Below are 51,951 nucleotides of genomic sequence, written 5' to 3' on the forward strand. Positions count from 1 at the left end.
GGGCGCGCTCGTGGTCTGCGCGCTCGTGATCGGCGCGCTCGTGATCGGCGCGCGGGCGGCCGCCGCCGCGAGCGCGACCGTCGCGGTCGCCGCGACCGGCTTGACCTTGCTGCCGGGCTTGAGCCGGAACTGGCCTTCGATCACCACCCGCCCGCCTTCGCGCAAGCCGGCGCCGATCATCACCTGGCTGTCGCCGACTTCGCCGGCGACTGTCACCGGCTGCATCTTCACCGTCTGGTCGGGCTGCAGCAGATAGACGTAATCGCCGTCCGGGCTGCGCTGCAGCGCCTGCGCCGGAATCACCAGCCCGCCGGCGACGGTGCGCAGCTTCAGCCGCACATTGACGAACTGCCCCGGCCACAGCGCGCGCGGATCGTTGCCGAACAGCGAGCGCAGCTTGAAAGTGCCGGTGGCCGGGTCGACCGCGTTGTCGATCACATCGAGGCTGCCGCCGGCGGCGACGGTGTGCGCGTCGACCCGGTCCAGCGCTTCGACTTCCAGCGGCGCGCCGGCTTGGGTGGCGCGGTACACGCTGTCCAGGTTCTGCTCGGGCAGATTGAAGGCGACGTAGATCGGCCGCACCTGGGTGATGGTGACCAGGTTGGTGCTGGTGGTGACGACGTTGCCCGGATCGACGCCGCGCAGGCCGGCGATGCCGTCGATCGGCGCCAGCACCCGGGTGTAGTCCAGTTGCACCCGCGCGTTGTGGATCGCCGCTTCGTCGGCGGCGACCAGGGCCTCGGCCTGGGCGACCGCGTTGCGCTGGGTGTCGAGGTCGAGCTTGGACACGTACTGTCGGTAATGCGCGTCCGAGGAGCGCAGGTAGTTGCTGCGCGCAGTGGCCAGCGCGGCCTGGTCCTGGCGCAGCTTGGCCATCGCTTCATCGAAGCCGGCCTGGGCGTTGCGCGGGTCGAGCTGGGCCAGCAGATCGCCGCGCTTGACCTCCTGGCCTTCCTTGAAGTGCAGCTCGACCAGGCGCACGCCGCCGATCTGCGGATTGACGGTGACGCTGTTGCGCGCCTGCACCGTGCCTTGCGCGATCAGGTACAGCGGCACGTCCTGGCGCGCGACCGGCGCCAGCGCGACCGGCACCGGCGCGTCCGCGCCCACGCCCGCGGCGCCGGGCCCCTCGCCTTCGTCCTTGTTCTGGCCGGTATCGGCCGGCGCCTGGCTCAGCGCCGCCAAGCCGGCGCCGCCCAACGCCAGCGCCGCGACGGCGACCAGCGCGATCTTGCGAAAACGCGACATGCAACACTCCTGGAATGCGTGGGGCGGGCGCAGCGCGCCCAACGTGGATCGAGCTTCGGATCGGGTCTTCTTAGCGAGGCCTTGCTACAACACATCGACGCCCGCAGCGGGCGGTTCGGAGAATCCGGACGGACTTGGTAAAACCCTCGTCGCGGACGCATTCGACGCAACAGCGCTTCATGCCGGACTCCCGGCCGCCGCCGCGGCCCGCGCTGCGCGCCTGAGCGCGCGCCGCTCGCGCCGCGCGGCCTTGCGCAGCGAACGGTCGTGGTGCCACAGATAGATCGCCGGCGTGCTCAGCAAGGTCAGCAACTGCGACACCAGCAAGCCGCCGACGATGGCGATGCCCAGCGGCTGGCGCATCTCCGCGCCGACGCCGAAACCGATCGCCAGCGGCAGCGCCGCGCCGATCGCCGCCAGCGTGGTCATCAGGATCGGGCGGAAGCGCACCAGCGCCGCCTCGCGGATCGCCTGCGGCGGCGCGAGGCCGCGCTCGCGTTCAGCGGTCAGGGCGAAATCGACCATCAAGATCGCGTTCTTCTTGACGATGCCGATCAGCAGCAGCACCGCGATCACCGTCATCAGGGTCAACGGCGTGTGCGTGACCAGCATCGCCGCGAACGCGCCCAGCGCCGCGGCCGGCAGGGTCGACAGGATCGTCAGCGGATGCAGCAGGCTTTCGTAGAGCACGCCGAGCACGATGTACATCGCCGCCACCGCCGCCAGCAGCAGGATCAGGCCGTTGGACTGCGCCGACTCCAGGCGCTGGCTGTCGCCGTCCAGGCTGAGGCGGATGCCGGCCGGCACGCCGGCCTTGGCGACCGCGCTGCGGATCAACGCCGCGGCGCGGTCGGGAGTGATGTCGCCGGCGAGGTTGTAGCGGATCTTGGCCGATTCGAGCTGGTTGTAATGGCTGACGCTGGCCGGGGCCAGCCGCGGCTCGACCCGTGCCAGCGCCGACAGCGGCACCATCGCCCCGCCGGCGGCGCGCACCCGGGTCTGCAGCAGGCCTTCGACGCTGAGCCGGCCTTCGTCGGACGAGGTCAGCACCACCCAGTACTGGGCGATGTCGGAGTAGATCACCGACACCGTGCGCTGGCCGAACGCGCTGGCCAGGGCCGAATCCACATCGCCCATGCTGACGCCCAGGCGCCCGGCGAGCGCGCGGTCCACCTGCAAGGTCTGCTGCTTGCCGAGCGCGTCGTAGTCGCTGGAGACGTCGCGAAACTGCGGCATCGCCCGCAGCGCCGCCACCGTCTTCAACGCCCACGGCTGCAGTTCGTCGCCGCCCAGGCCGTTGACCAGCTGGAACGAGAACAGGCCGCCGCTGCGGCCTTCGTCGCCGCCGAGCAATTGCAGCGGGCTCAGCGCGACCGACACGCCGGCCAGTTCGCGATAGCGGCGGTCGAGCCGCTCGATCACCTGCTTGAGGCCGTCGCTGCGCTGCCCGGGGCCGGCGCCCTTGGGCTTGAGGTCGACGAACATCGTGCCGGTGCTGCCGACCGCGCCGCCGCCGCTGTCGGCGCCGAGGATCGTGGTGACGTGCAGCACCGCCGGATCGGCGCGCATGATCCCGATCAGGCCTTGCGCGTGCTCGCCCAGGCGCGCCGGCGAGACGTTGGTGTCGGCGCGGAAGGTCGCCTGAAGCATGCCGGTGTCCTCCTCCGGCATGAAGCCGCCGCCGGCGCTCAGCAGCGTGGCCCAGGCCACGGCCAGGGTCGCCAGCAGCAGCAAGGCCGGCTGCCAGCGCATCAGCCGGCGGCGGCCCATCGCCCAGTCGAGCGCGCGCTCGTAGCGCGCGTGCAACGCCTGGTCGAATCGCTGCAGCGCGGCTTCCAGGCGCGAGGGGCGCGGCGGCGGTACCGGTTCGGGCGCGAGAAAACGCGCGCACAGCGCCGGCGTCAAGGTCAGCGAAACCAGCGCCGAGATCACCACCGCCGCGGCCAGCGTCGCGGAGAACTCGCGCAGCAGGACCACCAGTTCGTTGTCGCCGAGCAGCAACGGCGCGAACACCGCGATCAGCGACAGGGTGATCGAGACGATGGTGAAGCCGATCTCGCCGACCGCCGCGGCCGCCGCGCGCGCCGGCGGCAGGCCCAGTTCCATGTGGCGGACGATGTTCTCGATCACCACGATGGCGTCGTCGACGACGAAGCCGATGCACAGCACCAGCGCCACCAGCGACAAGGTGTTGAGCGAATAGCCCAGCGCCCACATCGCCACGAACGCACCGGCCAGCGACAGCGGCACGCTGAGCATCGCGATCAGGGTCGGGCGCAGCCGGCGCAGGAACGCCAGCATGACCGCGGCGACCATCGCCACGCTCAGCAGCAGCGCGATCTCGACCTCGTGCAGGCCCGAGCGCACGGTCTGGGTGAGGTCGAACATCGGCACCACCGCGACATCGGCCGGCAGCGACGCGCGCAGCGCCGGCAGGCGCGCGCGGATCGCCGCGACCGTGGCCACCGCATTGGCGTCGGCGCGCTTGCCGACCTGCAGGGTCACCGCGCGCCGCGCGCCGAACCACGCCGCCTGGTAGCGGTCCTGCTGGCCGCTCTCGACCCGGGCCACGTCGCCCAGCCGCACCGAGGCGCCGTTGCGCACGGCGATCGGCAAATCGGCGAATTCGCGCGGCTCGCGCAGGCCGCTGTCGACCGCCACGCTCATGCGGCTGCGGCCGTCGCCGAGCAGGCCCAGCGGCGAGACCACGTTGGCCGCGACCAATGCATTGGCGACATCGTTGGCGAGCAGGCCCTTGGCCGCCAGCGCGGCGTTGTCCAGTTCGATCCGCACCGCGTGCGGCGCGCCGCCGGACACCTGCACCTGGGCGACGCCGGGAATCTGCGCGATCGCCGGCTTGAGCACGGTGTCGGCGAGGTCGTACAGGCGCTCGGGCGGCTGCGTATCGGACGTCAGCGCCACCATCAGCACCGGAATGGCGTTGGTGTTGGCCTTGAAGTATTGCGGCGGCGCCGGCATGTCGGCCGGCAGGTCCGGGGCGGCGTCGTTGATCGCCGCCTGCACCTCGCGCGCGGCCTTGTCGGCGCTGCGGCCGAACTCGAACGACAGCTGGATCAGCAGCGAGCCTTCGCTGCTTTGCGATTCCATCGAGCGCAGCCCGGCGATGCGGCCGAGCCGGCGCTCCAGCGGCGCGGCCACCGTGGTCGCCATGGTCTGCGCGCTGGCGCCAGGGATCTGCGCCAGCACGGTGACGCCGGGAAAGTCCAGCGATGGCAGCGCGGCCACGCCGAGCAGCGCGTAGGTCCACAAGCCGGCCAGGACCAGGCCGAGGCCGAGCAGCGACAGGCCGATCGGGCGCCGGATCAGCGCCTCGAACACGGCCGCGCCGCCGCGCCGCGCGCGTGCGCGGCGGGCGGCGCGCGGCGAGGCCTCAGCCACCGGCGCTGCCCACCAGTTCCGCCGGCGCGTGTGCGGACATCGCCGGCTCCGGCAGCTTCTGGAAGTAACGCGCCACCAGCCGCGCGTAATACGGATGGGTGCGGTTGAGCTCCTCGTGATTGCCCATGCCGGAGATCCGCCCGCCTTCCAGGAAGTAGATGCAGTCGGCCTGCATCACCGTGGTCAGGCTGTGGGCGACGACGATGTTGGTGCGGCCCTTCATCAGTTCGGCCAGGGCCAGCTTGACCTGGTGCTCGGTCTCGCTGTCCAGCGCCGAGGTGGCCTCGTCGAGGATCAGGATGTCGGGATTGCGCAGGAACATGCGCGCGATCGCGATGCGCTGGCGCTGGCCGCCGGACAGGTTGTTGCCCTGCTCGATCAGCGCGGTGTCCAGCCCTTCGGGCATGCGCTCGATGAAGCCGGCCGCGCCGGCGCGCTCGGCCGCCGCCCACACCATCGCGTCGCTGTACTGCCCGCTCAGGCCGTAGGTGATGTTGTCGCGCACGCTGCCCGGCATCACCGGCGCGCCCTGGGCGACGTAGCCGATGCGGCCGCGCCACGAGGCCAGGCTGAAGCGCTCGATCGGCTCGCCGTCGTACTCGATCGCGCCGCCGCTGGGGCGGTAGAAGCGTTCGATCAGCGACAGGATCGTGGTCTTGCCGTTGCCGCTGGCGCCGACCAAGGCGGTGGTCGTGCCCGGCCGGAAGACCAGATCGATCCCGCGCAGCACCGGCATCTCCTCCCCGCCCGGATAGGCGAAGGACACGTCGCGGAACACCAGGTCGCCGCGCTCGCGCTGCGAGGCGTCGCTGCCCTGCCCGTCGTCTTCGGCCGGCTCCTGCAGCAGCGCGGCGATGCGGGTCGAGGCGCCCTTGGCCTTGTGGAACTCGGCGGTGAAGTGGGTCAGCTGCACGACCGGCGTTGCGACGTTGAGGATGTACAGCACGAACGCGGTCAGGGTGCCGATGGTGATGTCGCCGCGGCTGACCCGGGTGGCGCCGTAGACCAGGATCGCGATCACCGCGGCCATCAGCGCCAGGGTCATCAGCGGTTCGATCCAGACGTTGATCCGCGCCTGGCGCAGCCCGATCCGGCGAATGCCCTCGATCTCCTCGTCGCTGCGCCCGTGCTCGCGCGCCTCGGCGGTGAACGCCTTGACCAGGCGGATCTCCGCGAACACATGGGTGAGGATGCCGCCCAGGCGCGCGGTGCGGTCCTGGGTGCCGCGCGCGAGCCCTTCCAGCAGCATGCCCAGCGGAATCACCAACAGGAACGCCGCGCCGAGGCTGCCGAGCAGCATCAAGGTCAGGCGCAGGTCGAGCAGGAACAGCACGGTGACCGAACCGGCCAGCAGCAGCGCGCTGGTCAGCAGGTTGATCGCCTCGCGGGTGACCAGGTCGGAGATCGACTGGCAGTCGTTCAACACCCGGCTGACCCAGTCGCCGCTGCTGCTGCGGTCGAACGCGGCGATCGGCAGGCCGACCACCTTGCGCACCAGCAGCCGGCGCAGGTTGGCGACCACGCCGTAGCCGACCCGCGACAGCAGGTAGGCGGTCAGCGCCGAGGCCAGCGCGGCGCCGGTCAGCGCCAGCGCGAGCAGGGCGATGTTCTGCGCCTGCACGCCGCCGGCCGGGATCTGGTCGACCACCTGCTTGGTCAGCATCGGGAACGCCAGCGTGCTGGCCACCGCCAGCACCGAACTGGCGGCGGCCGCGGACAGCAGCAGCCGCGGCGGCCGCGCCGCCCGGATCAGCTGCGCCAGCGGGCCGCCGAACGGCCCTCGCCTCGCGCCGTCGCGCTTCACAGAAGCAGTTCCATCTTGCCGAACAGCAACTCGGCCTCGCGGCCGCGCTCGCGCAGCGCCTTCTCGACCACGCGCGCTTCCTTGAACTGGGTGGTCTCCTCCGAATACAGGATGCTGGTGATGTGGGTCAGCCACGGCTCGGCGCCCATCGCGTAGATGAACAGCCGCTCGGGATTGAAGTACTCGTGCATCGCCAGCGCCTTGGCCGAATCGCAGCCGTCCAGGCGCCGCGACTGGTCCTCGCCGCGGGTCAGCATCTTCTGCAGCAGCGGGCCGTACAGCCAGGTCGCCGGCGCGCCGACGCATTCCATGCCCAGGAACAGGCAGTCGATCTTCGGGAACATGGCCTTGAGCGGCGCGTAGAACTCCGGCGCCGGCGGATTGGAGTCGGCGAAGAACAGGTTGACCGACTTGTTCATTTCGATCGCGAACACCAGCTTGGCGCGGATGTCGAGGTCGGCGTGCTCGCCGTAGAACGGCGCGCCGAGGATGCGGCCGCCTTCGAAGCTCACGCTCTCGTATTCGCTGAGCTCGACCACGTTCTGGAAACCGCAGCTTTCCAGCATCAGCTTCAGCGACACGTCGGCCAGGCCGCCGCCGCCGGCGCGGCCGACCACCACCTGGCCGACCTTGTGGCGCAGGCGCAGCAGGGTCTCGAACACCACGTGGTCCTGGTGCGGATGGGTGATCAACACGTAGTCGATATGCGCCGGCAGATCGTCGAAGGTGAAGTGCGGGATCTCGGCTTCGTTGGGATAGCTGATCAGCGGGTCGATCAGGATGCTGACGCCGGCGCACTGGATCATCGCGCAGGCGTGGCCGAAGTAGCGGATGCGCGGCGTATCGCGGGTCCACTCGGCATCGGCGGCGGCCGGCTTGGGCGGTTCCAGCATGCCCTTGAGCAACGGAATCTCGCGCTCGGGTTCCTGCATGTACGGGCGCAGGCGCTCGGCCAGCCCGTCGGGATCGCGGGTGCCGGCGTAGAGCTCGTCCCACAGCGGGTCGCCGAACGGCAGGCTCAGGGTCACCGCGGTCTTGTCGTTCTTGATCTGCGGCGTGCTCAGCACGAAGGTGCGCGGCTCGTAGCTGGCCTTCTCCAGCACCACGGTCTGCAGCTGCGGCGCGTTGAGCGGGCTGTTGTAGAAGATCGATTCGATGAAGCGCGCGCCCGGCTGCTTGCTGACGTCGTAGGCGATGTCCACGCCGTAGCGGATCAGCTCGTCGACCTGCGAGTACAGCGCCGGCACGCCGCTGCCCTTGGCCTGGCTGAACAGCATCTGGTACATGTCGTTGATCGCATCGGCGCAGCGCAGGTGCAGCGCGCAGCGCTCCATGGTTTCGTCGCGGAAGCGGGCCATGTCGGCCGGGTCGCCGGTGTAGTTGATGAACGGGCCGCCCAGCAGCTCGGGCGTGTTCGACGAGACCAGGTGCTGCTCGGGATCGTCGATGAACGAATCCAGCATCGCCAGGTGCGCGTGCTTGGTGTAGAGGCCCAGGGTCAGCGGCGACATCAGGTAGATGTGGGCGAACCAGTTGTTGACCAGCGGAACGCTGCGCACATCGGCGGACAGAGACTGAGTGGTATTCATGGCGACTCGGCTTGGGTGGAAAGGTCTTTGGCCTGGGCGCCGGCGTCGTGCTTGCCGGCGTCGCGCTGCAAGGCAGCGGCCAATACGTGCGCGGGCCAGGCCGCGGCCGCGGCGGCCGCGATCTGCCCGACGTGCGGGAACTTCAAAACGCTCATGTGATCGCCTTGCAGGGTCTGCTCGCGCAGGCGCGAGGCGTAGCGGCTCCAGCCTTCGGCGGCCTCGGCCGGCGACATCAGCGAACGCCGCACGGTCGGCGGCTTGGCCTCGGCCTGGGCGTTCAACAGCACTACTTCGCCCGAGTAATCGGCCTGCGGCTGGTAGCTGGCGTTCAAGTTGGCGGCGAACACCCGCAGCAGCGCCTGGAACTGCGCCAGCGTGGCCCGCGCCGGCATCAGCCCGGCGGCGACCATCGCCGCCAGGGTACGGCGGTCGCGCTCGTCGCCGAGCTGGTCGGCCAGCGCCTGCGTATCCAGCGGCAGGCGCTTGCCGAGGTCCATCTCCAGCAACTCGACGAACTGGGTCAGCACTTCGAGATGATCGGAGTGGCGCACCCGCTGCGGCGGTTCGCAGTCCACCAGGATCAGCGGCGCGACGGCTTCGCCGGCCTGATGCAGGCGCCGCGCCAGTTCGAACGCGATCCAGCCGCCGAACGAGTGGCCGAGCAGGTGGTAAGGCCCGCCTTGCCCCAGCGCGCGCACTTCCGGCAGCAAGGCCTCGACCGCGGCCTCGACGCTGGCGTGCGGAACGCTGCGGCCGTCGTGGCCGCGCGCCTGCAGGCCGACGATCGGCGTGTGCGCGCCGCAGGCCTGGGTCAGCGGCAGGAAGCAACTGACGTTCGCGCCGGCGCCGGGGATGCAGAACAGCGGCGCGGCGCCGGCCTTGCCGGCCTGCACGGTGATCGCGGCGGTGTGCGCGGGCGGCGCCGGCGGCGGATCGCGTTCGCCGTCGTGCAACAGCCCGGCGATGGCCGCGGCCAACGTGGCCGCCAGCGGTTCTTCCATGATCGACTTGTGGGTGCCGCCGATGCGGCGGATGCGCAGGTTGTCGCCGAGCAAGTCGGCCCAGCCGTGCGAAGCGTCCTTGTCGGCGGCGATGTCGGCGGTGAACAGATGCACCGCGATCGGCAGCGGCTGCGGGCGGTAGCTCAGGCAGGCCACCGACAGCCGCTTCATCAGCGCCGCGCGCCAGGTCAGCTCGTCGGCGCCGAAGCTAGGCGGCAGCCAACCGAGGCTGCGCGCGTGCGCCATCGCCGCTTCGATGCTGCCGCGCCGCTCCAGCGCTTCGACTTCGTCCTCGTCCAGGCTCGGGTCCAGATAGCGGATGTGGCTGAACAGGAAATCCCAGCGGAAGCGCTGCTCGTCCTGCGGCATGTCTTCCGGCCGCAGATTGCCGGGGCGGCCGCTGTCGATCAGGCCGAGGAACTCCACGCCCTCGTCCTGGGCCAGCAACTGCTCGGCCATTTCGTAGGCCAGATGGCCGCCGCCGGACCAGCCGGCAAGCCGGTACGGGCCCTGCGGCTGCACGCTGCGCACGACCTCCAGATAGCGCCGGGCCAGGCTCTGCGCGCTGACCTCGCGCTGCGCGTCGGCGCGGTCGGCCTGGATGCCGTAGATCGGCAGGCCGTCGTCGAAATGGCGCGACAGCCGCTCGTAGGACAGCACTTCGCCGGTCGGCTCGTGGATGAAGAACAGCGGCCGGCGCGAGCGGTCGCCGAAGCGGATCGGCACCAGGTGCTGCGACAGCGGCGCCTCGCCGATGCGCTGGGCGCGCGCGGCCACCGCCTGCAGGGTCGGCGTTTCCAGGATGGTGCGCATCTCCACCTGCAGCCCGGCCTTGCGCAAGCGTTCGACCACGTGCACGACCAGCAGCGAATGCCCGCCCAGGTCGAAGAAGCTGTCGTGGCGGCCGATCGGCTCCACTTGCAGCAGCTCGCTCCAGATCCGCGCCAGCGTCTGCTCGGTCTCGCCCTGCGGCGCTTCGAACGGACGCTGCGCATAGGCCTCGCCGTCCGGCGCCGGCAACGCGGCGCGGTCGACCTTGCCGTTGGGCGACAGCGGCAAGCGCTCCAGCACCACGCAGGCGGCCGGCACCATGTACTCGGGCAGCTCGCGCGCCAGCGCGGCGCGCAGCTCGGCGATGGCGGCGACGCCCTCGCCGGCCAGATACGCGACCAGGCGCCGGTCGCCCGGACGGTCCTCGCGCGCCAGCACCACCGCTTCGCGCACGCCGGGCTGACGCAGCAACTGCGCCTCGATCTCGCCCAGCTCGATGCGCTGGCCGCGGATCTTGACCTGATGATCGTTGCGGCCCAGGTACAGCAGGCTGCCGTCGGCCTGCCAGCGCGCCAGATCGCCGGTCTTGTACATGCGCGCGCCGGGCCGCGGCGAGAACGGATCGCGGACGAAACGCTCCGCGCTCAGTTCCGGCCGGTTGAGATAGCCGCGCGCGACCTGCACGCCGCCGATGTGCAGCTCGCCGGCGCTGCCGGCGGGAACCGGCTGGCCGTGGCGGTCGAGCAGATAGATCGCGGTGTTGGCGATCGGACGGCCGATCGGGATGTTGTCCGGCAGTTCGTCCGTATCGCAGGCCCAGGCGGTGACGTCCACCGCCGCTTCGGTCGGGCCGTACAGGTTGTGCAGCTGGGTGTGCGGCAACAGTTCGCGGAAGCGCCGCGCCAATGCGCCGGGCAGCGCTTCGCCGCTGCACATCACCCGCACCAGGCCGCGGCACTGGGCCGGGTCTGCGAGTTCGAGGAACGCCTGCAGCATCGACGGTACGAAGTGCATCGTGGTGATGCGCTCGCGCTGCACGGTTTCGGCCAGGTACTGCGGGTCCTTGTGCCCGTCCGGCCGGGCCATGAACAAGCGCGCGCCGGTCATCAGCGGCCAGAAGAACTCCCACACCGACACGTCGAAGCTCGACGGGGTCTTCTGCAGCACGCTGTCGCCGCCGTTCAAGCCATAGGCCTCCTGCATCCAGCGCAGGCGGTTGACCACGCCGGCGTGCTCGTTCATCGCGCCCTTGGGACGGCCGGTCGAGCCGGAGGTGTAGATGACGTAGGCCAGATGCGCATCGCGCAGGCCGGTTTCGGCCGGATCGAGATCGCTTTCGTCGTAACCGCGCCATTGCGCAGCATCGGCGTCGACTTCCAGCACCGGCCAGTGCACCGCGGCCGGCAGGCCGGCGCGCACTGCGCTGTGGGTCAGCAAGGCCTGCGGCTGGCAGTCCTCGAGCATGTAGACCAGGCGCTCTTGCGGATAGGCCGGATCCAGCGGCACATACGCGCCGCCGGCCTTCAGCACCGCCAGCAGCGCGACCATCATCTCCAGCCCGCGCGGCATCGCCACCGCCACACGCCGGTCCGCACCGACGCCGAGCGCGCGCAGATGCCGCGCCAGCCGGTTGGCCTGGGCGTTGAGTTCGGCGTAGCTCAGGGCGCGGCCGTCTTCTGCCACCGCCACCGCCGCGGGCGTGCGCGCGACCTGCTGCTCGAACAGCTGGTGCACGCACTCGCCTTGCGGGTAGGCGCGCTCGGTCGCGTTCCAGGTCCGCAACGCGAGCGTGCGCTCGGCCGGGGGCAGGATCGCGATGCGTTCCACCGGCTGCGCATCGTCTTCGACCATGCCGCGCAGCAGCGCCTTGAGGTAGCCGATGTGGCGTTCCAGAGTCGCGCGGTCGTACAGGGCGGTGGCGTACTCGACGTTGCCGACGATGCGGCCGTCGCGCTCCTGCAGGCCCAGCGACAGGTCGAACTGGGCCACGCGGCGCTCGCCTTCGTCGAGGTCGCGCAATTGCAGGTCGCCGAACGCGGCCGCGCTGTCATCGGGCTGCGGCGTGTTCTGCCAGGTGAACATCAGCTGGAACAGCGGGCTGTGCGAGAGCGAGCGCACCGGCTTGACCGCCTCGACCACCTGCTCGAACGGCAGCGCCTGATGCGCCTGCGCCTGCAGCACCCGCTCGCGCACCCGCGCCAGCAGTTCGGCGACGCTGGGATCGCCGCTCAGGTCCAGGCGCAGGGCCAGGGTGTTGACGAACAGGCCGATCAACGGCTCCACCTCGACCTGCTCGCGGTTGGCCACCGGCGTGCCGATCACCACCTCGTCCTGCCCGGCCAGGCGCGCGGCCAGCGCCGCCCACGCCGCCAGCACGGTCATGTACAAGGTCGCGCCGTGCTTGCGCGCCAGCGCGCGCAGCGCGTCGCTGAGCGCTGCGTCGAGTTCCAGCTCGACGCTGGCGCCGGCGTAGTCCTGCACCGGCGGGCGCGGCCGGTCGGTCGGCAGCGCGATCAGCGCCGGCGCGCCGGCCAGGGTGCGGCGCCAGTACTCGCTGTGTTCCTGCTGGGCGTCGTTGTCGAACCACTGCCGCTGCCACAGCGCGTAGTCGGCGTATTGCACCGGCAGCGCCGGCAGCGGATCGGTGTCGGTCGCTACGCCGTCGACGGCGTAGGCGCGATACAGCTCGCTGAGCTCGCGCGTGAGCACGACCATCGACCAGCCGTCGGAGACGATGTGGTGCACGGTCAGCAGCAGCACGTGCTCCTGCTCGCCGACGCGCAACAAGCGCGCGCGCGCCAGCGGACCGGCGGCGAGGTCGAACGGCGCGTCGAATTCGCGCTGGGTCGCCTCGGCCAGGGCGTCGGCGCCGGCCTGGCGCAGATCCTCCTCGGCCAGGGCGAAGCCCGCCGCCGCGTCGATCACCTGCACCGGCTGGCCGTCCTGGCGCTCGAAACGGGTGCGCAGCGATTCGTGCCGTTGCGCGATCCGGTCCAGCGCCGCGCGCAGGGCGCGCACGTCCAGCGCGCCGATCAGGCGCAGGCCGCCGGCCATGTGATAGGCCGCGCTGGCCGCCGCGTCGAGCTGGGCGATGAACCACAAACGCTGCTGCGCGAACGACAGCGGCAACGGCTGCGGCCGCGCGCCGGCGACGATCGCCGGCAACGCCGCCGCGCCCTGCCGCGCCGCGGCTTCGGCGAAGTCGCGCAGCACCGGGTGGGCGAACAGCTCCGGCAGGGCCACGTCCAGGTTCAGGCGCTGGCGCAGGCGCGCGGTCATCTGCAACGCGAGCAGCGAATGCCCACCGAGGTCGAAGAACTGGTCGCCGCGGCCGACCCGCTCGACCTGCAGCAGTTCCGCCCAGATCTGCGCGAGCGCGATCTCCACCGTCCCGACCGGCGCTTCGTACGCGCGCGGGCCGAACGCATCGCCTTCCGGCGCCGGCAAGGCGCGGCGGTCGAGCTTGCCGTTGGCGGTCAGCGGCAGGCGCTCCAGCGCCACATAGGCCGCCGGCACCATGTACTCGGGCAGCGAGGCCTGCAGCTTGCTGCGCAGCGACTGCGCGTCGGGCGCGCCCTCGCCGGCGACGAAGTACGCGACCAGACGCTTGTGCCCCGGCACGTCCTCGCGCGCGGTCACCGCCGCTTCGCGCACGCCGTGGCATTGCGCGAGCTTGGCCTCGACTTCGCCCAGCTCGATGCGGAAGCCGCGGATCTTGACCTGATCGTCGTTGCGGCCGAGGTAATCCAGGCTGCCGTCGCTACGCCAGCGCGCCAGGTCGCCGCTCTTGTACATGCGCGCCTGCGCATCGTCCACGAACGGATCGGGCAGGAAACGCTCGGCGGTGAGTTCGGCGCGGCCGTGATAGCCGCGGGCGACGCCGGCGCCGGCGATGTACAGCTCGCCGGTCGCGCCTTGCGGCACCGGTTCGCCGTGCGCGTCGAGCAGGTAGATGCGGGTGTTGGCGATCGGCCTGCCGATCGGGCAATAACCGGCCTCCTCCAGGCACTGCGCGGCTTCGTGGACCACGCAGCCGACCACGGTCTCGGTCGGGCCGTATTCGTTGACCAGGCGCGAATCCGGGCTGATCCGCCGCCACAGCGCCACCGTCGCCGCCGGCAGCGCTTCGCCGCCGACCACGAACAGCTGGCCGGCGCAGCGCTGGCCCAGCGTTTCCAGGCGCTCGCCGAGTGCGCGCAGGTGCGAGGGGGTGATCTTGATCAGCTGCCCCGGCGCGGCCGCGACGATCCACTGCTCCAGGCCGGCAAGCTCGTCGCCTTCGCGCAGCAGATGCGCCGCGCCGCCGCCGATCAGCGGCAGGTAGACGCTGGTGACGGTGGCGTCGAAAGCCACCGGCGAGGACACCACCGAACCGATCGGCGCGCGCCCGGCGTAGTACTGCCAGGCCCAATCCAGGTAATGCGCCAGCCCCGCGTGCTCGACCAGCACGCCCTTGGGCTTGCCGGTCGAACCGGAGGTGTAGATCACGTAAGCCAGATGGCGTTCGTTCAAGCCCAGCGCGACCGGATCCGGATCGGCGCCGGACAGGCGCTGCCACGGCGCATCGGCCTCGTCCACCAGCACGATGCTGGCGGTCATCAGCGCGCGGCTCGACGGCAGCGTCTCTTCCAGCGAAGCCTGGGTCAGCACCGCCTTGGGCTTGCTGTCGTCGAGCATGAACGCCAGGCGCTCGCCCGGGTACTGCGGATCCAGCGGCACATAGGCGCCGCCGGCCTTGAGCGTGGCCAGCATCGCCACGATCAGGTCCGGCCCGCGTTCCAGCAGCAGCGCCACGCGCTGGTCCGGACGCACGCCCGAGGCGATCAGGTGATGGGCCAGACGATTGGCGCGCGCATTGAGCTCGGCGTAGCTCAGCTCGCCGCCGTCCCAGCTCAGCGCGGTCGCCTGCGGCGTGGCCGCGGCCTGGCGTTCGAACCAGGCCTGCGCCAGCGGCTGCGCCGGCGCGGGCTGCGCGGTGGCGTTCCACTCGCGCAGCACCCGCTCGCGCTGCGGCGGCGACAGCAGCGGCAGGCGCGCGATCGCGGTCTGCTCCTGCTCCACCATCGCCCGCAGCAGGGTTTCCCAATGCCCGATCCAGCGCTCGATGGTGGCGCCGTCGAACAGCGCGCGGGCGAACACCACCTCGCACTCCAGGCGGTCTTCGGTTTCGGCCACCGACCACCACAGGTCGTTCTGCGCGACCGCCTCGTCGACCGGCAGGGTGCCGATGCTCAAACCCGGCAGTTCCAGGCCGGCATCGGCCATGTTGTGCATCACGAACACGACCTGATACAGCGGCGTGTAGGCGAGGCTGCGCACCGGCTTGAGCGCTTCGACCACCTGTTCGAACGGCAGGTCCTTGTGCGCCTGCGCGCCCAGGGCGATCTCGCGCACGCGGCCGAGGAATTCGGCCACGCTGGGCTCGCCGCCGAGGTCGAAACGCAGGGCGACGTTGTTGATGAACAAGCCGATCAGCGGTTCCAGCTCGGTGTGGTTGCGGTTGACCATCGGCGTACCGATCACCACCTCGCCCTGCCCCGACAAGCGGCCCAGCAGCGCCGCCCACGAGCCCAGCAGGGTCATGTACAGGGTGGTGCCGTGGCGCTGGCCGAGCTCGCGCAGGGACCGCGCCAGCGACGCGTCGAGGGTGAAGCGGCGGCGTTCGCCGGCGTGCTCCTGCACCGCCGGGCGCGGCCGGTCGGTCGGCAGTTCCAGCAGCGCGGGCGCGCCGCGCAGGTGTTCGGTCCAATACGCCTGCTGGCCGTGCAGCAGCGCGCCGTCGAGCCAGCGGCGCTGCCACAGCGCGTAGTCGGCGTACTGCACCGGCAGCGGCGGCAGCGGATCGGCGTCGCGCGCGGCGGCGTCGGCCGCATAGGCGCGGTACAGCGCGCCGAGTTCTTCCACCAGCACGCCCATCGACCAGCCGTCGGAGACGATGTGGTGCATGGTCAGCAGCAACGCGTGATCGTCGTCGGCCAGGCGCAGCAGGCGACCGCGGATCAGCGGGCCGCGGCTGAGGTCGAACGGCGCGCGCGCCTCGCGCTCGCCGCACGCGGCCAGCTCGGCCTGGGCGTCGGCGCGGTCGCTGAGGTCTTCGTGCGCCAGCGCGAAGCGCGCCTCGGCGAGGATGCGCTGCACCGGCTGGCCGTCGACCGTGTCGAAGCGCGTGCGCAGGGCTTCGTGGCGCTGCACGATCCGGTCCAGCGCCGCTTGCAGCGCATCCCGATCGAGCGCGCCGCGCAGGCGCAGGCCGCCGGCCATGTGGTAGGCGCCGCTGGATTCGGCGCCCATCTGGGCGATGAACCACAACCGCTGCTGGGCGAACGACAACGGCAGCTCGGCCGGACGCTGCCCGGCGCTGAGCGGCGGCAGCGCGGTCTGCGCCGACGCGGCGACGTGGCCGGCGAATCCGGACAGCACCGGATCCAGGAACAGCGTCGCCAGCGGCACCTCGACGCCGAGGCGTTCGCGCAGGCGCGACCCCATCTGCACGGCGAGCAGGGAGTGGCCGCCGAGTTCGAAGAAATGATCGTGCCGGCCGACCTTTTCGACCTGCAGCAGTTCGGCCCAGATCTGCGCCACGGTCTTTTCGACTTCGCCCTGCGGGGCCTCGTAGCCGCGCTGCGCATAGGCCTCGCCGTCCGGCGCCGGCAGCGCGGCGCGGTCGATCTTGCCGTTGGGCGTCAGCGGCAGCTTGTCGAGCACGACGTAGGCGGCCGGCAGCATGTAGTCGGGCAACTCGCGCGCCAGCGCGGCGCGCAGTTCCGCCGCCGCCGGCAGCGCGTCGGCGGCGGCGCCGACGAGATAAGCGACCAGGCGCGGCGCGCCCGGCCGGTCCTCGCGGGCGTGCACCACCGCCTCGGCCACGCCGGGCTGTTGCGCCAGCCGCGCCTGGATCTCGCCCAGTTCGATGCGGAACCCGCGGATCTTGACCTGATGGTCGTTGCGGCCGAGGAATTCGACGCTGCCGTCGCCGCGGCGGCGGCCGAGGTCGCCGGTGCGGTACATGCGCGCGCCTTCGCGCCCGGCGAACGGATCGGGCAGGAAACGCTCGCGGGTGAGTTCTTCGCGATCCAGGTAACCGCGCGCCACGCCGTCGCCGCCGATGAACAGTTCGCCGGCGACGCCTTGCGGCACCGGTTCGCCGTGCGCGTCGAGCAGGTAGATCGCGGTGTTGGCGATCGGATGGCCGATGCCGCCGGGCGCGGCGTCGGCGCGGACGCGATCGATCATCGACCACACCGTGGTCTCGGTCGGGCCGTACATGTTCCACAGCTCGCCGACGCGCGGCAGCAGTTGCGCGGCGAGATCCGGCGGCAGCGCTTCGCCGCCGATCAAGGCCTTGAACTGCGCGCCGCCGCGCCAACCGGCTTCCAGCAACAGGCGCCAGGTCGCCGGCGTGGCCTGCAGCACCGTGGCGCCGCTGGTTTCGATCAGGTCCTTGAGGCGGGCGCCGTCGACGGCCTGCTCGCGCTCGGCCAGGACCACGCGCGCGCCGCGGATCAGCGGCAGCCACAGTTCCAGCGCGGCGATGTCGAAGCTCAGCGTGGTGACCGCGAGCAGGCGGTCGCCGCCGTCCAGGCCGGGCCGCTGGGCCATGCTGGCGAGGAAATTCGCCAGCGTGCGGTGCTCGATCATCACGCCCTTGGGCAGGCCGGTGGAGCCGGAGGTGTAGATGACGTAGGCCAGTTGCGAGGGATTCGCCGGCGCGGCTTCGGCCTCGGGCGCATCCGAAACAGCCGGTTCGCCGGCCTGATCGCGATCGATCTCCAGCACCGCCAGCGAGGCATCCAGCGGCAGCCGCTCACGCACCGCGCTCGTGGTCAGCAGCGCCTTGGGCGCGCTGTCGCGCAGCATGTAGCCCAGACGCTCGGCCGGATACGCCGGATCCAGCGGCACGTACGCGCCGCCGGCCTTCCAGATCGCCAGCAGGCCGACCAGCATCAGCGGCTCGCGCGGCGTGGCGATGGCGACGCGGTCGTCCGCGCCGACGCCGAGCGCGCGCAGGCGCCGCGCCAGCGCTTCGGCGCGGGCGTCGAGTTCGGCGTAGCTCAGGCGCTGCGCGCCCTGCTCCACCGCCACCGTGTCGGGGGTCGCCGCGGCCTGGCGTTCGAACAGGCGGTGCACGCACTCGTTGCCGGCGAACGCGGTCGCGGTGTCGTTCCAGGCGTGCAATTGCTCGTGGCGTTGCGCCTGGTCGAGCACGGCGATGCGCTCGACCGCACGGCCGTCGTCCGCGGCCATGCCGCGCAGCAGCGCCTTCAAATAGCCGACATGGCGCTGCAAGGTCGCGCGGTCGAACAAGGCGGTGGCGTATTCCAGGCTGCCGACGATGCGGCCGCCGTCTTCGCGCAGGCCCAGCGACAGGTCGAACTGCGAGCTGCGGTGCTCGCCGTCCTCCAGGTCGCGCAGTTGCAGCTCGCCCAGCGCCAGTTCCGGCTGCGGCGTGTTCTGCCAGCTGAACATCAGCTGGAACAGCGGGCTGTGCGCGAGCGAACGCACCGGACGCAGGGTTTCCACCACCTGCTCGAACGGCACGTCCTGGTGCGCCTGCGCCTGCAGCACCTGCTCGCGCACCCGCGCCAGCAGATCGCTGACCGTCGGTTGCCCGCTCAGGTCCAGGCGCAGCGCCAGGGTGTTGACGAAGAAACCGATCAGCGGCTCGACCTCGACCCGGGCGCGGTTGGCGACCGGCGTGCCGATCACCACTTCGTCCTGCCCGGCCAGGCGCGCGGTCAGCGCGGCCCAGGCCGCGAGCACGGTCATGTACAAGGTGGTGCCGTGCTTGCGCGACAGCGCGCGCAGCGCGTCGCTGAGCTCGGCGTCGAACTCCAGGTCCAGGCTGGCGCCGGCGTAGTCCTGCACCGGCGGGCGCGGCCGGTCGGTCGGCAGCGCGATCAGCGCCGGCGCGCCGCTCAGGCGGCCGCGCCAGTAGTCGAGCTGACGCTGCTGCACCTCGCCGCTGAGCCAGCGGCGCTGCCACAGCGCGTAATCGGCGTACTGCACCGGCAGCGCCGGCAGCGGGTCGATGTCGACCGCCACGCCGTCGAGCGCATAGGCGCGATACAGCTCGCTGAGCTCGCGCACCAGCACGCCCATCGACCAGCCGTCGGAGACGATGTGGTGCACGGTCAGCAACAACACGTGCTCCTGCTCGCTCACGCGCAGCAGGCGGCCGCGCGCGAGCGGGCCGGCGGCCAGGTCGAACGCGGTCTGCGCTTCGACCCGGGTCCAGTGCGCGATCTGCGCCGGCGCGTCGGCCGGGTCGAGCGCGTGCTGCTGCAGCTCGAAGCGGCCCTGCGCATCGATGAACTGCGCCGGCTGGCCGTCGATGGGTTCGAAGCGGGTGCGCAGCGCCTCGTGGCGTTGCGCGATGCGGCGCAGCGCGGCTTGCAGCGCCGCCGCGTCCAGCGGCCCGTGCAGGCGCAGCCCGCCGGTCATGTGATAGGCCGCGCTGGCGGCCGAATCCATCTGCGCCAGGAACCACAGGCGCTGCTGGGCGAACGACAGCGGCAACGGCTGCGGCCGCTCGCCGGCCGCGATCGGCGGCAGCGAACCGCCCTGCTTGAGCGCAGCGATGCGGGCGAAATCCTTCAGCAGCGGCTGCGCGAACAGATCGGCCAGGGCCACGTCCAGGCTTAGGCGCTGCTGCAGGCGCGCGGTCATCTGCAGCGCCAGCAGCGAGTGGCCGCCGAGTTCGAAGAAATGGTCCTGGCGCCCGACCCGCTCGACCTGCAGCAGTTCGGCCCAGATCTGCGCCAGTTCGCTCTCCACGCCGTCCTGCGGCGCTTCATAGCCGCGCTGGCCGTAGGCGTCGCCTTCCGGCGCCGGCAAGGCGTTGCGGTCGAGCTTGCCGTTGGTCGTCAGCGGCAGCCGCGCCAGCATCACGTAGGCGGCCGGCACCATGTAGTCGGGCAGCTCGCGCGCCAGCGCGGCGCGCAGCTCCGGCGTGTCGGGCACGTCGTCGCCGACCAGATAAGCGACCAGACGCTGGTCGCCCGGCGTGTCCTCGCGTGCGATCACCGCCGCCTCGCGCACCCCGGGCAGACGCGCCAGCTGCGCTTCGATCTCGCCGAGCTCGACGCGGAAGCCGCGCAACTGCACCTGGTTGTCGATGCGGCCGAGATAGATCATCTCGCCCGAGTCCAGGGTCTTGGCCAGATCGCCGGAGCGATACAGGCGCCCGCCGGGCTGGAACGGATCGGGCAGGAAGCGCTGGCGGGTCAGCTCGTCGCGGTTGAGATAGCCCTGGCCGACGCCGAGGCCGCCGACGTAGAGCTCGCCCGGCACGCCCGGCGGCAGCAGCCGCTGGCGTTCGTCGAGCACATAGGTGCGCGTGGTCGGGATCGGCACGCCGATGTTGCAGGCGCCGCTGTCCAGGTCTTCGCGCTGCAGCCGCTTGAAGGTGACGTGCACGCAGGTTTCGGTGATGCCGTACATGTTGACCAGGGCGACGTGCGGATGCGCGTCGTGGAACGCGGCCAGCCGCGACGGGCTCAGCGCTTCGCCGCCGAACACCACGTAGCGCAGCGCGCGCAGGCCCGGCTCGTCCCGGCGCAGCGCGGCGTCGGCGAGGTGGTAGAACGCGCTCGGAGTCTGGTTGAGCACGCTCACGCCCTCGCGCTCCAGCAGCGCCAGGAAACGCTGCGGATCCTTGCGCTCGGCCTGCGCCACCATCGCCAGGCGGCCGCCGTACAGCAGCGCGCCGTAGATCTCCCACACGGTGAAGTCGAACGCGTAGGAGTGGAACATCGACCACACGTCGTGTTCGTCGAAACGGAACTGCAGGCGGTCGTTGATCAGCAGGCGGACCACGTTGCGGTGGCTCAGCAGCGCGCCCTTGGGCCGGCCGGTCGAGCCGGAGGTGTAGATCACGTAGATCGGATCGTCGGCGCCGGCCAGCGGCGCGGGATCGGCGTCGCTGCTCGCGGCCAAGGCTTCGGCCTCGGCGTCCAGCGCGATCGCGGCGACGCCGCAGTCGGGCAGTTCGGCCGCGCGCGCGGCGCTGGTCAGCACGTAGCGGCAGCCGCTGTCCTCCAGGGTCAAGCGCACGCGGTCGGCCGGATAGTCCGGGTCGATCGGCACGTAGGCGGCGCCGGCCTTGGCCACCGCCAGCATCGCCACGATCATCTGCGGACTGCGGTCCAGGCACAGCGCGACGCGCTCGCCCACGGCGATGCCGCGCGCGCGCAGCAGGTGCGCGAGGCGGTTGGCGCGGCGGTTGAGTTCGGCGTAGCTCAGGCGCTCGTCGCCGAGGTTGACCGCGATGCGCTCGGGCGTGCGCGCGACCTGCTCCTCGAATAGCTGCGGCACCGTCTTGTCGCTGGGATAGCCGGCGTCGGTGTCGTTCCAGCCCAGCACGCGGCTGCGTTCGGCCTCGTCCAGCAGCGCCGCGTCGTCGATGCGCGCTGCCGGGTCGTCGGCGCCGGCGCGCAGCAGGCGCACGAAGTGGCCCATCATCTGCTCGATCAGCCAGGCGTCGAAGAAGTCGGCGTTGTAGGCCAGGCGCGCCTGGAAACCCTCGCCTTCCGGATACAGCTGCAGGTGCAGGTCGTACTTGCCGTGGCCGAGGTTGGTCTCCAGCACGGTCGCGGCGATGTCGCCGCTGCGCAGGCGGCGGCCGCTGCGCTCGTCGTACTGGAACAGCACGTCGAACAGCGCGGTGCGGCTCATGTCCTTGACCGGGTCCAGCGCCAGGGTCAGGCGCTCGAACGGCAGGTCCTGGTGCTGCAGCGCGCGCCGGCGCTGGTGCGCCAGCGCCTGCGACAGGCCGGCGAAATCGGTGTGCGGGTCGATCCGGGTGCGCAGCACCAGCAGATTGGCCAGCGGCCCGACCAGGCCGTCGAAACCGGGCCGCGCGCGGCCGTCGGCGCTGACGCCGATCACCAGTTCGTCGTGGCCGGTGTAGCGGCGCAGGAAGGCGTGGAAGCCCGCCAGCAGCACGTCTTCGACCGCCAGGCCGCGTTCTTGCGCGCGCCGGCGCAGGCGCGCGCCGAGCTCGCCGTCGATGGCGAAGGCGTGGCGCGCCGCGGTGTAGGTGTGCACCGCCGGACGCGGCCGGTTCAACGGCAGTTCCAGCGCCTGCAGGCGGTCGTGCAACTGCTGCTTCCAGTAACGCAGGCCGGTGTCGACGAACTCGGCCGGCTGCGCGGCCTGCCAGCGGGCGAAGTCGCTGTATTGCAGCGGCGCGGGCGCCGACGCCGGCTTATGTCCTGCGACCAATGCCGCGCAGGCATCGACCAGCTCCTGCGCCACGGTCTGCAGCGATGCGCGATCGGCAAGGATGTGATGGACGACCACGCACAGCAGCGCGCGGCCGGCGCCGCGCCACAGCGCGGCGCGGACCAGGCGGTCGCGGCCGAGCGCGAACGGCTGCGCGGCCTCGGCCAGCGCCGCTTCGAGCGGATCCTGCTCGCGCAGGTCGATGCAGTCCAGCGCGATCGCGCCGTCGCGTTCGGGCTGGCTCCACACCGTCGTGCCGTCGCTGCGGATCGCGGTGCGCAAGGCCTCGTGGCGCGCGATCACCGCATTCAGCGCGGCTTCGATGGTGCGCGCCGACAGGCCCGGATCGAACTCCAGCAGCAGCGGCAGGTTGTGGTAGACCGGCGAATGCGCGTAGACCTTGCCGGTCTCGAACGCATCGATGAACCACATCCGGTTCTGGTGGTACGACAGCGCATGGCGTTCGCTCTGCGGTTCGGCCGCGGCTGCGGCTTGCGGCTCGGGCGCAGGCAACTGCGCCGGCAAGGCCAGCGTGCCCGGCAGCGCCAGCTCGTCCAGGCGCGTCTGCGGCGCCGCGGCCAGTTCGCTCAGCAGCGCGTTGAAATGCGCGGCCAGCCGCTCGATGGTGTCGGCGTGGAACAGCGCCTGCGCGTACTCGTACGCCAGATGCAGCGCGCCGTCGCGCTCGGTCACGTAGACGGTGAGGTCGAACTTGGCGGTGTGCTCCGGCGCCGGCAGCGCCTGCATCGCCAGCCCGGACAGCTCCAGCCGCTCCATCGGCATGTTCTGCATCAGCAGCATGACCTGGAACAGCGGCGGCATGCCGGCCTTGCGCGCCGGCTTGACCGCATCGAGCACGCGCTCGAACGGCAGACCCTGGTGGGCGTAGGCGCCGAGCAGGTTGGCGCGGACCTGGCGCAGCAGTTGCTCGAAGCGCTGCTGCGCATCGATGCGGGTGCGGATCGCCAGGGTGTCGAGGAACAGGCCGATCATCGGCTCGAGCTCGGCGCGGTCGCGGTTGGCCACCACCGTGCCCAGGCAGATGTCGCTCTGCGCGTTGTAGCGCGACAGCAGCACGCTCAGCGCCGCGGTCAGCACCATGAACGGCGTGGCGTGCTCGCGCCGGGCCAGTTCGGCCAGCGCGGCGCTGGCCGCGGCCGGCAGCGCGGTCTCGAACATCGCGCCCTTGAAGTTCTGCTCGGCCGGGCGCGGCTTGTCGATCGGCAGCGCCGAGGTCGCCGGCGCGCCGGTCAGGTGCGAGCGCCAGTAGTCCAGGTGGCGGCGCTCGTTGTCGGCGTCCATCGCCTCGCGCTGGGCCAGGGCGTAGTCGGCGTACTGCAGCGGCAGCGCAGGCAGCGGATCGACCGAGTGCGCCACGCCTTCGACGGCATAAGCGCGGTACAGCGCGCCCAGCTCGTGGATCAGCACGCCCATCGACCAACCGTCGGAGACGATGTGGTGCATGGTCAGCAGCAGCGCGTGCTCGTGCTCGCTCACCTTGAGCAGGCGGCCGCGCACCAGCGGGCCGGCGCTCAGGTCGAACGGCTGTTCGGCTTCGATCTCGCTCCAGTATTCGATTTCCGCGGCGCTGTCGGCGGCCGCGCCGATGTCCTGGCGCAGCAGGGCGAAGCCGGCGGCGGCGCCGATGCGCTGCACCGGTTGCCCGTCGACCACGGCGAAATGGGTGCGCAGCGCCTCGTGGCGCTGCACGATCCGGTCCAGCGCCGCCTGCAGCGCGTCCACGTCCAGCGGCCCGAGCAGGCGCAGCCCGCCGGGGATGTGGTAGGCCACGCTGGCCTGCGCGCCCATCTGCGCGATCATCCACATGCGCTGCTGGGCGAACGACAGCGGCAGCGCCTGCGGACGCTCGCCGGCGCGCAGCGGCGCCGCCGCCGCGCCGCCCGGGCGCGACGCCAGCGCGGCGAACGCGCTCAGCACCGGCTGGGCGAACAGATCCGACAGCGAGATTTCGAGGCCGAGCCGCTCGCGCACCCGCGAGCTCATCTGCACCGCCAGCAGCGAATGGCCGCCGAGTTCGAAGAAGTGGTCCTGCCGCCCCACCCGCTCGACCTGCAGCAATTCTTCCCAGATCCGCGCCAGCGCGGTTTCGACTTCGCCGTGCGGCGCCTCGTAGGCGCGCTGCGCATAGGCCTCGCCTTCCGGCGCCGGCAACGCGCGACGGTCGAGCTTGCCGTTGCGGGTCAGCGGCAGCGCGTCGAGCGCGACGTAAGCGGCCGGCACCATGTACTCCGGCAGCTCGCGCGCCAGCGCCGCGCGCAGGCCGGCGCTGTCGGGCAAGGCGTCGCCGACCACGTAGGCGACCAGGCGCTTGTCGCCCGGGCTGTCCTCGCGCACGTCCACCGCCGCTTCGCGCACGCCGGGCACGCGGCGCAACTGCGCCTCGATCTCGCCCGGCTCGATGCGGAAGCCGCGGATCTTGACCTGCTGGTCGTTGCGGCCGACGAATTCGATGCTGCCGTCGGCGCGCCAGCGGCCGAGGTCGCCGGTGCGGTACATGCGCGCGCCCTCGCGTCCGGCGAACGGATCGTCGAGGAAGCGCTCGGCGCTGAGCTCGGGGCGGTTGAGATAACCGCGCGCCACGCCGGCGCCGCCGATGTACAGCTCGCCCGGCACGCCCGCCGGCACCGGCTGGCCGCGCGCGTCGAGCAGATACACCGAGGTGCCGGCGATCGGCCGGCCGATCGGCACCGACGCGGCGTCGGCGGCGATGCGCACGATCTCGCAGGTGGTCGCGTACGTGGTGGTCTCGGTCGGGCCGTAGCAATGGATCAGATGGCGCGGCCCGCCCTGGGCCAGCACCGCGGCGAACTTGGAGGCGTCGGCGCGTTCGCCGCCGCACAGCAGATAACGCAGCCCGGCCAGCGCTTCGGGAATCGCCAGCGCGTACTGGTTGAACAAGGCGGTGGTGACGAACATCGCCGTCACCTGCTGTTCGCTCAGCGCCTGGGCCAGGCGCTGCGGCGCGATCAGCACGTCGGCGTCGATCACCACCAGCACGCCGCCGTTGAGCAGCGCGCCCCACACTTCCATGGTGGTGGCATCGAAGGCCGGATTGGAGGCGAACGCGATCCGGTCGCTGGCGTCGAACGGCGCGTAGCCGTTGTCGCGCACGACCCGGCCGATGGCGCGATGCGGCACCATCACGCCCTTGGGCTGTCCGGTCGAGCCGGAGGTGTACATCACGTAGGCGATGGCCTCGCTGTCGATCCGGCGCTCCGGGTCGTGCTCGGGCTGCGCGCGCAGGTCGAGCGCATCCAGGTCGAGCCGGCGCGCGCCGTCCAGCGCCGGCGCGGCGTGGCCGGAGCGGCTCAGCACCAGCGCCGCGGCGCTGTCGGCGAGCAGGAACGCCTGGCGCTCGGCCGGCGCGTTCTGGTCGATCGGCACGTAGAACGCGCCGCACTTGAGGATCGCGATCTGCGCGGCGACCAGGTCGATCGAGCGCTCCAGCAGCACCGCCACCGCATCGCCCGGATTCACGCCCTCGGCGATCAGGCGATGCGCGAGCCGGTTGGCCGAACGGTTGAGCGCGTCGTAACCGATCCGGCGGCTGCCGTGCACCACCGCGACCGCATCGGGCGTGCGCGCGGCCTGGCGTTCGAACAATTCGTGGATGCAGGCCTTCTGCGCGTACTCGGCGCCGGCGGCGCCCCAGGTGCGCAGCAGGCGCTGGCGTTCGGCTGGCGCGAGCGCGTCGATGCGCCACGACGGCGTCTGCGGCGCGTGTTCCAGCGCCTGCACCGCCTGCTCCAGCACGCGCTGCAGGTAGTCGCAGACGCGGCCGGCATCGACTTCGGCCACGACTTGTAGGCCGAGGTGGAAATCGCCGCCGAGGTCGTCCACCGACAAACTCAGCGGATAGTTGTGGCGCTCCTGCGCGGCCAGCACCTCGATGCCGGCGCCGAGCGCGGCGGCATCGTCGACGGCATGCTCGGGCGAGCTGTGGCGGTAATTGAGCAGCGCCGAGAACAGCGGCGTCGACGCCGGCAGCGCGCTGCAGCGCTGGGCCAGCGCCAGCGGCGCGTGTTCGTGCCAGACCAGTTCCGACAGGCTGGCGTGGGCGGCCAGCACGCCTTCGCGCACGCCGACCTCGCCCAGGCGCACGCGCAGCGGCAAGGTGTTGATGAACAGGCCCATGGCGCGGTCGGCGCGGGCGCCGCCGTGCATGCGGCCGAACAGCACCGTGCCGAACACGGCCTCGTCGCGGCCGGTGGCCTTGGCCAGCACTTGGCCCCAGGCCCAGTGGAACACGCTCGCGGCGCTGACGCCGAGCGCCTTGGCCTGCTCGCGGATGCGCTGCGACAGCGCCGGGTCGAGCAATCGCTGGGCTTCGCGGATGTCCTGGCCGGCGTTCTGCACGTCCTTGAGGCCGAACGGCGCGGTGGTCTCCTCGACATCGCCCAGGACGCGGCGGAAATAGTCTTCGTGTTCGGCCACGCTGACGCCCAGGCGCGCGCGGGCGACGAAGTCGCGGAACGGCACCGGCTCGGGCAGTTCGCTTTCGCGGCCGTCCTGGATCAGGGTCAGCTCCTGCATCAGCAGGTCGCTGGTGACGTGGTCCATGATCAGGTGGTGCTGCAACAGCACCAGCAGCCAGCGCTGGCCGGCCGCGTCGAACGCGGCGAAGCCGCGCATCTGCGGCGCGCTGCGCACGTCGATGCGGTAGTGCGCCGGGTCGGTGTAGGCGCGCAGCTGGCTTTCGATGTCGGGCCCGTCGAACACCAGGGTCTCGACTTCCAGCGCGGCGTTGCGCCACACCACCTGCACCGGCTCGTCCAGGCCTTCCCACAGCACCGCGGTGCGCAGCACGTCGTGGCGGTCGATCGCGGTCTGCAGGGCGCGCGCGAAGCCGTCCAGGCGCTCGCGCGAATCGAACGCCAGCGTGGTCGACAGCAGGTAGGGATCGCCCTGCGCCTGCAGCAGGTGATGGAACAGGATGCCTTCCTGCAACGGCGCCAGCGGGTAGATGTCCTGGATGTTGGCCGCGCCGCCGGGCACCGAGTCGACGATGCGCGCGAGCTGGCTCTCGTCCAGCCGCACCAACGGCAGCAGGTCCGGCGTCAGCGCGGTGGCGCCGGCCGGGATCGGGTTCGGCGGCACCGCCACTTCGCGCGTTTCGCGCTGGCGCGATCGCTCCAGCGCCCGCGCCAGGCCGGCCAGGGTCGGCTGCGCGAACAGGGTGCGGATGTCGGCCTGCAGGCCGCGCGCGCGCAGGCGCTCCATCAGCTGCACGGCCAGCAGCGAATGGCCGCCGGATTCGAAGAAGTGATCGTTGCGGCCGACCTGCTCGCGCTGCAGCAGCTCGGCCCAGATCTGCGCCAGGGCGATTTCGGTCGCGCCCTGCGGCGCCTGGAAATCGCGCTGCGCGTAGGCGTCGGCGTCCGGCGCCGGCAGCGCCAGACGGTCGAGCTTGCCGCTCGGCGTCAGCGGCAGGCGTTCGAGCGCGACGAAGGCCGACGGCAGCATGTACTCGGGCAGCTCGCGCGACAGCGCCGCGCGCAGCTCGGCCGCCGGCGCGATGTCGGCGCCGACCAGGTAGGCGACCAGGCGTTTGTCGCCGGGACGGTCCTCGCGTGCGTGCACCACCGCCTCGGCGATGCCCGGCAGACGGCGCAGCAGCGCCTCGATCTCGCCCGGCTCGACCCGGAAACCGCGGATCTTGAGCTGATGGTCGTTGCGGCCGAGGAACTCGATGGTGCCGTCGGGCAGCCAGCGGCCGAGGTCGCCGCTGCGGTACATGCGCGCGCCCTCGCGGGCGGCGAACGGATCGGCGAGGAAACGTTCGGCGCTGAGTTCCGGGCGATTGAGATAGCCGCGGGCGACGCCGGCGCCGCCGATGTAGATCTCGCCGGGCGAGCCTTCCGGCACCGGCTCGCCGTGCGCGTCGAGCAGATAGATCGCGGTGTTGGCCAGCGGCCGGCCGACGCTGTGCGGGTTGGCCTGCGGCGCGCAGTCGGCGACGCTGGCGTTGATCGTGGTTTCGGTCGGGCCGTAGGCGTTGGACAGCGCCGGGCGATGGCCGCCGCGCGCCCACCACGCCGCCAGCGCGGCCGGGCTGACGGCGTCGCCGCCGATGACGATCTGACGCAGCGCGGCCGGGATCGCCACGTCCGCGGCCTGGGCCAGCTGCTGCCAGAACAGGGTCGGCAGGTTGGCCACGGTCAGCGCGTGCTGCGCGCACAGTTCGCACCAGCGCGCCGGCCCTGCGATCCACTCGTCGGTGCGCAGCACCAGGGTGGCGCCGCTGAGCAGCGCGGTGAAGATCTCCTCCACCGACACGTCGAAGGTCGGCGAGACGAACTGCAGCACGCGGTCGGCCGCGCTCAGCGCGTAATGCGCCTGCAGCGCCGCGATCTGGTTGATCAGGCCGGCGTGTTCGACCATCACGCCCTTGGGCTGGCCGGTGGAGCCGGAGGTGTAGATCACATAGGCCAGCGCGTGCGCGTCGTCCGCGGTCTCGTCGAGGTCGTTGCCCCGCAGCGCGGCCCAGGCCTCGGCGTCGGCGTCGATGTCCACCAGCGTCGCCGCGGCGGCCGGCAAGCCGGCGATCAGCTCGCGCTGGCTCAGCACCACCTTGGGCGCGCTGTCGCCGAGCAGATAGCTCAGGCGTTCGGCCGGATAGGCCGGATCCAGCGGCACGTAAGCGCCGCCGGCCTTGAGCGTGGCCAGGATCGCCACGATCAGCTCGGCGCTGCGCGGCAGCGCGATGGCCACGCGCTCGTCGCGGCCGACGCCGAGCGCGCGCAGATGCCGGGCCAGGCGATTGGCGCGGGCGTTGAGTTCGGCGTAGCTCAGCCCCTGCCCCGCCTGCTCCAGCGCGGTCGCATCGGGCGTGCGCGCGGCCTGCTGTTCGAACAGGCGATGGATGCCGCCGGCCTGCGGCACCGGCCGCGCGCTGGCGTTGCGGTCTTCCAGCACCCGCCGGCGCTCGTCGCGGCCGAGGATGCCGATGCGCGCGACCGCGCGGCCGTCGTCGCCGATCATGCCGCGCAGCAGCGCCTTGAAGTAATCGACATGGCGCGCGACGGTGGCGCGGTCGAACAGCGCGGTGGCGTATTCGAGCTGGCCGACGATGCGGCCGCCGACTTCCTGCAACGCCAGCGACAGGTCGAACTGCGCGCTGCGATGCTCGCCGGGTCCGAGTTCGCGCAGGCTCAGCGCGCCCAGGCTCAGTTCCGGCTGCGGCGTGTTCTGCCAACTGAACATCAGCTGGAACAGCGGGCTATGGGCGAGCGAGCGCTCCGGCTTGACCGCCTCGACCACTTGCTCGAACGGCACGTCCTGGTGCGCCTGCGCCTGCAGCACCTGCTCGCGCACGCGCGCCAGCAGTTCGCCGACGCCGGGGTCGCCGCCGAGGTCCAGGCGCAGCGCCAGGGTGTTGACGAAGAAGCCGATCAGCGGCTCCAGCTCGACCCGGGCGCGGTTGGCGACCGGGGTGCCGATCACCACTTCGTCCTGCCCGGCCAGGCGCGCGGCCAGCGCGCTCCACGCCGCCAGCAGGGTCATGTACAAGGTGGTGCCGTGCTTGCGCGACAGCGCGCGCAGCGCGTCGCTGGTGTCTTCGTCCAGTTCCAGGTCGAAGCTGGCGCCGGCGTAGTCCTGCACCGGCGGACGCGGCCGGTCGGTCGGCAGTTCGATCAGCGCCGGCGCGCCGGCGAGGCGTTCGCGCCAGTAGTCCAGCTGCGCGCCCTGCGCCGGGTCGGCGAGCCAGTCGCGCTGCCACAGCGCGTAATCGGCGTATTGCAGCGGCAGCGCCGGCAGCGGGTCGGTATCCATCGCCACGCCGTCGAGCGCGTAGGCGCGGTACAGCTCGCTGAGCTCGCGCACCAACACGCCGACCGACCAGCCGTCGGAGACGATGTGGTGCAAGGTCAGCAGCAGGGCGTGGTCGTCCGCGCCGAAGCGCAGCAGGCGCCCGCGCGCGAGCGGGCCGGCGGCGAGGTCGAACGGCGCTTCCTTTTCGATCCGGCTCCAGCGCGCCAGTTCGGCGTCGATGTCCTCGGCGTCGCTGAGATCCTGATGGGCCAGGGCGAAACCGGCGGCCTCGCCGATGCGCTGCACCGGCCGGCCGTCGTGCGAGGCGAAGCGGGTGCGCAGCGCCTCGTGGCGGGCGACGATGCGATCGAGCGCGGCCTGCAGCGCGGCCACGTCCAGCGGCCCGCGCAGGCGCAGCCCGCCGGCCATGTGATAGGCGGCGCTGGCGGCTTCGTCCATCTGCGCCAGGAACCACAGCCGCTGCTGCGCGAACGACATCGGCAACGCCGGCGGCCGCGCCGCGGCGGCGATCGCCGGCAAGGTTTCGCCGCGCTGCGCCGCGGCGGCGCGGGCGAAGTCTTCCAGCACCGGATGGGCGAACAACAGCGACAGCGCCACGTTCAGGCCCAGGCGCTGTTGCAGCCGCGCGGTCGCCTGCAAGGCCAGCAGCGAATGGCCGCCGAGGTCGAAGAAATGATCGCGCCGACCGACCCGCTCGAGCTGCAGCAGTTCGGCCCAGATCTGCGCCAGCGCGGTTTCGGTCTCGCCCTGCGGCGCCTCATAGGCGCGGTGGGCGAAGTGATCGTCCTGCGGCGCCGGCAAGGCGCGGCGGTCGAGCTTGCCGTTCGCGGTCAACGGCAGGCGCTCGAGGGTCACGAACGCCGACGGCAGCATGTATTCGGGCAGCTCGCGCGCCAGCGCGTCGCGCAGTTGCGCGGCCGGGGCCAGCGCGTCGCCGACCAGGTAGGCGACCAGGCGCTTGTCGCCGGCGCCGTCCTCGCGCGCGTGCGCCGCCGCCTCGCGCACGCCGGGCAGGCGCGCCAGGCGCGCGTCGATCTCGCCCAGTTCGATGCGGAAGCCGCGGATTTTGAGCTGGTGGTCGTTGCGGCCGAGGAATTCGAGATTGCCGTCGGGCCGCCAGCGGCCGAGGTCGCCGCTGCGGTACATGCGCGCGCCGACGCGGCCGGCGAAGGGATCGTCGAGGAAACGCTCGCGGGTCAGTTCGGGCCGATTGAAGTAACCGCTGGCGACGCCGGCGCCGCCGATGTAGATCTCGCCGGCGACGCCTTCGGGCACCGGCTCGCCATAGGCGTCGAGCAGGTAGATCGCGGCGTTGGCGATCGGCCGGCCGATGTGCGGCGCCGCGCCGTCTGCGCGCAGCGGCCCGGAGGTCGCCACCACCGTGGTCTCGGTCGGGCCGTAGTTGTTGATCAGCTCGAACGGCAGCGGCGCGGCGGGCACGCGGCTGAGGCGGTCGCCGCCGGTGAGCAGGCTGCGCAGCGCCTTGCCCGGCTTGGCCGCGGACGTAGACGTATCCGACAGCACGATCTCCGCCAGCGCAGTGACCAGGAAGCCGCTGTGCAGTTCCTGCGCCTGCCACCACTGCAGCAGTTGCAGCGGATCGCCGGCCGCGGCGCGCGGCGGCAGCGCCAGGGTCGCGCCCATGCTCAGCGCCGGCCAGATTTCCCAGGTGCAGGCGTCGAAGGCGACGCCGGCCATGGCCGCGGTGCGCTCGCCGGGTTGCAGCGGGAAGGTCTCGCAATGCCAGCCGACCAGGTTGGTCAGGTTGGCGTGTTCCACCATCACGCCCTTGGGCTCGCCGGTGGAGCCGGAGGTGTAGATCACATAGGCCAGATTGACCGCGCTGAGCCCGAGCGCGCCGGGGTACGGATTCTCCGCCGGCGCCTGCGCCCACGCCGCCTCGTCGTCGAGGCGCACGACCGCCGTGGCTTCGCCGAGCGACAGCGCGGCGTGCAGTTCGTCCTGGGTCAGCAGCGCCTTGGGCGCGCTGTCGGCGAGCAGGTAGTCCAGGCGTTGCGGCGGATAGGCCGGATCCATCGGCACGTAGGCGCCGCCGGCCTTGAGCGTGGCCAGCATCGCCACCACGAGCTCCGGGCTGCGTTCCAGCAACAACGCCACGCGCCGGTCCGGGCCGACGCCGAGCCCGCGCAGATGCGCCGCGAGCCGGTTGGCGCGCGCGTTGAGTTCGGCGTAGCTCAGCCGTTGTCCGTCCTGCTCCAGCGCGATCGCCTCGGGCGTGCGCTGCGCCTGTTCCTCGAACAATTGCTGCATGCACACGCCCTGGCGATAGGCGCGACGCGGCGCGACGCCGCGTTCCACCGCGGCGCGGCGCTGATCGGCGTCGAGCAAGGCGATGCGCGCGACCGGCTGGGCGTCGTCGGCGGCCATGCCGCGCAGCAAGGCCTTGAGGTAGTCCAGGTGCCGCGCGACCGTGGCGCGGTCGAACAAGGCGGTGGCGAAGCCGAGGCTGCCGACGATGCGGCCGTCGATCTCCTGCAGGCCCAGCGACAGGTCGAACTGGGCGCTGCGGCGCTCGCCGTCGGCCAGGGCCTGCCAGTGCAGGCCGCCGATCTCCAGCGCTTCGCCTTGCTCGGCGTTGTGCCAGGTGAACATGAGCTGGAACAGCGGCGTATGCGCGAGCGAACGCGCCGGCTTGACCGCTTCGACCACCTGCTCGAACGGCACGTCCTGGTGCGCCTGCGCCTGCAGCACCTGCTCGCGCACGCGCGCCAGCAGCTCGCCGGCGTTCGGCGCGCCGCTGAGGTCCAGGCGCAGCGCCAGGGTATTGACGAAGAAACCGATCAGCGGTTCCAGCTCGACCCGGTTGCGGTTGGCCACCGGTGTGCCGATCACCACCTCGTCCTGGTTGGACAGGCGCGCGGCCAGCGCGGCCCAGGCCGCCAGCAGGGTCATGTACAAGGTGGTGCCGTGCTTGCGCGACAGCGCGCGCAGCGCTTCGCTGAGTTCGGCGTCGAGTTCCAGGTCGAGGCTGGCGCCGGCGTAGTCCTGCACCGCCGGGCGCGGCCGGTCGCCGGGCAGTTCGATCAGCGCCGGCGCGCCGTCGAGGCGTTCGCGCCAGTACGCCTGCTGCTTGAGCTGGACCTCGCCGCTGAGCCAGTCGCGTTGCCACAGCGCGTAATCGGCGTATTGCACCGGCAGTTCCGGCAGCGGATCGATCTGCGCGGCGACGCCGTCGACGGCGTAGGCGCGGTACAGCTCGCCGAGCTCGCGCATCAGCACGCCCATCGACCAGCCGTCGGAGACGATGTGGTGCAGGGTCAGCAGCAGCACGTGCTCGCCCTCGCCCAGGCGCAGCAGGCGGCCGCGCGCGAGCGGGCCGGCGGCGAGGTCGAACGGTGCGTCTTCTTCGGCGCGGCTCCAGCGCGCCACTTCGGCATCGATGTCGGCGGCCTGGCTCAGGTCGTGGCGCTGCAGCTGGAAACCGGCGCGGGCGAGGATGCGCTGCACCGGCTGGCCGTCGACCCAGTCGAACACCGTGCGCAGCGCTTCGTGGCGCTGCACGATCCGGTCCAGCGCCGCCTGCAGCGCGGACTCGTCGAGCGCGCCGCGCAGGGCGAAGCGCAGCGGCACGTGATAGGCCGCGCTGGCCTGCTCGCCCATGTTGGCGATCAGCCACAGCCGCTGCTGGGCGTAGGACGCCGGCCAGTACGCGGCGTCGCCGCCGCGGCGCTGGATCCGCTCGGCCGCGCCGCCGCTGCGCGCCAGTTTCGCGGCCTTGGCGCGGGCCAGCAGGGCTTCGCGCTCGGCGCGGCTCAGACCATCCATCGAAGAGGTATTCATCAGGCGGAGCCTTTGACCAGTTCTTGCTCGGAAAGAAGAGAGGCGATGTCCTGCGGGTCGAACGCCGACAGTTCGTAGTCGACGATCACGCCCGACAGCGCGGCCAGGGTCGGGTTGGAGAACACTTCGGCCAGCGGGATGTCCAGCTCCCATTCGCGGCGGATGCGCGAGACCAGCTGCGTCGCCATCAGCGAATGGCCGCCGATCTCGAAGAAGTGGTCGTGGCGGCCGATGCGCGGCAGCTTGAGCAGTTCCATCCACACCGCGGCCAGCACGTTCTCGATCTCGCCCTGCGGTTCCTCGTAGGCCTGCAGCGCGTAGGCGTCGCCCTCCGGCGCCGGCAGCGCGCGGCGGTCGAGCTTGCCGTTCGGCGTCAGCGGCAGGCGTTCGAGCACCGCGAACGCGGCCGGCAGCATGTACTCGGGCAGTTCCTTGGCCAGCGCCTCGCGCAACTGCGCGGCCGCCGGCACATCGGGGCCGACCAGGTAGGCGACCAGGCGCGGCTCGCCCGGGTTGTCCTCGCGCGCATGCACCACCGCCTCGGCGACGCCGGGCTGGCGGGCCAGGCGCGCCTCGATCTCGCCCAGTTCGATGCGGAAGCCGCGGATCTTGACCTGATGGTCGTTGCGGCCGAGGAACTCGATCCGGCCGTCGCCGCGCCAGCGCGCCAGATCGCCGCTGCGGTACATGCGCGCGCCCTCGCGGCCGGCGAACGGGTCGTCGAGGAAACGCTCGGCGGTGAGCTCGGCGCGGTTGAGATAACCGCGGGCGACGCTGGCGCCGCCGATGTAGAGCTCGCCGGCCACGCCCTGCGGCACCGGTTCGCCGTGCGCGTCGAGCAGGTAGATCGCGGTGTTGGCGATCGGCCGGCCGATATGCACCGCGCCGTCGTCGGCGCGCAGCGTGCCCGAGGTCGCGACCACCGTGGTTTCGGTCGGGCCGTAGTTGTTGACCAGTTCGAACGGCAGCGCCGCATCGGGCAGGCGGTTGAGGCGGTCGCCGCCGGTCAGCAGGCTGCGCAGCGCCCTGCCCGGCCTGGCCGCGGCCGCATCCTGCAGCGCGATCTCGGCCAGCGCGGTGACCAGGAAGCCGCTGTGCAACTCCTGCGCCTGCCACCACTGCAGCAACTGCGCCGGATCGCCGGCGGCCGCGCGCGGCGGCAGCGCCAGGGTCGCGCCCATGCTCAGCGCCGGCCAGATTTCCCAGGTGCAGGCGTCGAAGGCCATGCCGGCCATGCTCGCGGTGCGTTCGCCGGGCTGCAGCGGGAAGGTCTCGCAATGCCAGCCGACCAGGTTGGCCAGGTTGGCGCGCTCGACCATCACGCCCTTGGGCTGGCCGGTCGAGCCGGAGGTGTAGATCACATACGCCAGATGGTGTTCGTCCAGGCCCAGCGCGGCCGGGTCCGGATCGGCGTCGGACAGCTGCAGCCACGAGGCCGACGGATCGTCGATCACGACCACGCCGGCGGTCATCAGCGCGCGGCTGGACGGCAGCGCGTCTTCCAGCGAGGCCTGGGTCAGCACCACCTTGGGCCGGCTGTCGTCGAGCATGAACGCAAGACGCTCGCTCGGATACTGCGGATCCAGCGGCACGTAGGCGCCGCCGGCCTTGAGCGTGGCCAGCATCGCCACGATCAGCTCCGGCCCGCGTTCCAGCAGCAGCGCCACGCGCTGGTCCGGACGCACGCCGAGCGCGATCAGGCGATGGGCGAGACGATTGGCGCGGGCGTTGAGTTCGGCGTAGCTCAGGCTCGCGCCTTCGTGCGTCACCGCCGCGATCTGCGCGGCGTCGCGCGCGCGCGCCTGCACCCGCCGCACCACGCTGAGTTCGCGCGGGTACGGGCGCCGGGTCGCGTTCCAGGTCTCCAGCACCTGGCGCCGCTGCGGCGAGGACAGCAGCGGCAGCCGGCTCACCGGCCGCGCGTCGTTGGCCACCATCGCCGCCAGCAGGGTCTTCCAGTGGCCGCTCCAGCGCACGATGGTGTCGGCGTCGAACAAGGCCTTGGCGAACACCACCGAGCATTCGATGCGATCGCCGGTCTCGGTGGCCGACCACCACAGGTCGATCTGCGCCGAGGTCGTCTCCGGCAGGATCGGCTCGATCTCCATCTGCGGCAGATGCAGCGTCCCGTCGGGCGTGTTCTGCATGACGAAGGCGACCTGGTACAGCGGCGTGTGCGCGCGGCTGCGCGGCGGCTTGACCGCCTCGACCACCTGCTGGAACGGCACGTCGTTGTGCGCCTGCGCCGCCAGCGCGGTGGCGCGCACGCGCGCCAGCAGTTCGGCCGTGCTCGGCTCGCCGGACACGTCGATGCGCAGCGCCAGGGTGTTGACGAAGAAGCCGATCAGCGGTTCGACCTCGGCGTGGCTGCGGTTGACGCCGGCGGTGCCGACGACCAGATCGTCCTGGCCCGACAGCCGGCTCAGCAGCGCGGCCCAGCCGGCGAGCAGGGTCATGTACAAGGTGGCGCCGTGGCGCTGGCTCAGCGCGCGCAGGCCCTGGCTCAGTTCGGCGTCGAGCTCGAAGGTCAAAGTGCCGCCGCTGAGGTCCTGCACCGCCGGCCGCGGCCGGTCGCCGGGCAGTTCCAGCAGCGCCGGCGCGCCGAGCAGGTGCCCGCGCCAGAACTCCAGCTGGCGCTGCAGCACCGCGCCGTCGAGCCATTGGCGCTGCCACAGCGCGTAGTCGGCGTACTGCACCGGCAGCGGCGGCAGCGGATCTTCGGCCGGCGACAGGCCATCGACGGCATAGGCGCGGTACAGCTCGCCGAGCTCGCGCATCAGCACGCTCATCGACCAGCCGTCGGACACCACGTGGTGCACGGTCAGCAGCAGGATGTGGTCCTGCGCCGCCAGCTTCAGCAAGCGGCCGCGGATCAGCGGGCCGGTGCCGAGGTCGAAGGTCTCGTGCGCCTCGACCAGGGTCCAGCGCTCGACTTCGGCGTCGACATCGGCGGCGCCGCTGAGGTCGTGCCGGTTCAGCGCGAAGCGGCCTTCGGCCTGGATGCACTGCACCGGCTGGCCCTGTTCCAGGCCGAAGCGGGTGCGCAGCACTTCATGGCGCTGCACGATGCGGTCGAGCGCGGCCTGCAGCGCGGCCTCGTCGAGCGCGCCGCGCAGGCGCAGGCCGCCGGGCACGTGGTAGGCCGCGTTCGCCTCCTCGCCCATCTGCGCCAGGAACCAAAGGCGCTGCTGGGCGAACGACAGCGGCAGCGCCGCCGGGCGCTGGCCGGTGCGGATCGGCGGCAAGGTGCTGGCCTCGGCCTGGGCCACGCGCTCGGCCAGATCGCTCAGCACGGGGCTGGCGAACACGCTGGCCAGTTCCAGTTCCTGGCCCAGGCGCTGGCGCACGCGCGAGGTCAGCTGCATCGCCAGCAGCGAGTGGCCGCCGATCTCGAAGAAATGATCGCGCCGGCCGACCCGCTCGATCCGCAGCAGTTCGGTCCAGATCTCGGCCAGCGCCTGCTCCACCGGTCCTTGCGGCGGTTCGTACTCGCGCTGCACGAAGGCCTCGCCGTCCGGCGAAGGCAGCGCGCGGCGGTCGAGCTTGCCGTTGGGAGTCAGCGGCCACGCCGCCAGGGTCACGAACGCCGCCGGCAGCATGTACTCGGGCAGCGCCTTGGCCAGCGCCGCGCGCAGGTGCTGCGCTTCGGGAATCTGCGGGCCGACCAGATACGCGACCAAGCGGCGTTCGCCGCTGGCGTCCTCGCGCAGCGTCACCAGCGCTTCCTGCACGCCGGGCTGGCGGGTCAGCTGGTTTTCGATCTCGCCCAGCTCGATGCGGAAGCCGCGCAGCTTGACCTGTGCGTCGTTGCGGCCCTGGAATTCCAGCACGCCGTCGCCGCGCCGCCGGGCCAGGTCGCCGGTGCGGTACATGCGCGCGCCTTCGCGCCCGGCGAAGGGATCGTCGAGGAAGCGCTCGCGGCTGAGCTCGGCGCGGTTGAGATAACCGCGGGCGACGCCGGCGCCGCCGATGAAGATCTCGCCGGCGACGCCGGTCGGCACCGGTTCGCCGTGCGCATCGAGCAGATAGATCGCGGTGTTGGCGATCGGCCGGCCGATCGGCGGCGCGCCCGCCGCATCGGCGTCGCACGGCTGGTACGTCGCCCAGATCGTCGATTCGGTCGGGCCGTAGGCGTTGACGAAGCGGCGCCCGCGCGCCCAGCGCCGCACCAGCGCCTGCGCGCAGGCGTCGCCGGCCACGACCAGGGTGCGCACGCTGGCGAAGGCGGCTTCGTCTTCGACGCTGGTCAGCACCGCCGGGGTCAGGGTGAGATGGGTGATGCCGTGGCGGCGCACCGCATCGGCCAGGGTCTGGCCGGCGAGCAGCGCGCCGGGCGCGGGCACGTACAGGGTCGAGGCGTGGCAGAGCGCCATCACCATCTCGAACACGCTGGCGTCGAAGCTGAAGGACGCGCACTGCAGCACGCGGCTGCCGGGCGCGACCTCGAGCGCGTCGGCCTGCGCGGCGACCAGGTTGCACAGGCCGCGGTGCGGCACCATCACGCCCTTGGGCTTGCCGGTCGAGCCGGAGGTGTAGATCACATAGGCCAGATGGTCCGGCGTCAGCCCCAGCGCGTCGGCGTCCGGATCGGCGTCGGAAAGCTGCGCCCACGGCGCCGCCGGGTCGTCGAGTTCGACCACGCTGGCGGTCATCAGCGCGCGGCTCGCCGGCAGGCGTTCCTGCACCGAGCTGTGGGTCAGCACCGCCTTGGGCCGGCTGTCGTCGAGCATGAACGCCAGGCGTTCGGACGGATACTGCGGGTCCAGCGGCACGTAGGCGGCGCCGGCCTTGAGCGTGGCCAGCATCGCGATCACGAAGTCGGCGCCGCGTTCCAGCGCCAGCGCGACGCGGTGGTCCGGGCGCACGCCCAGCGAGATCAGGTAATGGGCCAGGCGGTTGGCGCGGGCGTTGAGTTCGGCGTAGCTCAGGCGCTGGTCTTCGTGCACCAGCGCCGGCGCGTCGCCGGCCTGCGCGGCCTGCGCTTCGACCCAGGCGTGGACGTGGCGCTGCGGCGGCAGCGCGCGCTCGGTGCGGTTCCACGCATGCACCGCCTCTTCGCGTTGCGCCGGGGTCAGCAACGGCAACCGGCTCAGCGCCTGGGCGTCGTCGGCGATCATGCCGCGCAACAGCACTTCCCAGTGGCCGATCCAGCGCTCGATGGTGTCGGCGTCGAACAAGGCGGTGGCGAACACGACTTCGCCGTGCAACTGCTCGTCCTGCTCGCTGATCGACCACCACAGGTCGGTCTGCGCGCGGGTCTGCGGCGCTTCCATCGCCTCGACCTGCACACCGGGCAGATCCGGCACCGGATCGACCTGGTTCTGCATCACGAACACGACCTGGTACAGCGGCGTGTAGGCCAGGCTGCGCGCCGGCTTGAGCGTTTCCACCACTTGCTCGAACGGCAGGTCCTTGTTGGCCTGCGCGGCCAGCGCGGTGTCGCGCACCTGGGCCAGGAACGCGGCCGCGCTGGGGTCGTCGGACAGGTCGAAACGCAGCGCCAGGGTGTTGAGGAACAGGCCGATCAGCGGTTCCAGGTCGGTGCGGTTGCGGTTGACCATCGGCGTGCCGACGACCAGGTCCTGCTGTCCCGACAAACGCCCCAGCAGCGCCGCCCAGGCCGCCAGCAGGGTCATGTACAAGGTGGTGCCGTGGCGATGGCTGAAGGCGTGCAGCTCGCGGGTCAGCGCCGCATCGAGGCTGAAGCGGCGGCGCTCGCCGGCGTGTTCCTGCACCGCCGGGCGCGGCCGGTCGGTCGGCAGTTCCAGCAGGTCCGGCGCGGCGCGCAGGTGGTCGCGCCAATAGTCCTGCTGGTGCCGCAGCAGGTCGCCGTCGAGCCAGCCGCGCTGCCACAGCGCGTAGTCGGCGTACTGCACCGGCAGCGGCGGCAGCGGGTCGTGCCCGGCCGCAACGCCTTCGACCGCGTAGGCGCGGTACAAGGCGCCGAGTTCGTCGATCAGCACGCCCATCGACCAGCCGTCGGAGGCGATGTGGTGCTGGGTCAGCAACAGCGCATGGTCGTCCTCGCCCAGGCGCAGCAGGCGCCCGCGCACCGGCGCGGCGCGTTCCAGGTCGAACGGCGCGCGCGCTTCCTCCAGCGCATGCCGCTGCAGTTCGGCCTGCGGGTCGGCGGCGGCGCTGAGATCGTGGCGGCTCAGGGCGAAGCCGGACGCGGGCTCGATGCGCTGCACCGGCTGCCCGTCGACGCGCTCGTAGCGGGTGCGCAGCGCTTCGTGGCGCTGCACGATGCGCGCCAGCGCCGCGTCCAGCGCCGCCGCGTCCAGCGCGCCGCGCAGGCGCAGGCCGAGCGGAATGTTGTGCGCGGCGTTGGCTTCCTCGCCCATTTGCGCGACGAACCACAGCCGTTGCTGGGCGAACGACAGCGGCAGCGCGTCCGGACGCGGCCCGGCGCTCAGCGCCGGGAGCGCGTCGGCCTGGGCCTGGGCCAGCGCGGCGGCGAAGTCGGCCAGCACCGGCTGGGCGAACAACTGCGGCAGCGAGGCCTCCAGGTTCAAGCGCTGGCCGATGCGCGACAGCAGCCGCATCGCCAGCAGCGAGTGGCCGCCGAGGTCGAAGAAATGGTCGCGGCGGCCGACCCGTTCGACCCGCAGCAGTTCGGCCCAGATCTGCGCCAGCGCGGTTTCGGTCTCGCCCTGCGGCGCCTCATAGGCGCGGTGGGCGTAATGCTCGTCCTGCGGCGCCGGCAGCGCGCGGCGGTCGAGCTTGCCGTTGGCAGTCAGCGGCAGGCGTTCGAGGATCACGAACGCGGTCGGCACCATGTAGTCCGGCAGCTCGCGCGCGAGCGCCTCGCGCAGTTGCGCGGCCGGCGCCAGCCCGGCGCCGACGAGATAGGCGACCAGGCGCTTGTCGCCGGCCGCGTCCTCGCGCACGTGCGCGGCGGCTTCGGCGACGCCGGGCAGGCGCGCCAGCTGCGCTTCGATCTCGCCCAGTTCGATGCGGAACCCGCGCAGCTTGATCTGGTGGTCGTTGCGGCCGAGGAATTCGAGATTGCCGTCGGGCAGCCAGCGGCCGAGGTCGCCGCTGCGGTACATGCGCGCGCCATCGACGCCTGCGAAGGGATCGGCGAGGAAGCGCTCGGCGCTCAGTTCGGGACGGTTGAGATAGCCGCGGGCGACGCTGGCGCCGCCGATGTAGATCTCGCCGGCCACGCCTTCGGGCACCGGCTGGCCGTGCGCGTCGAGCAGATAGATCGCGGTGTTGGCGATCGGCCGGCCGATGTGCAGGGCGGCATCGTCGCCGCGCAGGCGGCCGGAGGTCGCCACCACCGTGGTTTCGGTCGGGCCGTAGTTGTTGATCAGTTCGAACGGCAGCGCGCGCTCGGGCAGGCGGCTGAGGCGGTCGCCGCCGGTCAGCAGGCTGCGCAGCGCCCTGCCCGGCTGGGCCGCGGCGGCGTCGGACGGCGCGCTGTCGGACAGCATGCTGTCGGACAGCACGATCTCGGCCAGCGCGGTCACGAGGAAGCCGCTGTGCAGTTCCTGTTGCCGCCACCAGTGCAGCGCCTGCATCGGGTCGCCGGCCGCGGCCTGCGGCGGCAGCAGCAAGGTCGCGCCCATGCTCAGCGCCGGCCAGATTTCCCAGGTGCAGGCGTCGAACGCGACGCCGGCCAGACTGGCGGTGCGCTCGCCGGGTTGCAGCGGGAAGGTTTCGCAGTGCCAGCCGACCAGGTTGGCCAGATGATCGTGCTCGACCATCACGCCCTTGGGCTGGCCGGTCGAGCCGGAGGTGTAGATCACATAGGCCAGGTCGCCGCCATCGACCGCGACGCGATCGCCTGCGGCGGTGTCGCCGGCGTCCGCCTGTGCGTCCTCGCCGTCGAGCTGCAATACCGGCGCCGCCGCGTCCAGCGCGAACTGCGCGCGCAGCTCGGCCGTGCTCAAGACCGCCTTGGGCGCGCTGTCGGCGAGCAGGAACGCCACGCGCTCGGCCGGATAGGCCGGGTCCATCGGCACATAGGCGCCGCCGGCCTTGAGCGCGGCGAGCATGCCCACCACCAGTTCGACGCTGCGCGGCAGCAGCAACGCTACCCGATCGTTCGTGCCGACGCCCAGCGCGCGCAAACGCCGCGCCACGCGCTCGGCGCAGGCGTCGAGTTCGGCGTAGCTCAGTGCATGCCCGTCCTGTTCCAGCGCCACCGCGTCGGGCGTATCGGCCGCGCGGCGCTCGAACGCGCGGTGCACGCCGCCCTGGCGCGGGTAGTCGCGCCGGGTCGCGTTGCGTTCGCGCAGCAGCCGTTCGCGCTCGTCGCGGTCGAGCACGTCGATGGTCCAGGCCGCAGCGTCCGGCGCGCGTTCCAGCGCATCCACGGCGCGTTCCAGCACCCGCTGCAGGTAATCGCAGACCCGCCCGCCGTCGATGTCGGCGACGATCTGCAGGCCCAGGCCGAAGTCCTCGCCGCGGTCGTCGACCGAGAGATTGAAGGCGTAGTTGGTCCGCTCCTTGAACGCGAGCAACTGCACGCCCTCGCCCCAGCCGCGCTCCACGTCGATGCCGAGCGAGCCGGCGCTGTAGTGATAGTTGAGCAAGGCCGAGAACAGCGGCGTCGATGCCGGCAGCGCGCTGCAGCGCTGGGCCAGCGCCAGCGGCGCGTGTTCGTGCCAGACCAGCTCCGACAGGCTGGCGTGAGTGGCCAGCACGCCTTCGCGCACGCCGACCTCGCCCAGGCGCACGCGCACCGGCAGCGTGTTGATGAACAGGCCGAGCGCGCGATCGGCGCGCGAACCGCCGTGCATGCGCCCGAACAGCACCGTGCCGAACACCGCCTCGTCCTGGCCGGCGGTCTTGGCCAGCACCTGGCCCCAGGCCCAGTGGAACACGCTCGCCGCGCTGACGCCCAAGGCCTTGGCCTGGGCGCGGATGCGCCGCGACAGCGCCGGATCGAGCGTGCGCTGCAGCTCGACGATGTGCTGGCCCGCGCCCTGCACATCCTTCAGGCCGAACGGCGCGGTGGTCTGTTCGACATCGCCGAGGATGCGGCGGAAATAGCTCTCGTGTTCTTCCACGCTCACGCCCAGGCGCGCCTGGGCGACGAAGTCGCGGAACGGCACCGGCGCGGGCAGTTCGCTTTCGCGCCCGTCCTGGATCCACGCCAGTTCCTGCATCAGCAGGTCGCTGGTGATGTGGTCCATGATCAGGTGGTGCTGCAACAGCGTCAGCAGCCAGCGCTGGCCGGCCGCGTCGAACGCGGCGAAGCCGCGCATCTGCGGCGCGCTGCGCACATCGATGCGGTTGTGCGACGGATCGGTGTGGGCGAGCAGCTGCGCCTCGACATCGGCGCCGTCGAAGGCCAGGGTCTCGACCTGCAGCGTCGCCTTGCGCCAGACCACCTGCACCGGTTCGCCGAGGCCTTCCCACAGCACCGCGGTGCGCAGCGCGTCGTGGCGGTCGATGGCGACCTGCAACGCGCGCACGAAGCCGTCCAGGCGCTCGCGCGAGTCGAACGCGAGCGTGGTCGACAGCAGGTAGGGATCGCCCTGGGTCTGCAGCAGATGATGGAACAGGATGCCTTCCTGCAGCGGCGCCAGCGGATAGACGTCCTGCAGGTTGGCCGCGCCGCCGGCCACCGAATCGACGATGCGCGCCAGTTGCGCCTCGTCCAGGCGCACCAGCGGCAGCAGGTCCGGCGTCAGCGCGGTCGCGCCGGCCGGGATCAGGTTCGGCGGCACCGCGACTTCGCGCCAATCGCGTTCGCGCGCCTGCTCCACCGCGCGCGCCAGCGCCGCCAGGGTCGGTTCGGCGAACAGCGTGCGCACGTCGGCGTAGAAGCCGCGGTCGCGCAAGCGCTCCATCAACTGCACGGCCAGCAGCGAATGGCCGCCGGACTCGAAGAAATGGTCGTCGCGGCCGACGCGCTCGAGTTGCAGCAGCTCGGCCCAGATCTGCGCCAGCGCGGTTTCGGTCTCGCCCTGCGGCGCGGTGTAGGGCCGTTGCGCGTAGGCCTCGTGGTCCGGCGCCGGCAGGGCCTGGCGGTCGAGCTTGCCGTTCGGCGTCAGCGGCAGGCGCGGCAGCGTCACGAACGCCGCGGGCACCATGTAGTCGGGCAATTCGCGCGACAGCGCCGCACGCAATTGCGCCGCCGGCGCGATGTCGGCGCCGGTCAGATAGGCGACCAGGCGCTTGTCGCCGGGACGGTCCTCGCGCGCGTGCACCACCGCCTCGTCGACGCCGGCCAGTTCGCGCAGGCGCGCTTCGATTTCGCCCGGCTCGACCCGGAAACCGCGGATCTTGATCTGCTGATCGTTGCGGCCGAGGAATTCCAGGTTGCCGTCCGGCAGCCAGCGGCCGAGGTCGCCGGTGCGGTACATGCGCGCCTCGGCGCCGCCCGCGAACGGGTCAGCGAGGAAACGCTCGGCGGTGAGCTCGGGCCGGTTGAGATAACCGCGCGCCACGCTCGCGCCGCCGATGAAGATCTCGCCGGGCGCGCCGTCCGCGACCGGCCGGCCGTCCTCATCGAGCAGATAGATCGAGGTGTTGGCGATGGGACGGCCGATATGCAGCGCGGCATCGTCCGCGCGCAGCCGCCCCGAGGTCGCCACCACCGTGGTTTCGGTCGGACCGTAGTTGTTGATCAGCTCGAACGGCAGGTGCGCGTCCGGCAGGCGGCTCAGGCGGTCGCCGCCGGTCAGCAGCCGGCGCAACGGCCCGGCCGCGGGCGCGCGCTTGAGCGCGATCTCCGCCAGTGCGGTGACCAGGAAGCCGCTGTGCAGTTCCTGCGACTCCCACCAGCGCAGCAGCGCCACCGGGTCGCCCGCCGCCGCGGCCGGCGCCAGCACCAAGGTCGCGCCCATGCACAGCGGCGGCCAGATTTCCCAGGTGCAGGCGTCGAACGCCAAACCGGCCGCGCACGAACTGCGCTCGCCTTCGCTCAGCGCGAACGCATCGCAATGCCAGTCGAGCAGATTGCGCAGGTTGCGGTGCTCGACCATCACGCCCTTGGGCTGGCCGGTCGAGCCGGAGGTGTAGATCACATAGGCCAGATGCTCCGGCGCCAGGCCGGTTTCGGCGCGGCTAAGATCGCTGCCGTCGAGCCGATCCCACGGACGTTGCGGCGCGTCCAGCGCGATCCGCGGCGGCGATGCGGCCGCATCCCCGCCCTCGCCCAACGTCAGCAGCAGCCGCGCGCCGCTGTCGGCGAGCATGTAGCCCTGGCGTTCCGGCGGATAGGCCGGATCCAGCGGCAGATACGCCGCGCCGGCCTTGGCGACGGCCAGCATCGCCACGATCAGCTCGGCGCTGCGCGGCAGGCGCAAGGCGACGCGGTCGTCCGCGCCGACGCCGAGCGCGCGCAGATGCCGCGCCAGGCGGTTGGCGCGCGCGTTGAGTTCGCCATAGCTCAGCTCGAAGCCGTCCTGGCGGATCGCGACCGCCGACGGCGACCGCGCTGCGCGCTTCTCGAACAGTTCGTGCGCGCACAGCTGCGCGTCCAGGGAATGACGGTTGACGATCGGGGCGGCCGGAGCGTTGTCGCTGCGACGGTGGTGGTCCGTTCTCATCGATGTCCCTTTGAAGTGGTCGCGCCGCATTGCCGCACGGGTTGGAAGCGCGGATTGCGACAGGTGGGTCGATCTGTTCGGGTTGCGGAATGCGGCGTTTTGCAGGCGTTTTCGCGAGAAAACCGCGGCCCGGCCGAAAAGCGCGCGCACGAATCCAGGAGGCGATGCCCCCGGAGCGATGGCGATGGATGCGCGAGGGCCGCGCGGAGCGCGGCCTCAGTGGCGGTCAACAGTACATGACGGTGTCTTGTGCATAGAGCATGCGGATGCTGGCGATCGGTCCGTGATGAATCCGCGCTTGAGCGCGGCGCGCATGAAAACAACCGGTGGCTTCAGCCGAAGCGGCCCGGAAGATGAGACGTCTATCTAATGCTTGTTATGACGGCGGGAACGCATTACCGAGAGCACGTAGGCAGCGGGGCGCGATAGCGAATTCCCCGATCGAAGGACGCATTTCTATGCGGAACGTTGCGCTCTTCGGAATTAAATATAAAGCGATGGCATCGACTGTTGTGTGATGTCTCTCTGGTTTGGTTGTTCCATCCGATTTGCTCGTGTGATTTCGGTCAAGGAGTGAATGAAGTTCTTTTGGATCGTCGAACGAATCCTCGCTCGCGCTCGTCGCATGAACTGCGAAACGACGATCCGCGCACATCGACGCAGGCGAAAAAACCGGCTTTTCCCTGGGGAAAACCGCCATTCGCGCGAAGCCTTCCTGCGCGCAGAAAAACATCGAATGATGTTTGTCATGTTGCGAAAGTGTTTCGCGACGAGGTCAAACAGATCGCTTCATCGTGCAGTAATGAATCGAATGAACGAACGCGCGCGGCGCGCTGTCGATAACCTGTCGCCGGAATCTATTGGCGATATTTTCGTCAATTGACGTTTGTCACTCGCGGCCCGATCCGCATAGCGCATCGCGATACCGTGCCGCATTCGTTTATCGATGTGGAAATTTGTTTTCGGTTTTACTGCGGGCTCGCCGATCTGCGACGCAGTTCCTTTCCGCCACGCGCGGATGCGTGCGGGTCGCGCCGAGGCGCTTCATGCCTGCTGTCCCGTGCCATGCCCATGCGCGCGCGGCAGGGCGCGCCGCTTGGCCCTGACGGTTTCCGATCGGCACGGCGCTTCGCGGCCACGGCCGAGCGCAGCGAGGCGAGCCGCCTTCGCCGCGTTTGCGGGCTGGGTTGGCCAGGCGGCGCCGCAACGGGCGCCGGCGCCGGCCTAGGTCAAGGCCAGCGCCTGCGCGTCGTCCTGCGCGCGCGCGCGCAGCGCCGGCTGGCGCCGGCATTCGAGCAACAGCGGCGAGGCCAGATCGCACTGCGGATGCATGCGGATCAGGCCGTGCACCGCGCCGGCCAGGCCGGTCATCAGCCCCGGCGTGAACGCCTTGCGGGTGACGCCGCCGACGATGCCGTGCTCCTCGATTCCCGACACCACCTGCATCGTGGCGGCTTCGCGCTCGCCGGCGCAGCCCTGCGGATCCAGCGCGGCCGCGCGCACCAGCAACTCCCATTGCGAGAAATCGCCGTGGCACAAGGTGTGGGTGAGGCCCCACTGCCCGCGCGTCAACGCCACCGCGCGGCGCAGGTCGCGCAATGCGCCGGCGTCGCCGTCGCGCGCGTACAGGTCGGCCGCGGCCAACCCGATGCCGACGCCGCCGTTGCACCAGGTCGGGAAGTTGACGCTGTCGACCATGCGCACGTCGTGCCAGTTGCCGCTGGCCGGATCGAACAGCGAATCCTGGAACGCGAACGCGGCCGCGGCCAGTTCGCGCCAGCGCCGGCGGTCGTCCTCGCTGCCGGCCTGGCTGCGCGCCAGCCGCGCCAGCGCCCAGCCCATGCCATAGCCGCCGTGGCCGAAGCCGCCGATCGGATCGGGGAACGCCGGCGACAGCCAGTACGCGCCGCGCTGGTCGCGGTGCGCGGTCACCTCCAGCCGCCGCGCCGCGTCCGCGGCCAGCGAAAGCCAACGCGGATCGGCGGCGGCGCGGGCCAGTTCCAGCAGCGGCACGATCGCGCCGGCGCTGCCGCCGGTGATGTCGAGGAAGGGTTCTTCGGCGAAGCCCACGCGTTCGAGTTGCTGCGCGCAGGCGCGCGCGTCGTCGAGCAATTGCGGCCGGCCGAGCAGGTCGTGCAGGACCAGCCAGGCCCAGATCCGGCTGCCGTCGCCGTTGAAGCCGCCGACCACCGCCGAGGCTTCGACCTGGGTCTGCCGGCGCATCGCCAGCAGCGCGCCTTCCAGCGCCTCCTCGACGCCGTCGACCGGGTCGGCGCGGCCGTGCTCGGTCTCGTGGCGATAACCGGCCAGCGCCACCGCCACGCCGCCGAGGCCGAAATAGGCGTCGGCGCCGAGCGGCTGCACGTGCCAGCCGTCGCCGCCGAAACTCTCCGGCGAAATCCAGGTGGTCGAACCGTCGTGCGCGCGCACCGACAGCCGCAGCAGGCGCTGCACGGTGTCTGCGGCGAGCGCGCGGCGGCGTTGGTCGAGGCGGTCGCGATGCGGATGGCGGGCGTAGTGCGAACGGCTGTCGCGCTCGCTCGGCCCGTCGGTCTCGCTGTTGAGCTGGGTGACCACCAGCGAGCTGCGCACGATCATTTCCTCCAGCTCGATGCGCATGCCGCGCCACTCCTCGACCGTGGCCTCGATGCGCTGCGCGCTGAGCGGTTCGACGAAGGCCGGAATATCGCCGTAGCGCAGGTCGTCGATCTCGACCGCGATCTGCTCCGGCGACGGCGCCTGCGCCGACGGGCTGCGCGCGAACAGCGCGCGCGCACGCTCGATCGCCTTGTCTTCTTCGTGCAGCGAGGCCGGATGCCAGAGCATGCGGCCGACCTCGACATAGGACTGGGTGGTCCGGCGCACGTCGCGCGCGCGGCAGCCTTCGAACGCGGCCAGCAGCGGCGCCAGCGCGCCGTCGGCGTCGAGCGCGCGCAGGTGGCGCGACGCGTCGAGGAAGCCGTCGCTGATCTGGTCCCAATAGCGCGACACCTCGGGCTTGGGGCTGGGATGGTTCTGCGAGGCCGACAGCTCGGCCTCGACCATCGCGACCCGCGCCTGGGTGGTGCCGTCGTCGACGATCACCGGCACCTGCAGCTGCGGCTGCTCGCCCGGCAGCGAACCGGCCGCGGACAGATCGGCGCGGCCGAAGCCCATCACCGGCGAACGGAACGGCACGATGCCGGTGCGCAGCACCGAGTTCTGGATCAGCTCCTGGGCCAGGTCGTAGGCCGGCCCAAAGCGCGAGGGCGCGGCCGGACGCTGCGGCGCGAACAGGCTTTCGACATCGACCACATGCGGCACCGGCCCGGCCGCGACCAGGTTTTCCAGATGGATGTCGGTGCCGCCGAGCAGGCGCAGCACCGCCAGCCAATGGCCGAGGCGGCGATAGAACTCGCGCAGTTGCGCGTCGCCGTCGCAATAGCGGTGTTCGACGAACGCGGCCCAGCCGTAGTCGCCGCGGTCGAGCACGTCCGGCACGCGGATGCGCTCGTCCGCGCCGAACACCTGGGCGAGGAAGCCGTCCAGCGCCGCGTCGATGCGCAGCGAGCGCGGCTTGTACATCAGCTTGCCGCCCGCGAACGCGACCCGGGCGACGGTCTGGCCGCCGTCGTGCAGGTCGCCCTCGCCCAGGCCGATGCCGAGCAGGCGGCCGAGCGGGCGGCGCGTCCACTGCGACAGCAGCGCGCGGTCGGCGGCGATGCGCGCGACCAGGGTCTGGATCGCGGCGCTGTGCTGGTCCAGCGCGCGCTGCAGCCGCGCCAGCAGCGGCGGATAGCGGCGCTGCAGATGGGCGGCGAATTCAGGGCTCTGCGCCAGCTCGACGAAGCGCGCGAAACGCTGCGCATCGTCGCCTTCGCCGAGTTCGCCGCTGTGGCGGGCGGCGTGAAGTTCCAGCACCAGCACCCGATTGAGCTTGAGCCGCGCGTTGGCGTACAGCGCCTGCGCGGCGGTGGCGCGGATCAAGGCGGATTCTTCGGCGTCCCAGTCCTGCGCCGCGGCGGCCAGGCGCGCGGCGAAGGCCGCGTCGGCGCCGGCGGTGAAGCGGTCGATGATCGGGCCGAAGCCCTCGTCCATGCGGCTTGCGGCCATCGTATGCGACCTCGGTACGGGCTGGGTGCGATTGGGAGAAACAGGCGGCGGCCGCAACGGCGGCGCGGCGAAGCTACGCAGGCGCTGGCGGCTGCGCGGGCGGTTTCATCGGGGATTGCGGCGGGCGGCGATGGGCCCGAGCGGGCCGCGCCGCCCGCCGCGAGGCGGCATTACATGCAGCAGACGCAACGGCCGCTGGGACAGGTCGATACCGACGTGGAGTGGGTGATGGGCGCCCTCATCGCGTCTTCGACCGCGTTTTCGCCTTCCAGGAACAACGGACCGGCCGGATTGTCGAAACCGGCGACGTTGCCGGTACCGGTGAGCCAGCCTTTGATCAGATCGTTGTCTTGCATTGAGAATCCTCCCTGACTACTGGATGTCGCCCAGCAAACGGCCGTTCCCTGTTTCGAAATCCCGCCGCACCCGGGCACCGATTTCTACTGCCTTGGCTTGTACTGCATGGCCGTCCGCCGCAGCGAATGTACATCGGCGACGCAACGCCGGAACGACCACCGCCGCACTCTAGGCAGCGGCTCGATCAACTGTCAAATCGACGCAGCTCGCGCACGCAGGCCGCTTTGCGCGGCGCAGTGCGCAAAGGCGAGCGGCAGCCTTACGCGGCGCGCCTTGCGCGGGATTGTCCGGCGCCGCGCAGCCGCAGTTCGCTTCGCTGCCGCCGCGCGCCGGCGCGAGGCCGTGTGCGCGATGCGGCATCGCACCACACTGCCCGCCTCGCGCCGTTGACGCTATCCTCGCGTTGCGGCGATGCGCGAGGCGGCGCCTGCGCGCCGCCGATGCCGCCGCGGTTACCGATGCCGTTACCGATGCAGTTACCGATGCCGCCCCGCCCTGGAGCTTCGCGATGTCCTCGTTCGCCCGCTTGATCGAAGAGTTCGACCCGGATGCCGGGATCCTGCCGCCGCCGCACTGGTTCCAGGGACGCACGGTCTATGGCGGCCTGACCGCGGCGCTGGCGCTGCAGGCCGCGATCGGCAGCGCGCCCGCGGGCCTGCCGCCGCTGCGTGCGGCGCAAGTCGCCTTCGTCGGCCCGGCCTCCGGCGCGCTGCGCTTCCGGCCGCGCCTGCTGCGCCAGGGCAAGTCCTCGCTGTCGATCGATGTCGACGCCGACAGCGACGGCGAGCCCGCGCTGCGCGCGCTGTTCGTGTTCGCCGCCGCGCGCGCCAGCCGCATCGCCCACGATTTCTCGCAGCGCCCGCAGGTGCGGCCGGCCGGCGAATGCCCGCGCCTGCCGGTGCACGAGCTGGCGCCGCGCTTTCTCGGCAACTTCGACGTGCGCCTGGCCGGCGGATCGGCGCCGGTGTCGGGCGCGGCGAATCCGGAGTTCATCGCCTGGGTGCGCCACCTCGACGACGAAGGCGTGGCGCCGGCCGTGGCCCTGGTCGCGCTGGCCGACGCGCTGCCGCCGGCGGCGCTGGCGAGCTTCACCGAAATGGCGCCGGTCAGCTCGATCGCCTGGAGCTTCGAATTGTTCGACCCGCCCGCCGGCCGCGGCTGGTTCCTGCTGCGCTCCTTCAGCCAGCAGGCCGCGCACGGTTATTCGGTGCAGGACATGGAAATCTGGGACGAATCCGGGCGGCGCGTGCTGGCCGGCCGCCAATCGGTGGCGCTGTACCAGTAACGCCGCAAGCGCGGACGAAAACGACGCGGCCGCCCGGATCGTCCGGGCGGCCGCGCCGGTGGCGAAACGAATGCGCGGCTTACATGACGCAGCCGGCGACCACCTTGTAGTTCTTGGTCGTCGGGCCATAGCCGGTGTCGCCGCAGCTGGCCGGCTGACGTACGCCGACCACGGCGGTGCCGGCGTCGTTGTAGTAGATCGTCGAGCAGAAGCAACCCTGCGATTGGGTGGCGGCGCCGGTGCTGGCGGATGCGGCCAGCAGGACGCCCAACGCGATCAGCTTGATGCGGTGCATCGAATCTCTCCTTCGACAGGTGCGCGGCGCTACTGCCGCGGACGCACCATACACCCGGCGATTCGCAGCGCCTGCAACGCCGCGGCGCGAAGTGTGTCGGGGTTCCCATGCGCGCAGCGCGGCGCAGATGAACTGTGAGCGGCATCGTGAATATACGGCCCGTTGCGGTCGCGCGCGGCGCGCCTCACGCGTTCGCCCGCATAGCGCTTCGGCCCGTGCGCCGGAGCCGCGACCGCACAGCGACGGCGTATAGTCCTTCGCGCGACGCCGCGCGAATGCGCCAGGCGCGCCCTGCCCGTCCACTGCGAGCGCCACCATGCCGCCGACCGACCGCGACAACGCCCGACTCGTCGAGATCCGCACCTACCGGCTCAAGCCCGGCCACGGCGAGCGCTTCGTCGCGGCGATGGCGGCCGCGCTGCCGATGGTGCGCGCCAGCGGCATGGACGTGGTCGCCTTCGTCCGCTCCGGACACGAGCACGAGAGCTACTGCCTGATCCGCGCCTACGCCGACCGCGCGCAGCTGGTCGCGCAGCAGGACGCGTTCTACGGCTCCGACGCCTGGCGGCAAGGCCCGCGCCAGGCCTTGGTCGATTGCCTGCAGGACTACCTCAACACCTTGCTGTGGCTGTCGCCGCAGGGCATCGAGGACCTGCGTTCGCGCAACCGCCTGGACAACGACTGATCCGACCACCGCGGCGGCCGGCGCCTGCACGCCGCCGTCCGCAGCTCAGGCGCGCCGCCACGGACGCAGGCGCGCGAACCACGGCCGGCGCGCCGGCG

At 71.7% G+C, this 51,951-nt stretch carries 12 protein-coding genes; 3 read left to right on the forward strand and 9 right to left on the reverse strand.

What is annotated here, in order from left to right; genetic code table 11:
• The 6 genes from A7A76_RS08665 to A7A76_RS08690 form a co-directional block, all read right to left on the reverse strand.
• Positions 1–1,248, reverse strand: a 1,248-nt coding sequence (locus tag A7A76_RS08665; protein WP_206410825.1) for an efflux RND transporter periplasmic adaptor subunit, incomplete at its 3' end; no start/stop codon positions are given.
• 177 nt (positions 1,249–1,425) lie between these two features.
• Complete coding sequence (locus tag A7A76_RS08670; protein WP_343225304.1) at positions 1,426–4,587, reverse strand: efflux RND transporter permease subunit; 3,162 nt, start codon at positions 4,585–4,587, stop codon at positions 1,426–1,428.
• Between the two features lie 52 nt (positions 4,588–4,639).
• Positions 4,640–6,451, reverse strand: coding sequence for an ABC transporter transmembrane domain-containing protein (locus A7A76_RS08675; RefSeq protein WP_206410826.1), 1,812 nt, complete (start codon positions 6,449–6,451; stop codon positions 4,640–4,642).
• Positions 6,448–8,040: an MBL fold metallo-hydrolase gene (locus A7A76_RS08680; RefSeq protein ID WP_206410827.1), complete on the reverse strand. Its 1,593-nt coding sequence runs from the start codon at positions 8,038–8,040 to the stop codon at positions 6,448–6,450. Before A7A76_RS08680 ends, A7A76_RS08675 begins: the two co-directional genes overlap by 4 nt.
• Entirely contained in the window at positions 8,037–33,629 is a 25,593-nt protein-coding gene (locus A7A76_RS08685; RefSeq protein ID WP_206410828.1) for a non-ribosomal peptide synthetase, read from the reverse strand. The genes A7A76_RS08680 and A7A76_RS08685 overlap by 4 nt, the downstream gene beginning before the upstream one ends.
• Complete coding sequence (locus A7A76_RS08690) at positions 33,629–45,139, reverse strand: non-ribosomal peptide synthetase (RefSeq protein WP_206410829.1); 11,511 nt, start codon at positions 45,137–45,139, stop codon at positions 33,629–33,631. The genes A7A76_RS08685 and A7A76_RS08690 overlap by 1 nt, the downstream gene beginning before the upstream one ends.
• Before the next feature lie 577 nt (positions 45,140–45,716).
• Here A7A76_RS08690 and A7A76_RS08695 point away from each other — a divergent pair.
• Entirely contained in the window at positions 45,717–46,022 is a 306-nt protein-coding gene (locus A7A76_RS08695; protein WP_206410830.1) for a hypothetical protein, read from the forward strand.
• Positions 46,023–46,363: 341 nt separating this feature from the next.
• Here A7A76_RS08695 and A7A76_RS08700 read toward each other — a convergent pair whose 3' ends face one another.
• Entirely contained in the window at positions 46,364–49,231 is a 2,868-nt protein-coding gene (locus A7A76_RS08700) for a type 2 lanthipeptide synthetase LanM family protein (protein WP_206410831.1), read from the reverse strand.
• A 170-nt stretch (positions 49,232–49,401) separates the two neighbouring features.
• Positions 49,402–49,587: a DUF6229 family protein gene (locus A7A76_RS08705; protein ID WP_206410832.1), complete on the reverse strand. Its 186-nt coding sequence runs from the start codon at positions 49,585–49,587 to the stop codon at positions 49,402–49,404.
• 509 nt (positions 49,588–50,096) lie between these two features.
• On the opposite strand from A7A76_RS08705, the gene A7A76_RS08710 reads away from it, so the two are divergent.
• Positions 50,097–50,873: a thioesterase family protein gene (locus A7A76_RS08710; protein WP_206410833.1), complete on the forward strand. Its 777-nt coding sequence runs from the start codon at positions 50,097–50,099 to the stop codon at positions 50,871–50,873.
• A 79-nt stretch (positions 50,874–50,952) separates the two neighbouring features.
• Here A7A76_RS08710 and A7A76_RS08715 read toward each other — a convergent pair whose 3' ends face one another.
• The gene (locus A7A76_RS08715; RefSeq protein ID WP_206410834.1) at positions 50,953–51,168 is read right to left on the reverse strand and encodes a DUF6289 family protein; all 216 of its coding nucleotides are present in this window, start codon (positions 51,166–51,168) and stop codon (positions 50,953–50,955) included.
• Between the two features lie 316 nt (positions 51,169–51,484).
• On the opposite strand from A7A76_RS08715, the gene A7A76_RS08720 reads away from it, so the two are divergent.
• Entirely contained in the window at positions 51,485–51,853 is a 369-nt protein-coding gene (locus A7A76_RS08720; protein ID WP_206410835.1) for an NIPSNAP family protein, read from the forward strand.
• Positions 51,854–51,951: the final 98 nt, after the last annotated feature.

It is taken from the genome of Lysobacter enzymogenes (assembly GCF_017168095.1).
Classification (GTDB): Bacteria; Pseudomonadota; Gammaproteobacteria; order Xanthomonadales; family Xanthomonadaceae; genus Lysobacter; species Lysobacter enzymogenes_D.

Bases quoted from the DNA above. Each gene is read 5' to 3' on its own strand.
- A7A76_RS08680 (WP_206410827.1), bottom strand. From the start codon at position 8,040: ATGAATACCACTCAGTCTCTGTCCGCCGATGTGCGCAGCGTTCCGCTG.
- A7A76_RS08685 (WP_206410828.1), bottom strand. From the start codon at position 33,629: ATGAATACCTCTTCGATGGATGGTCTGAGCCGCGCCGAGCGCGAAGCC.
- A7A76_RS08690 (WP_206410829.1), bottom strand. From the start codon at position 45,139: ATGAGAACGGACCACCACCGTCGCAGCGACAACGCTCCGGCCGCCCCG.
- A7A76_RS08695 (WP_206410830.1), top strand. From the start codon at position 45,717: ATGAAGTTCTTTTGGATCGTCGAACGAATCCTCGCTCGCGCTCGTCGC.
- A7A76_RS08700 (WP_206410831.1), bottom strand. From the start codon at position 49,231: ATGGCCGCAAGCCGCATGGACGAGGGCTTCGGCCCGATCATCGACCGC.
- A7A76_RS08705 (WP_206410832.1), bottom strand. From the start codon at position 49,587: ATGCAAGACAACGATCTGATCAAAGGCTGGCTCACCGGTACCGGCAAC.
- A7A76_RS08710 (WP_206410833.1), top strand. From the start codon at position 50,097: ATGTCCTCGTTCGCCCGCTTGATCGAAGAGTTCGACCCGGATGCCGGG.
- A7A76_RS08715 (WP_206410834.1), bottom strand. From the start codon at position 51,168: ATGCACCGCATCAAGCTGATCGCGTTGGGCGTCCTGCTGGCCGCATCC.
- A7A76_RS08720 (WP_206410835.1), top strand. From the start codon at position 51,485: ATGCCGCCGACCGACCGCGACAACGCCCGACTCGTCGAGATCCGCACC.